We start from the raw sequence: 53,269 nt of genomic DNA on the forward strand, positions 1-53,269 counted from the left end.
GATCGCATTCATTCTCCACGGCGACTACACCGACACCCAAGACAGCGCACTCTTTGTTCTGGATCCTGTTGCCCTCAATCGCCTGAGCGGACGGGACGACGTCATCAATGTCCCTGACGACAAGTCATTCGATTACAAGACCATTTACTTCGAAAGGCGCCCCTTTCAGGTTGAGCGCCCGCTTTCCATCAGACCTTCTCAACAGATCAGCGACCGGTTGCGGGCGCAAAAGGGAACCTTCACTGTCTACGGTACTGCCGCGGCCACTTTTGAAGTAGCTGCCACGGCTTGCTATCGCAAGGTCATTCTGCGGGCGGCGGCAAAACCAGAGGCGCGGGAGTTCTTGCGATGGGCCAACCTCGATGAATACACCATTTATCCTGATATCGTTGGAATGGCTCAACACATCAAACGAAAAATTCTTTGAGGTCGACCTGTATGGAGATTACTAAGCGCGATCGACTGATTCTCATCAATCAGTACAGAATCTTGGCAAGCCTGAACAAGAACGAGGCGGATCACTACGAAGAACTGATCAGCATCCTGGAAAACGGGTACGCGATCTTCTATTCGCAGCTGGATGAATGGATTTCGGACGAAATGCCGGAAGAAGAAGGACGGTTTGTGCTTGAGGTCTTGGATCTGTACAGGGCCGTTGAAGACGTTAAGCGTGCGTCCAAGGACAGCCGCCTTCTCGCCCATCACTATGCCTTTTTCCGAGGGTTCGACGGCAACAATGAAACGGAGTATATGAGCTTCTGCCGCTTCCTCATCGAGAAACAGGGGAAGTTCCAAGAGCAAAAGCAGTACTTGCTAAAGAACGACAATTTGAACAGCCACATGCCGATGATCGAGAAGTACAGGCGAATGCTCGACGAGGCTAAGAACCTCCCCAGCAAGTGGAGCATGAGCGCTGACGAAGCTCTCAGGGTACTGGATGCCTAGTAGCGGGAGCATCTACCGACACGCGCACGCAAGGTGCTTGGTCGCGCGGCGCACCGCGTCCAGCGGGCTGACGGGTTTGACACGGACACGCAACGGACACATAGCCGTATTGCGTCGCGAGCCATTCGCGGAAACATACGTATCTGCGGTCCAATGCAGCTGCGTGTCGGTCAACCCGGACGTTAGGCCGCATAGGGCACGTCAATGAGATTTACATACGCCACCGCCCTCGTTGATTTCGACATCATTGGCAAGATGCGAGCACCTCTTGAGATCAAGGCTGGAGTGTTTCTGACGAACAACTCGGAGCACCTGACGCGGTTCGTTAGTCCCAGCTACTTGTTGTATATTGGTCATCTTGAAGCCGCGCCACTGACGAATGGAAGCCCGATTCTGTTCAAGATAGACGAGGTTCAATCACATGAAGACTCGCATGTGGAAGTCATAAATTTTCTTCGCGAGGTCCAAGGTTTCTTGACGGCCACGTGGCTAAAGACCGACAACAACGTCAATTGCGAGTTGGCGTTTGCTTTCGGCCAAGACCTTGAGTATCTCCATAGTAACTCTCTCGCTCTGCAGTACAGTCATCACACGGGGAAGCGCCAGCGTCTGCAGGTGTTACATGAGGAGCTTCTGGAACTCGCTGAATTCCATCGGCAGTTCTTTGCGGGCATTAAAGAGCAGGATCGCCCGGCACACACAGCCTTCCGAAGGGCGCAATCCCGCATTGATCGGGGGATACTCTTTCTCCAACAGGCTCGCGCCGCCGATGATCTAGGGCAGAAGATTGCAAACTACTGCTCGTTCTTTGAAGCTGTGCTAAGTACGTCTTCGGCTGAACTATCCCACCAGCTCTCAGAGCGGGTGGCGTTCTTCACCTTCGATTCTCCGGAGCAGAGGCTCCGCACGTTCCGAGAGGTCAAGAAGGCGTATTCGGTGCGCTCGAAAATTGTCCATGGCGATGCGCTGTCGGATAGTGCGATTTCGGGGTTGGTTGACGTGGCGGGAGTTTGCGACGGAATCTCCAGAGCCATGATGCTCAGAGTCCTACAACATTCGGATCTCCTAGATCTCTTAAAGAGGGGTTCCAATGACTCACTGGATGTCCTGATGCTCGAACTCATCTTTGGTCTGAAGCAAACAAGCTATGCCGGGAACGGCGGAGGTGCTGCCTAGCATGTTGATCGACGCGGACGTCCTATCGGCTGGCTTTCGCCGGCCTACTGTTCGCCGGTCATCTTTACGTTGAGTGACCGCTTCCCGCCACCACCGATGGCTGCATTGGGTCGAGCCCGGCCGGTTGGAGGCGGATAGAGCAGCCGTTCGAACGACGTTATGGACCAACGGCATCTCGCGGTACAGGACGAACCGGAAGTGCCGGCCAGAAGCAGACGTCGAAGTGGTGAGCTGAAAGCAGACATCCGCACAGGACGGTCGTTTGCTGATCGGCTAGTGCGCCGCTTTTCTCGGATTTTTAGTAGTGCAGGCTTGGCGCTCGATGACCGCCAACCTCTTTGCCGACAAAGGGATGGGGCGGCATGGCGATTCTGAGTTAGGTAGACATGAGAGAAGTTACTGCGCAAAACTATTCCCTGCATCTAAATTAGACTGCGAGATACGCCGTGACGCACGAAAAGTTGATGTTCAATTGCGACGTATGTGGCCGCTCGTACCAGCACGGGTCGCACCGGTACGAGGGGCACAGGCTCGACTTGTACGGAGGCATCTTCTGCTGCGATATATGTTGGCAGTCGAACTGGGACGGTTGGGCGCCGCACTTGGAAGCTCGATTGATCGAGCACCTTCAAGCAATGGGATTACCGATACCGGCTCGCAATGCTAAGGGCTGGCTGCCGCTGAACTAGAGGAGAGTTCATGGCTTCAAGAACTGAGCTTCAGGAATGGGTCATCGAGGCGCTCACTGCAAAAGGAGGCGCTGCGAGCATCGTTGAAGTGGCTAAGCACATATGGCAGCACCACGAGTCCGAGCTCAAAGCGTCCGGTGATCTCTTCTACACCTGGCAGTACGACATGCGCTGGGCGTGCACGAAACTGAGGGAGCGCAAAATAGTTCAGGCCGCGGAGTCGTCGGACCGTGGCGAGTGGCGGCTGAAACCTCAGTTCGCGTAGTCCATGCAATCGGGTGCTTTCGGCTGGTCGCGCACGCGGTCTAATAGATCGTTCGACGCGGACACGCAGCGGCATTGCGGCGTGAAGCGGGCTGGTGAGCGTACGCCTCGCGGTGCAATGCCCCTACATGCCGGTCAACTCCGACGTTAAGTCGCACAGGAGACCGCAATGTTTCTCGGGTCCAAAGACGCAGTGCTCGCGATGCTCCATCGTTTCACCGAATCACAGCCGGCCAACCAGCCTCTACGCATAGCAGTCGCGTTTTGGGGTAGCGGCGCGGAGCGGATTGTGAGCCGTGAGAAGCAGTACCAAATCATCTGCAATCTTCTCAGCGGCGGTACGAATCCTGAGGTGATTAGAGTCTTGCGTGCAATGCCAAACGTCGAGATTCGCCACCTTACGGAACTCCACGCCAAAGTCGTTCTCGCTAGTACCGGTGCGATTGTTGGCTCCTCCAACTTCTCCGCTGACGGTCTCGGCTTTGGGGATGCTCCCCGCCTAGGTTGGCTTGAGGCAGCAGCCGTAATTGAAGCTGCTGACGTGGAGCGCTGGTTCGAGAGGCATTGGAGGGCGTCGGCGGACATATCCGATGAAGCGCTCGCTCGGGCTGCGGAGGTATGGGCGAATCGTGCCGCACAGCGGCTTGGTGAAGTCGCCTCCTCGATGCCAAGTGAGCCTGTGCCGCAGCTATCCGAGTTTGAACTTTTCAAAGCCGCGATTACCGGCGGAAATCGAATACGCATGGCAGCCAAGCCTATAGAACAAATCTACTTTCGCGAGATTGAGCCTGAAACCAAACGCAGTGTTTGGAACCCGGCGTACGCCTCGAGCCTCCTCTGGACTACTGCGGGGAATCGCATTCGCACGAAGATTGATGACTGCCCCTGCTTTGAGCGTCCCTCGGACGTATTGACCCGAGCCAAGTATCCAAAGACGATCGAGAAGGTGCACAGATTCTTGAGCGTGCTATCGAGGCATCCGGGCGTTTCGCCTGCAATTCGCTATTGGGCAAACGAGTACTTGCGCAGTGCGACCTAACCCCTCCATTGAGCGGACTGCTTCCAGCGCGCTTCAGCCGCCGCTCATGTTGAACCTTAAACGTCCGCTTTCATTAGGAATATAGGTCGGCTTTGGGTCGCCTCCACTCAGTCACTAATGGCAGCTTCCGGAAAGCGAAACTTCAATGGCAGCTTTCCGGCAATGAGCTCGAAAAAATGGCTGTCGTGTCCCGACCCCAAGCCGCCATCCGGGTTTCCCTGGAGCAGCCGTTCGGGCAGGCTGGGCTTCCGTGAGTTTCGCTACTAGGAAGCTGCCGTTCGTGATCTCACGCACCCGGCCAGAACCGAACAATCGCCCCGCGGTCTCCAAACCGTCGTTCACCGCCTCATTGAATCGCCCCGGATTTCGCGGAGGCTCCAACTCTTGAGAAGATGGAGCTATGAAGACGACATCAGCGAAGTTCTCCCCCGAGTGTCGGCGCGCATCCAAAATTACCCAGCCGTGCGCGTTGAATTTTACCCAGGGGCTTTAGCCACGCGTCAGTGCGTGGACTGTTTTTCAGTGTAGCCCAACGGATCGGATTCCGGTTCCGCGGATCGGTCTGTCAGAGTGCGCAGAGGGAACCCGCGCACGGCGTAGCCCGGAGCGGGTTCCCTCTGCGCGGCGCCCGCTCAGAAGGGCTCGTCCCCTGTCACGGCGGTCTTCCCGCGTTTGGTTTGCTCGCGCGCCGCGATGCGCGACTTCGCGTCAGCCGAGCTTTGGCGGAAACGGTAGGACTCGTTGCCGGTCTCGACGATGTGGCAGTGGTGCGTGATCCGGTCGAAGCAGTGCCGTGGTCATCTTTGCGTCGCCGAACACGGTTGCCCATTCGCCGAAGGTCAGGTTGGTCGTGATCATCACGCTGGTGTGCTCGTAGAGCTTGGAGAGCAGGTGGAAGAGCAAGGCCCCGCCCGACTGGCTGAAGGGGAGATATCCGAGCTCGTCGAGAATCACCAAATCCATGCGCAGCAAGGAGAAGGCGAGTCGGCCGGCCTTGCCGGCGGCCTTCTGTTCGAGCAGATTCACGAGATCGACGGTGGAATAGAAGCGCACGCGCTTGCTGTGGCCGGTGATCCCGGAAACGCCGATCGCCGTCGCGAGGTGATCTCGTACCGACTGTCAAGCCGGACAAGGAGCGATTTCAGCTTGGCGACGTCGAGCTCGTCGGATTTCCTCCGGAACACTGAATTGGTCACGGACGATTTGTTTGGCCTCGGCGACGCTGACTTCCCGGCCGTCCGGCGCACGAAGAATGTAGCGCTGTCCGGTCTTCATCGTCTTGTAGATCCGGTTAACGAGCCGCGTTGCGACGGCGCAAATCGCCTGCTTGTGGTGATGACCTTTCTTGACCATCAGCCGCCAGTACACAGCGGCCAAGTCGGGATCGATTTTGCGGGCGGTGTCAGCGGCCAGAAACAGCGCGCGCTTGATACGGTCGCTGCCGCTCTTGGTGATCCGCTGTCCGGGACGTTCGATTCCGCCGGAGGAATTCTTCGTCGGGAACAGTCCGCAGAAACCTCGAATCTGGCGCTCGTTGCGGAACCGTTCAGTGCGGGCGATCACGCCGGCCAGCAACGGTGCCAGGGTAATGCCGATGCCCGGGATTGAACGCAAAGCATTCGATGGATGGACCTGTTCGTAGAGAAGCTCACTCCGCTTCTCCAATTCGGCAATGTTCTGGCTGAGCAACCTCACCATCTCCACTTCCTGGCGAACCTCGAACTGTAGTGCCTGGAAGTCGAGCCGGTCAGCATGCAGGGCGATCGTCCTACGTGCCGTCTCCTTCAGCGACTCCACAAGTTCCTCAACAAAGGGACCACTATGTGGGTGATTGCCGGAGGCATTGTCGGCGATGAAGCGCGCCAAAGTATCCCGGCGCGTCTTGAGCACGCGGTGTGGATCGAACAAGTCGGCTAGGATCGCCAGCGTCAATCGCGTCGTCGTGTCGGGCAGAACCGGCTCGAGCTCGGGGCATGCCCAACGAATCAGATCGAGGATTCGACGGCGCGACGAGCAGATGAGCTCCTGGTAACGGTGACGTTGCTTGGTCAGGCGTTGGAGCGCATGGTGCTGAGGCGACGGGACATGCACGGGATCCAACGATCGGCAGCCGAAGCTCGGGAGCGCGCCCAACACGTGAGCGTCGGCCAGATCAGTCTTCGCGTGCTCGCTCAAATATTGGCGAAGGGCCTTAACCCGTTGCCCTTTGACGCGAATGACCCGAACCCCCGCTCGCTCTAGCCAAGAGGCGACGGGAAACCACGCCATCCCCGTTGGCTCCATGACGGCGACAATCGGAACGCCAACTGGAATATCGCGCACGACAGCATCAACGAACTGCTTAAGGTCATCGGCCGTCAGCCGAAATCGTAGCGGTTTACCCACTGGCACGCCGTCGTCGAAGATCTGAGCAACCTGGACGGCACTGATGGCCAGGTCGATTCCCACGGTGCGTCGTTGCATCGCTTCCTCCCTCTCTGGTGGATTGGGCTCGATGCCGGGGCAGCACTTCCAGGTGTTTGATTCGTGGCCGCCTGTTGCGCCACTATCTCGTTACTCTTGCCTGCGCCAGCTCGGCCACGCAACCGTCGGCTTCACATCGTCGGGACGAACTCGCGAGGCTCTCCCACGTTCTTGATTGGCGGCATGGCCGATGCCCGTGGGCGAGAGTACCCAAGCAATAGGACGGGGTCGATGTCTAGCGACTCGGCTTGCTCCGGACCTCATACTCTCGCCCCTCGGCATCAGCCCGCCGCCAAGAAGATACGGGGCCGATCCGCGATCACTTCGTCAAGGCGCCTCGCAAACCCGAACCCTTATCGACTTGCCTCTCGGCATCAACCCCGTATCGCAATAGATACCTGCGATTTCCCCGTGCCCGTTCCACCAATGAACACGACGTTGTGGGCCGCTTCGGTGAAGGACAGGGTCGCGAGATCCTTGATCAACTCGCGATCGACCTTGGACTGTTCGAAGTCGAAACCGGCGAGATCCCGGTGCACCGGGAACTTTGCCGCATGCAGTTGGTAGGCGATGGAGCGCTCGTGCCGGTCGGAATCCTCGGCCTGCAGCAGATGTTCGAGAAGCCAGCGCGAACCCTGCACGGTCGTCTCCCCTTGAGCAGTCAGATCAGCCCACGCGTCGGTTATGCCGTACAGACGCAGGCTCTTGAGTTCAGCGATCAGGTCACGCATGGCTCGTCTCCTCACGCAGGCGGTCGTAGCGTTGCGGATCGGCTACCGGCGCCTCGCTCACGGTGAGCGCCGTCGCGACCTGCTCCGGTGGCGGCGCGGATTTGAGCCGGTTGAGCACGTTCTCGACATGTTCGGGGCTCGGGCGTCCCGATTCGAGCACCACCTCGATGGCCACCAGCACGGTCTCCAGACCGTGCGCGGGAACGGCAGCAAGGACTCTGGCCATGAGGCGGTCGCCGCCCTCGCGCTTGAGCAGCAAAGCGCGCAGCCGCTGCAGCGGCTCGGGCATGTCGGCGAAGGGGGCGCCGTTTCGCAGCGCCCCGGGCTTGCGTGCGATCAGCGGCAGATAGTGCTGCCGGTCGTAACGCGCCTCGTTGCGGTCGAAGCTGCGCACGTGGCTCGCCACCACCACGTCGTGCGCAACGAGGTCGATGCGCTCCGGATAGACGCGGATACCCACCACTTGGCCGACCAGTTCGCACGGCGCCGAGTAGCGGCAGCGGTCGAAGCTCACGAGGCAGGTGCTCGACACCTTGCCGACGGTCTCGACGTAGCCGTCGAAGGGCACGATCATCGGCATCAGCTGCGGCCGTTCCTGTTCGAGCATCTCGGCCAGCGTGAGGTCGTAGTCGGGATGCTTGAGTTCCTGCCACAGGCTGCGGCAGCGCGCCAGCAGCCACAGGTTCAATTCCGTGAAGGAACCGAAGCGCACCGCGGCCGCGTCCTGCCAGATGCGCCGCCGGCTGTCCTGCACGTTCTTCTCAACGACGCCCTTCTCCCATCCCGCGGCAACGTTGCAGAAGTCGGGGTCGAAGAGGTAGTGCGAGGCCATCGCCGCGAAACGCGTGTTGACCACACGCGCCTTGCCCTTCTTCACGCGGTCGACGGCCGTCTTCATGTTGTCGTAGATGCCACGCCGGGCAATTCCGCCCAGGGCCGCAAACGCCCGCGCATGCGCGTCGAAGAGCATCTCGTGGCTTTGCGTCGGGTAGGCCTGTACGACGAAGGCACGGCTGTAGCACAGCTTCAGATGCGCGACGAGGATCTTGCGCCACACCCCGCCGATTACGAGGTGTTCCTCGCTCCAGTCGAATTGGTGGGCCTCGCCCGCTTCGAACTGCAGCGGCACGAAAGCCTTGGTCACCGCGACGCCACCTTGCGCGCGCCAGCGCCGGATGAATTCGGTGACGCGGCTGTAGTCGCCTTCAAACCCCTGTGACTGCAGCTCGGTGAAGAGTTTGAGCGCGCTGCGCCGATCCCGCACCGGCCGACGCGCATCGGTCTCGAGCATCTTCACCAATTGCGCCGCATACGGCGTGATCTTGGTGTCGCCGACGCGGCGCTGGCACTTCGGTTCCACCCCCTCGGGCGCGTTGAGCCACTTGCGGATCGTCTTGCGTGTCAGCCCCGTGCGCCGCTCGATCTCGGACTGCGACAGCCCGTCTCGGTAGTACAACCGCCTTACCTTACCCAGCATGTTCATGGTCATCATCTCCTCGGTTCCCCGCCTCACAACGGAAGCGGCGGAGGTTAATGACCCCTGGGGAATTTTCAGCGCGCACACCCCGCTAAAACTGGGTAGTTTTCATCGCGCGCCAACACTCGACCTCGCCCGAGACTTAGGCGGCAGATCTGATCCGGAAATTCGGCCGAGCGTGGCGAGTTAGAAGCTCATAATACGGGATTGAACGAACGCCCATCGCCCTCGCGGCATCTGGAAGATAGATCTTTTTCTTCGCTTCAGGTTTGCTTTCTTCCTGAGACACGATTTCAAAGCCGTGAGTAAGAGCCGATGCGATGAGAAAGGCGTCTGCCACATCCGCCTTCGCAAACTCTGCAATTGCATGAGGGCGATAATGGCTACTGTTGACAGCCCACTCCACTACGCGCGCGTAGTTTGCCATGACATCGTCGTTGCCTACATCCGCGAGGAAGAATCCGCCGGGAAGATTTTCCGCCCACGCCCGAGCTGGGCATCCTCTGTCGCTTGCTTGGAGCTCCTTCTTGACCTTTTGGATACTGAAAATGAGCCCTTCCGCGTGGGCTGCTTCCATCCAGTTCCAAAAATCTTCGCAGAAGTCGAATCGGTAGAAGAAGTTCTTCGCTTGGATGAAGACGTTGGTATCGATGAGATACGGCATTAAGACGGCGTCTCCAGTACCCGACGCGCCAGTTTCACCACGGTGTCGGGTCGAATGTTTAGCAGACTCGCTGCATCCCTCAGCATCGTTCCCCCCTGCATAGCGCTTAGCAGAAGGGCCCGCGTAAACCTCTTGCTGTTCCTAGCAGGGATTGTTCGATACGGATCGCCGCCAGAGTCCTTTACTCTGGGCCGCAGGCGTGCGGCTCGCAGATAGTCGTCCCAGGTTAGCAACTTCAAGTCCAACGCACGCCGGGCGATGACGAGTTTGCTGACTCGAAACCGTCGGCTGAGGGAATCAATCTCGGCTTCCTGCGCGTCCGTCCAGGACGCGACAAACTCCTCCCTAGGCGTCAAGACTTCGGCTGCGACTCGATTGCAGAACCTTTCGACCACTTGCTCCGAAGCGCGCGCTTCAAGACTGGAGTCGGAAACACCGCTCTCGCCGATCCAGATATGGGCCAATTCATGAACGAGCGTGAAGATCCAGGCGGCGTCCGCGTCTTGGCCATTTATGAAGACCGTTGGAACCAGTTCGTTGGAGATCGCGAACCCGCGAAACTTATTAACCGAGAGACCCCGTTTAGTATTACTTCGGACAATGCCGCTTTTGAATACCAACACTCCTGCTGTTTCGGCCCTGTCAGCAAGCAGTGTGAAAAAAGCTGCGTAGTCGCGGCATCTCGTGCGGTCGGTGTCTGCTATCCCGAGCGTGGCGGTGATGTCCGCTGCAACCTCGTGCGCTTTCGGCCGCGCTCTCAGGGGGAAGCGGCCTACGAACTCACACTTCTCCGCCCCGATATCGCGCAGATAATCGGCGAACCATTCGACCTTCCGCTGTACGTCTTCCAGAACGTCAAAGAAGTCGTCATCGAGCGGCTCCGGATTCGCGATTTGTCGAAGATCCGGAAGGGAGGCCCTCTTTATCTGAGGGGGGTGCGGGAGGAACAAGAATCCAAACGGGATGTTAACGCGCTTGGCCAAGCTCTCTGCCTGCGTCGTGGAAAGCCTCCCCCCGAGAAACATTTCCCGCTTCGAGGGGGGGGCCAATTCCTCAGCCAACGCTTCTAGAGTTCTTCCGGAACGGTGAGCGGCCCATGTAAGAACAGGAAGGGACAAGTGCAGTGTCGCCATGCGCATATCCTATCAGCCGAACGCCACTGTTGTTAAGAGACGCATGTCACAGCGAGCCTGCGAAGGAGGCGACCTCGACACGCTCCGTCGTCGCTAAGCATCGGCCGAATGGCGACGCTCGGCGGTGCTGATCTGTCGCCCGGACAAGCGCGGCTCGTTCAGTCGTGGGCGTCGAGCTAGCACCAGCACTCCTGCACGGTCTGTCTGCCGCAGACCCTGACCGTCGACAGTAAATTCGAAGCACGGAGCAGCACGTCCCGCAGCGTCACCCGTAGCAGAATGGGGTCGAAGAGCGGTTTGACCAACGGCCGCAGCGAGGAGAGCCCCAGCGCGTAAACGATGTCAGCGCACTTCACCGGGCGCCCCTCCGCATGCCCGTCCTTCGTTACGATGCCGTAACGGCCCTTGATGCTGGCTCGGGGGTTACTGAAGGCGGCAACTATGGGCGTGAGCTCGCCGAACAGCGGGAAGGTTTGTTCAGTTGGAACACGTTGTGTTGGTTCGGCGAGAAAACAGCACTAGCTCGGCAAAGAAAAAGCCGTCCCGAAAACGAGGCGGCCACGGTGCAGGAGGATCCTGCCCAGGGGTAATAGCCCCGCTTCGAGCGGGCAGCGTGGGAAGAGTTACCTCGCTGTGCACCAAGGGAGCACGCATCCGATCCGCGGCGCCCTTCGCTTCGCCTTCGACGCCTTCGGGAGATCTTCGCCCACGGCGACCGACTTGGGGGCCGATGCCGAGTACGTGCATTCGGGTAACCTAGGTGGCATGACCTCTGACCATCGCATTCCCTTTGCCTGCGGCCCAGATGGGCGCGTGATGTCGATTCAAGAAGTGCCCCGCGGCCTGGACTGCCAGTGCACCTGCCCTGCCTGCGAAGCGCCACTTGTTGCGAAGAAGGGACGGAGACAGGCGTGGCATTTTTCTCACGCGCCTGGGACCAGCTGTGCCGGCGCGCTGGAGTCCGCGCTCCATATCGCAGTAAAGCAGATCATTGAGGAAGCCAAGGGGTTGCGGGTGCCGACGTGCACCGTCGTGCGCTTTCCTGAGGAACATCTCAATAGGCTCACCCGGATCAGGACCGGATTCGTCGCGCCGCCCTACTGCTACAGCGACATGCCTGACGGCTGGGTAGAGCGTGTCGGGGCGGGGCGGGCCTCTTCCCGGGGCCAAGATGTCGAATTCGATGCAGTGCTCGTCGAGCACCAAGAGGGCGACATTCGGCCCGACTTAGTGGCGATCAAGGGAAATCGGCGCCTCTATATCGAAGTGGCGGTCACCCACTTCATCGACGATGAGAAGCTACGCCGTATTCGAGCTCGGAAGACGGCGGCAATCGAGATTGTCGTGCCATATACGCTGAATGAAACGGTTTCCTGGGATCGCCTTCGACAGCTGGTGCTTGTCGAGACGAAGTGCAAGCACTGGGCCTATCACCCTCGGGTCGAACACCTAGCGGACCAGGATTATCGGGCCAAGGAGCCTATGCGTCTGGCTGCTAAGAGGGCAGCCGAGCGTGCAAAGAAGCGCGCCGAAGAGACCGAACGAAGGTACAAGGAAGCTGAACGAGAACGCGAGGAGGCCGAGGCGCGTGTGCTGGAGCTCGTCGCCAAGGCACGCTCCGAGCGGGAAACAGAGGAGAGGCGCTGTTTGGAGGAAATCCGCCATCGGCAGCAGCAGGAAGAAATTGCCCGGGCCGCTGCTGAGCGAGAAGCTTTGGCGCGGGAGCGCAGGGAAGCAGAGGAGCTTGCCGCAAGGCGAGCGGCCGAGCGCGCCGCAAGGTTCGAGCGTCTTCGAGCGGGAGTCATGTCTCCCGAGCACCCCCTCGAGTCGCCCGTCCTTCTCCTGGATCTCGATGGCGTGCTCCAACCTGATTCTCCGCGCTGGCCGCGGTCTCTTGCGTTCTTCCAGCAAGCGCTTATCGGATTACCCTGCAGCATCGTGATCACATCGAGCAGTCGGCATACACTGGGCCTTCCCGCGGTCGCGCAAATGCTCGCCCCGCTGGGCGGGCGACATCTCGGTGCGACCCCTGTGATAGACGCCAATGAGCCTTACGGCATACGGTCACGTGAGATCGCGAAGTGGCTCGGCAGTCATCCGTCTATTCGTCCCCTAATCGTCAATGCCGGGAAGTGCGGCGGATGGCCGGGCTGGCAGATACAGGTGATTTTGCCCCAGCACGGCTTTCAGCAGGGGGACGCCGATTACGTCCGGCGGTGGGTGCAGGCAAACCAATAACACCGCTCAGCTGGGGAACCATCGAGGTTGGGCCGCCGTTCGAGCCGGAAGCATGCGTCGCGCCGAGCCAGGACACGGTGAGCTCGAATACCGATCCGGCGCGGATGATGGTTTTGCTAACGGACATCGAAAGCAGCGAACTGATTCACGAATGCATCGAGCGCCTTTCTCAGCATAGAGAGCACGGAACGGCCAGAAGAAAAGGCGGTTCGTCTTCAGAAGACGCTTGAACTACTGAACCCTTCCCGCCGAGATACTGGTCACCTCGGCGAGGCACTCGAGGGCGTACGCACGACACGAGCTCCCTCGGTCTTGCGTCGCTGTCCGCGACCCGACTTGACCGTGCGGAACCCCGCACTAGTTCTCACGCCCGATCGCGTTCAACCCCGGGGGATCCGCAGCAGACTCGCATCCGGCCGCACCTTCGTGCAAGCGGCCCAGCGTGTCGTATATTGCGGTATCCCAGCCTCCGGGAGCGAAGCGTATGGCCGCTGTCCCTAACGGATCTCTGTACAAATACTTCTCAAAGTCCGGTTTTCTCCGGTTCCTTCGCGGCTTCACTGTCCGGTTCACGCCGCCCTGCGCTTTCAATGATCCGTTTGAGGCGGTGCCAACGATCACGGAGCTCTTGAGTGGCGAGTCGTTCATCTGGGACCAACTTCAAGCCGCACTTGCAATTTCGTTTGGCGGTAAGGTGGGGATGTTCTGCTTGTCCGAAGATCCGCTCAATTTGCTGATGTGGGGGCACTACTGCAATGCCCATCAGGGTGTTGTGGTGGAGTTCGATGTCACGAATCCATTCTTCAGCGCACGGTCGACTGCGTCCGGACTCCACCAGTACCTTCGAAAAGTCGAATATCGCGAGCACCGCGCAACTCTCCCCCTCGAGCACTTCCAGAAGAACAAGATGGGCTTACTGAATGACCATGGATCGGGATGGCTGGACCTGGTGCGTAGTGAGCACCCGCTGATGTTCACGAAGAGTCCCGACTGGTCTTACGAGCGGGAGTGGCGCTTGGTGCGGCAACTTGTCGATTCGCGCGATTCGTTCAGAAAGAAGCCGAAAGCTGCCCGGATGTTCACGGGCCACCACGTCGATGACGATTACGCGCGCGATCCTGCCCCAGCTTCCGTAGAACTCGCTCAGGTGCCCGAAGACTGTGTCAAGGCCCTCTACCTTGGCGCGAAGTCAACCACTTACACGGGGAACATGCCGACATTCGAGGAAGAGGTTTGGAGCCTTCTATCGAAGCGGCGCATCGCGAACAAGATTCTTATCAACAAGGTCCGGTTTGATCGAGAGCGCTTTGGGCTTCTGGCCTTCGATCTGCAGGATTCCGAACAGGTGCGCGCCAACGTCTCCGAACTTGAGTTCGCTAGTCGCAGCAATAACTTCGAGGGCATTCCTTTCAGAAACGGTCCGCCGCGGCCGCCGCAGCCAACACGGCGGTAACCGCGAACCTTACACACATGACCAGCAACCGCCTCTGGACACGATGTCTTCGTCGCCGATTGTCGTGAGGCTTAATGAGATGGTCAGCTCGATCCCCGCTCAGCGGCTACGCTGAACGGGGATTGTTCTTTTCGGAGACCATCATCATGAATGCTGTGACGTTGATCGGGATCGACCTGGGCAAGCACTGCTCCCACCTTCATGATGGCTGAGCTCGGCGCCGAGCGCGCGTTCGATCAGCGCCTTCTTGAACGCCATCGCGGCGGCATTGACCGCCTCGGCGCTCATCGGACCGCTGACGAACTGATCAATGAGTTCTTTCGGGATGCTGGGCAGCGCCGCTGCCGCTTGCTTCTTGTTCGTCTTGCTTGGCATACATGCTCCTTGCCGACATGTTATGCCTCACACACAAGATTTCTGACGCGCTCCATACTTGTCGGCATCATAAAAAATCGACCGTAAGCAAGCTCTATCCTAGCCTGGAGCCAAATCAATGTCGAACGACCTGTTGCCCCCCGGACTGGACTTTCTCGCGAGCAAGCTGCCGGATCTGCCCGCCTCGTACCGATGACCGATCTGCCCGGTACCGCGTCTGCTGAATCTCGGGTCGATGTCGAAACCCGCCTCTTCATGCAGGCCGCCGGGGAGCTCTCGGCAAATGACCCGTATTCTTCTCCGAAACCCACGTAGGCGGCTTCATCTTCCCCGACACCTCCGGCACCGTCTACCCGAATGACCGGCACGATGCCCGCTCCATGTGAAGATGGTGCACGAGTTCGTGCATCCCATCCGCCATGACAAGACAACTGCATCTCGCTCCTTCCTGCCAGCGATGGCCATCCGCCCACAAGCCGTGCGCATTGCGCGTCGCCGTCGCTCACTACAGGGTTGAAGGGCATGCGCGTCGCAAGGAACGCGGCCAGTTCTACTCATAGGGGAACCGAATGGATCAGCAGGTCAAGCAGGACGATCGGACATCGCCGGATCTCGAACGGATCTCGCTCGAGGAGCAGCGCGCGTATCGGAAGATGCAGGACCGGATGGACGCGGGCCTGCTCGAGCAGTGGGGGTTCGGCCCGGCCACTGTGGTGCCCAAGAGCACATCGTCCGAGTCGGCGGCGCCCACTACTCCCGCGCCGAAAGAAACCTAAGAGGCGCCCGCGGAGCTCAAACATGCCGAATTCACCGCAGACAGACGTTCGTCGATCGCCGAACAAATCGAGAGTTTGATTTCGAGGGACTTGCCGGCCGTGCTCGCGGATCCCTCGCCGCTGGGTCCGCTGCAGGAGTGGGAGCTCCCGGCACTGCGACGCTACGCCGCGCAGCTCTGGCAAAGTCCGTTGTGGAGAGCACAGATGCAGAAGGAAATAGTCCAGTCCTTGAGGCACTGTATGCGCTCCGCGACCAACCGGCATCGGCCGCCGGAGTTTCGCCCGCCGGGGGAACTCCCGCCGGACTGAGGAAGATCTTCTACTCCCCGCGGCGCTGACTCGGTCTGCGCCGGGCGGCGAACAGGCTTTTCGTTGAGTTGGCCCGGTTCTCGGTGCGATTCAGGCTGGATCCCACGCCCGGCTTCAGCCGCAACTTCCGCAACGCGAGAGAGCCCGGCAAGTTGATCGCGCAGGGGCTCAACCGGCTCACCGGTGGCGACGAGTTCGTGCCGGACCTCTTTTCGCGACCGGCGATCAGGTCGATTACGTGTTCGGCACGCTCACCAGCGGTGTCGGACGTGATGCGATGAAGGCCGCGAACCTGGCGATGGATTTCGCCACGCGCGAGCCGATGACCGGGCGCGACGTCCCCATCGTCGGCGGCTGGTACGGGCGCACGAACTCGGAGACGCAGCTGCGCCGCCAGTATTTCGACGCGATCGAGGAGGGGAACATTGCGGAGAACAAGCTCCAAGGGCTCGTGCGGAGCGGACGCGGCGCGGAGGCCGATGCCTGGCTGAGCGCGCATCCCGAGGCCGGTCTCGCCCGAGCGGTGTGGCGCACGCAGACGCACATCGGCAAGCTGAACAAGCAGGCGGCGACCGAGTCGGGAGAGGCGAAGCGCGCGACCGAGCAAGAGGCGATGGCAGCGATGGCGACGGTGCTGGAGACGATCCGGCGGGTGCAGGAGGAGGCCACGACGCGCTGAAAGTGGGGTGGTCCAAGCCCGGCCTAGTGACATGAAACGGAAATGACACTCTCGAGCAACTCTATCAGTTCCGTTTTACTGCGTATCGTTCGCCGGCGTACGGCGCTTGGAGATATGTGCTCCACGCCTTATTCTCGATTTTCGCAACCTTCAAAACACGGTCAATCACCTTAACTCGATCGGCTAACCCCACCGACAGGATGCACTCTTGGTAACTGTTCAACAGTGCTTCCCCTTCGGTCTCGAAGGATGGGGCCGTCCTGTCTAATGCGCGAACTCTTGCTAAGAAATCTTGCTCCGAACCGCATCGGGCGATCGTAAGCTCTCGAATGTGAGGCAACTCGTCTCCGACGAGGTCTAGCTCACTTTCAGTCAGCCAATGAATATCAGTAGATGAGGTGGCGAAGAGCCTGTCTTGAATAGCGGTCGGCACGCTGTGCCGTCGTAGAAACTCCCGAACGGCCTGTTCGGTTTGCGTGTACTGCTTTTTCGCCTCTGCCGGCGAAAGACCTGCGAACGCTGGAGAGGCCGAATAGATGCTATGTATTCCGACGCGCGCCTGGTCATTCAAGGCGCGTGACTGTGCTGCGGCGTAAATGAAGAAACAAGAGCTCGCGCACTTTTCTTGAACGAGAACGGTATAGCCGAGCTTGTGCACAAAGGACGCGATCGTTAGTCCCTCACTCACGCTGCCTCCCAAGGAATTAACAACGAATCGAGTCGAGGTTGCGGCTCTGACAGGATTTCCCGCAATTCCTGCCAACAGCTTTTGAATGTCGCCCTCTTCGATCCTACCTTCCATGACAATCTCGTGATTGGTCCCGAACCGGAAGTCTGCTGCCCATGTGGACCCCGTGATGATAAGTAGGCCGAACAAAGCGGCGAAAATCGTCTTCATTGAACATCTCCTGTCAGGAGGGGGCGTACCTCTGGCATCGTTGATCATTGTCATAGCACCCCATCGTATCTTGATGCTAAGTAAATTTTAGCCATCGGTGTGCGTGAAGTCTTTTCGCCCGTTCTCGACCAATCCAGCAGTTACCGTACGAAGGGCACCCCTGCCCCGTTGAAAGCCGTAACTTTGCGACACTTTCAATGCACCCGGTGTCCCGTGGCCTTCATCTCGACAACCCGCCTCGCCCAGCTCACGGACCGCACGCCCGCCGCGCTGCGGCTCGCCGTCGCACGACGCCGCCACTGGAACAACATCCGCCCGCGCAAGCTGCCGAACGGTCGCTTGCTCTGGCCGCGCGCCCAGGTCGAGGCGCTGCTCGGACCATCGAAACCACCGACACCACAGGAGCCTGAGTCATGGTCATGCCTTATTTCGCTGAAGCCCTTCGCCGTGAGCGCGAAGAGGAGCAAGCGCGTCGCGAGAAGCTCGGCGCCCACATTGTCGAGATTCCCGACGACGCCTTCGATACCGGCGCTTCGATGATCAGTTTCCGCGACCGTCTCGGCGCGATCGACGCCGAGGTTCAAGACATCGAGTCGAAGCGCGCCCGGATCGACGAGAGGACCGACGTCGTGGACCGTATCGGCGCCGTGCGCAGCGAGATCGCACAACGAACGGCAGCGCTCCACGAGGTCGAGCTCGCGGCGATCACCGACGCGCATCTCACGATGGATGCGGCCGCGGTGGCGCGTTCCGAGCTGGGCCGGCTGGGCGATGTGCTCGAGTCGCGCGTGAGCGGGTGGAAAGCGTTCCAGGCGCAGGTCGGCGCACCATCGGCTGAAGAGACCACAACGCCACTGGCCGAGCTCAACGAGGCGCGGCGGCACATCCTGACCCATCAAGCCGCGCATCTGCTCGCGCTGAAAACCGCGGTGGCCGAGGGGCACGGCACAGAGCCGGTGCGCGCGCGTACCGGTCATGGAGCGGCCCGCGCGGCCGACCTACGGTTCCTATCATCCTGCGCCCGAGGGCTCCCGCCGCGAACGCAAGGCCGAGGTACGCGCAGAGGCACGCGCCGCTTCGTTCAAGGCGATCTCGACGCCCGACTGATGGCAGGGAAACTCCCCGCGGCGATGCAGCGGGACCGTCGCGCCTCGGGGCTCGCCGCCGCGGCGGTGCTCATCATACGCGAAGGGGAGTGGATCACCGCGGTCGAGCTCGGCGAGGAGGTCGGCTTACCCTGGCGGCCGCTGGCCCTCGCGCTGCGTCGGCTCGCGAAACGTGGTGTCGTCAGCGAGCGCGTCGTCACGTACAAGAGCAGCGCGCGGACCAAAGAGGAGCGGTGGTTGTACCGCTACGCCGAGCGTGTAGAGGCCGACATTCCGCTGCTGCCGGCGGTGCAGAGGGCGGCACCGGGTGTCGCGCGAAGGGTGGTGGACAGGTTCTCGCTCGACGTCGAGGGGTAGCGCGGCACAGGGTGGCGGATTCGATTCGTTCCCCAGTGTGGGGAGGTGATCGAAATGGCACTCCAGACGGCCTCCCCGAACACGGCGGAAAGCCGCGTCAGTGTTGAGGATGCGCGTCGCGGCGCCTGTGTTCGCAATTTGCGCAAGAGCGCGCGAAAGATGGTCGGATTTGCGCGCGCTTTGGCACCGAGTCGCCGGCTGATGGGCCTGGATTGAAACATCGTGTCGTTCGCGGCGCCTCTCACCTCGCTCGAGGTCATCGCCCGGATCGAGGTCCCGCCGATCACGGACCAGATTTTGTTCTGCAGCCGATCGAGCAGCGCCGCGAAGGCGTGCTCTTCGTTGTGTCTCATCATCCTTACGCTTACTCCCTCAGGTTTTAGCTCAGCTGGCCACTAGTTCGAGTAGGCCGTTGAGATCTTCTTCGTCGTATCCACGATCCCGGCTCAGCCTGAAGGCGTAAGCGACCAGGGCTGCCTTGGCTGAAGGATCCAACTTCTTCCGCTTTTCTTCCGCCCACTTTTCGACGCGCTCGACGATGCGCCGAAGCACCTCTTCATCGACGCGCTGCCCGGCGATTGCGCTATCAGACCGGTTTGGGAGAGCCGCAGCCGCACCGCCCGCGCTGCCCAATGAGCGGCGCTCTGCAACCCGGCGATCGGCGACACGTCTCTCATCCCGCCCGCCGTGCAACTCTGCGTATGTCACTTCCGCCGACGGCGGCTGCTTCGCGAGTCGAATGGCCGCAAGCGTCTCGGCGTCGGGACAGTACTCAACGCGCATTCCGCCCGGGCCGCCGCGTGCGTGCGCCTTGCGCGTCTCCCAGTGAAGCGATTCAGCACGCAGCCGGCAACCGCGCGGCGTTGTCGGTAGGCGCGCGACGCCCTCCTGGCCCAACTTCGCCAGCTCGCTAGCCGAGAACCACACGAAATTTTCCACGTACCAACTCCGTTCCCTTAGTTGGAACGTACGCGTGACTTCAACGTACCTACGTTCCAACAAGTTAAATTCTCATAAATATCAATTAGTTGTGCAATTTCGCCTGATTTGCTCATGCGCATTAGTTGACACGTTGGGTACCTAGTTAGATACTTTGGCCATGAGCAAACAACGACGCCCAAAAAAAGCAGCCCGTTTGGACTGGCATCGCGCCGACATCGTGGCCGCCTTGCACAAGGCCGACTGGACGTTGCGGCGGCTGTGCAAACACCACGGCTACGCCTCGCCGACCACGCTGACCCACGCGCTCGACCGGCCGTGGCCAAAGGGCGAGCGACTGATCGCGGAAGCGATTGGGGTGTCGCCGGAAGTGATCTGGCCGAGCCGTTACCGAAAGTGTACCGCGAAGGCCGGGGTTTCCAATGAGATGGGTACCTGTTCTCAACAGGTTCCAAACTTCGAGGCAGGGTTCGTGGAGCAAGCAGCATGATCGGCCTTCTCGTTCTCGACACGATCTCACTTTGCGCCAAGCGCCGCCGTGAAACCATCCGCAGCGAGGAAGTTTGTTTGGCGCTCTGTGTTGGGGGGTACGCCCAATGAGTGCACGACTCCCTACCGCGCGCCGCACGCGCAACTGGAAACGGGTACGCGCCTCGAACCTGCGTGAGGCGATCGAACTGTGTCTCGCCTACGCGCTGGAGAAGCACAACCGCGGCGTTGATCGGGTCGCGGACCTGATGGGCCTCGCCTCCAAGTTCACGCTGTACAAGTGGCTCGAATCGGCCCGGCTGCCGGCGATCATGATTCCCCCCTTCGAGCACGCTTGCGGCACCCATTTCGTCACCGAGTACCTCGGGCACACCGCGCACAAGCTCGTCATCGACATGCCTCTGGGCAAGGCGGCGAGTGAAATGGATATCGCCGAACTGCAGGCGGTGTTCTCCGAGGCGACGACTCTTCTTATCCGGCACTACCAGGGCCAAACCGACGCCGACGAAACCGTCGCCGCGCTCACGCGAGCGATGGGCGGTCTCGCTTGGCAGCGCGCGAACGTCGCCAAGTCCGTGGCCCCCGAACTCGCCCTGTTCGGAGACGAGGAATGAGCGCCGCCAAAGCCTGGTTTGCCGCCGCCGAACTCGCCGGGCTTCCTGGTGTACCGGCCACGCCGAAAGGCACCCGCGAACGAGCGGAGCGCGACGCGTGGCAATTCCGCGACGTCCAAGGGAAAGGGGGCCGCGGCGGGCTTCGCCGCGAGTACGCCTTCGCCTCCCTGCCGGCCGAGGCCCGCGCCGCGCTGCAGGCTCGCGCGCTCGAAACAGCTCTCACCGTTGTTACCCCGGCGGCTTCCTCCCCCGCCGTTTCCACCGGGGCGGGCGTTCCCTCCCTACCGCCCGTCCCGGTTCTTTCTCCGGCCGAACTCACCGACCGGCAGCGCCTCGAGCGCGACGCCCGTCACGGCGTGCTCGCCGCGATCCGTCGGCTGCAGGCGGACGCCGGCTGCAGCCAGGAGACTGCGCTGACGACGCTGCTCACGAACGCCCGCGCCGGCCGGCTCGACGAACACCTCGATCGCATGCTGCGCCTGGCGCGGGATCCGCGGGGCCGTGCCGGCGACGGCTACCCGTCGGTGCGCACGTTGAAGCGCTGGCTTGCGGCGCCGGACCTCGCGCCGAAAGTCGTGCGCCCCGACATGGCGGTGCCGGGCTGGGCGAAGGACTTCCTCGCCTGCTACCAGCGCCCGGAAAAGCCGACCGTCGAGATGGCGTACGGGCACTTCTGCGCGCAGTGGGCAGCGGGTGAGCGCCCGAGCATTCACCAGGTGCGCCGCTTTCTTGCGAAGCTCGGCGCGGTGACGCGCGAACGCGGCCGCATGGGCGATCGCGAACTCAAGAACATCCGCCCCTTCGTCCGCCGCGACTTCTCGCTGTTGGAGCCGAACGACGTGTGGAGCGCTGACGGTCACACATTCGACGCCGAGGTTCAGCACCCACTGCACGGCCGTCCGTTCCGGCCTGAGATCACGGCTTTCGTCGACATCGCGACGCGCCGAGCGGTGGGCTGGTCGGTGGATCTCGCCGAATCCGCGACGGCCGTTGCCGACGCGCTGCGCTACGGGGTCGAGCGCTTCGGCATCCCCGCGCTGATCTACGTCGATAACGGCTCGGGCTACAGGAACGCGACGATGAACGACGCCGCGACCGGCCTTATCGGGCGCATCGGCGCGACGATGACGCACTCGCTGCCGTACAACTCGCAGGCGCGCGGCGTGATCGAGCGTCTGCACCAGACGCTGTGGGTCGATGGGGCGAAGGAGCTGCCCGGCTTCATCGGCCGCGAGATGGACCGCGAAGCGCGACTCGCCCAGTTCAAGTTGTCGCGCAAGGCATTGAAGGCAGGCGGCGCGATGCCGCTGTTGCCGTGGCACCTCTTCGTGCAGTGGGTCGAGGCGCGCATCAGTTGGTACAACGCCCGCGCGCACCGCAGCCTCAAGGGGCTGTCGCCCGATCTCGCCTGGGCAAACTTCGAAGCCAAGGGCTGGCAGGCCGAGCGCCTGACCGCCGACGAGCTGCCGACGCTGTTCCGGCCGCGCGTCAGTCGCACGCTCGCCCGCGCCGAGCTCCGCCTCTTCAACAACATTTACTTCGCCGGCGAGCTGGAGGAATTCCACGGCGCGCAGGTGCACGTCGCGTACGACATCCACGACGCGTCGCGCGTGTGGGTGTACCTGCCCGACGGCCGGCTGCTATGCGAGGCCGAGGCGAACGGCAACAGCAAGCACTACATGCCGATACCGAAGATCGAGCAGGCCCGCCAGACGCGCGCCCGCGGTCGGCTCGCCCGCGTCGATACCAAGCGCGAAGAGATCCTCGCGGAGCTCAACGGCAGCCCGGCGCTGCCCGCCCCATCGGCCGCGCAGATCGTCATCGGCGGCCGAATCGTCGAGCCGGAGAAGGTCCTCGCGCAACGCAAGGCCGTTATCGCCGACGAGGAAGTAACGCCTATCCCGGCCGGCATGCGTCGCATCGAGCCGGCAAAGCCCGCGAAGTCCCGTTCGGAGCGAAGCGCTGCCGAGAACTATGCCGACTGGCTCGAACTGGATTCGAGCATCAACTCAGGAGAGGAAGTTTCCGAAGCCGACGCCCGCTGGCACCGGACGTACCAGAACAGCGCGCAGTTCAAGGCGCAAGCCAAAAAAACGACCTCCCGCGCGGCAACGCGGGTGGCCTGAAGTTCCTACTAGCAAGGCAAAACGATGACACACACGGCACAGATCCACAACCTCGAACTCGTCCGCACCGCGGCCGAGCGCCTCACCGGCCGCACCGCTGGCCTGCCCGGACTCGCCGCCCTGTACGGCCCCGCGGGCTACGGCAAGACGACCGCCGCACTCGCCGTCGCCAACGAGGCCCGCGCGTACTTCGTGCAGATGAGGAGCGCCTGGACGCGCAAGACGCTCCTCGAAAAGATCCTGCTCGAGATGAGCATCAAGTCGCTCGGCACGATCCCGCAAATGCTCGACCAGGTCTGCACGCAGCTCGCCGCGAGCGGCCGGATGCTGATCATCGACGAGTTCGACTACTGCGTGCGCTCGGACAGCATGGTCGAGCTCGTCCGTGACATCCACGAAGGCGGCGGCGCTGCGCCGATCCTGCTGCTCGGCGAGGAAATGCTGCCGCAGAAGCTCAAGAAGTGGGAACGCTTCCACAGCCGCGTGCTGTCGTGGATTCCGGCGCAACCGGTCAGCGTCGCCGACGCGGACGCACTCGCGCCGATTTACTGCCCCGAGGTGCGCGTGGCCTCCGATCTGCTCGAACACCTCGTGCGGATCTCGGCCGGCAGCGTGCGCCGCGTGTCGGTGAACCTCGCCGCGATCGCCGAGGCGGCGGCGGTGGAAGGCTGGGGCGCGGTCGATCGCGCGACGTGGGGCGAGCGCCCGCTCTACACCGGAGAAGCACCGCGGAGGGGCGTGTGATGCGAACCCTCTCTCATCAGGAATGGCTGGCAGAGGCGAAGGCTAAGTTCGGGGATGACCCGCTCACATGGCGTTTCGTGTGCCCCAGCTGCGGTCACGTCGCGAGCATCCGGGACTGGAGAGACGCCGGCGCGCCGGAGGGTGCAATGGCCTTCTCGTGCATTGGGCGTTACACCGGTGACGCAAACGCTGCCGCGAATGCGGCATTCAGGAATGCTGGCGGCCCCTGCAATTACACGGGGGGCGGGCTGTTCAGGCTGAACCCGGTGACGGTGACGTTCGCTGAAGGCGAGCCGCGCGAGACATTCGAGTTTGCGGAGGCCCCGCATGACGCGTAAGCCCGCCACCGTCGAACTCAAGGGCGGCAAGAGCGCGCGCCAGCGCGTGTGGGAAGCCACCCGCGGCCTCGTCGGCTACGAAGGCGGCTTCACCGTCGTCGACGCGTCGCGCGCCTCGAAAATCGAAACCGGCATCGTCGCCGAGTACTTCAAGGCGCTGCACGCCGGCGGCTACCTCGGCCGCCACGACCGAACGCGCCGCGGCGCCCCCCACCGCTACTGGCTCGCCCGCGACAACGGCATCGAAGCGCCGCGCCTGCGCCGCGACGGCTCGCCGGTGACGATGGGCCTCGCGCAAGAGCAGATGTGGCGCACCTTGCGGCTGCTCAAAGGCGACACCAACGGTCGAGAGCTGGCGGCCCACGCGAGCACCCCCGCGGTGTCGGTCGCAGAGCGCGCCGCGCAGGACTACCTGCGCATGCTCGATCTCGCCGGCTACCTCGATGTCACCGCCGAGGGGCGCGCCATCGGACGCGGCTGGGGCAAGGGCGGTACCGGCATGCAGTCCCGCTACCGCCTCAAGGCCGACCGCAACACCGGCCCGAAGCCGCCGATGGTCTGCCGCACGAAGGTCATCTTCGACCCGAACCTGTGCGAGGTCGTGTGGGCGCCCGCAGCCGTTACCGAAGAGGACGCCGACCATGAGCGGTAACACGCCCGACTGGCGCCCCGTCTTCGAAGCCGCGGTCGAGCGCGACGGCGTCGTCCGCGTCGCCACGCGCCTGGGCTACAGCAATCACACGCTGGTGAGCCGCGTGCTGCACGGCTTTCCGGCCAACCCGAAGTTCGTCCAGAAGGTGATCGACCGCTACTTCGTCGTCGCCGAATGTCCCGCGACCGAGCAGGAGCAGCCGCGGAGCGAATGCCGCCGCATCGCGCTCGGCCCCGCGCCCACGCACAACCCGCTCGCGATGCGCATCTGGAAGGTCTGCCAGAGCTGCGCGCACAAACCGGAGGCTTGAACCGTGACACCCACCGAATTCTGCGAAACCCGCCTGCTGCCCGTCGTCATCGCCTTCGGCGCCGGCGTACTGGCGATGGGCTTCGCGGTCGATTACCGCGAGGCGCATGCGTTCGACGTGGCGGCCCGTGCCGTCGCCGTCGCCGAGATCTATCGCGACGCGTGCGGTCCGGTCTGGCCGCCTGTCGAGTTGCCGGCGGCCGATCTCGCGAAGATCGCGGGGGCGCGGCCGTGAAGACGCCCGCCGCGACCGCCGAGCTGGCGCTGCCCGATCGCATCCTCGCCGCGGTCGCGCGCAGTGACAGCCGCCGTCCGGCCCGCGCGGCCGACGTTGCAGTCGTCATCGGCGGCGCCGAGGCGGCGTTCTGGGCCGCGCTCGAACGCCTCATCGGCGAGCGTCGCATCAACACCGCGCACGTCCAGAAGCAAGGCGACCGCGCGCCGTGGCTCGCGATCTGGCCGACCGGACTCACCGCAAGGAGCGCCGCCTGGACGAGCGACAGCCACGGCGCGCTGTTCGTGAAGCCCCGCCCCGACGATCTCTTTCTCGCCTACGCCCCGCGCGTTGCAGCGACCCCTGGCAACAAGTCTGCCCCTGTTCAGGAGCCCAAAGAAATGGAAAACCATCGCAAGAAAGGCCAGCTCAAAACCCAATTCGTCGCACTCGTCGCCGGCCTCGGCCCCGACCGCGCCATCACGCTCGCCGCCGCGGCGCAGAAGCTCGGCTGCAGCGTCGATAGCCTGCGGCATACCGCCCGGACCCTCGCCGAGAAGGGCGAAGTCGGCGAAACCACGTTGGAGAGCAGTGGGCGCGACGTGCACGCGTACCACGCCGCCACGCCGTCCCCGGCCGTACCCGAGCCAGTAGCGCCCAAAGCGCCGGTGCTGGCCGCAGCCGAACAAGGCGCTGTCGCACTGGCACAGCCCGAGCCCAGGCCCGCGCCGGTCGAACCCCCGCCGCAGCCGCTCTATCGTGCCGGCGACATCCGCGTCACCGAGATCCACCCCGACGAAGCCGCGCAGATCGAGTTCGCGTTGTGGGACGACGGGCGGCTGACGATCGCCGAAGGCGACGAGATCCTGCTGCTGCCAGCTGAAGCGACGAAGCGGCTCGCGCTGCTGCTCGGCGTGCCCGGGTCGGAGCTGCCGTCCGCGCGCGCACCGCGGATGTCGCCGCTGCCGCAGCTCGTCGGCGCCGTCGCGGAGGCCCGCGCGTGATCCCGCTCGCCGTCCAGGCCGCCCAAGCCGCTGCAGCCTACGCCGACTACCTCGCCAGCCGGCCCCTCCGGCACGCGCCGCCGAGGCGCGGCGCCAACACGCTCGGCAGCTATGCCGCCCTGTGGCTGCAGGGCCTCTCCGACGCGAGCGAGCCGCTGTGCATCGGCGATCTGCTGGCGCGGCACGGTACGGCGGGCGCCTCGAAGAGCCACCTCACCCGGAGCATCGCCGCCCTCGTTGAGCGGGGACACGCGGAGTTCGTGCGCCGCGGCGCGAAGGGCCGGCGCTACTACGTCATCACCCCGGCCGGGCGCGAAGCGCTCGCCGCAAACACCCCTCGCCATCAATAGGAGCCGCAGTACATGGCCAAGAAGCCGACTCGTCACAAAACCGCAGCCGCCCCCGTGCCCGTGCCGCAGACCCGCGACCAGGTCTCGAACCACATCCGGGAGATCGGCGAGCGCAACCGCGAACTCATGCGCATTACCGCCGCGATGAACGACGAGCTCGCCGCCGTCAAGGAACGCTGGGAGGCGGAAGCCCAGCCGCACTCGCAGCGCATCGAATCGCTCACCGCCGGCATCCAGATCTGGAGCGAGGCCAACCGCGACACGCTGACGCAGGGCGGCAAGACGAAGACCGCGACCTTCCCGGCCGGCGAGATCGCGTGGCGCCTGCGCCCGCCGTCGGTGCGCATCACCGGCGCCGAAGCCGTCCTCGATGCGCTGCGGCGCCTGGGGCTCTCGCGCTTCGTCCGCCAGAAGGACGAAGTGAACAAGGAAGCCATCCTCAACGAGCCCGCGGCGGTCGCGAACGTGCCCGGCATCAGCATCAGCCAGGGCGAGGACTTCGTCGTCACGCCGTTCGAGGCTGAATTGTCGGAGGCGGTCTGATGTTCTTCAGAAACCTTCAGGTCTACCGGCTGCCGTCCCCTTGGGCGGTGACCGCCGAGCAGCTCGAAGAGCAGCTCGCACGCAAGCGTTTCCAGCCTTGTGGCCTTCAGGATCAGGAAACCCGCGGTTGGGTGTCACCCACTGGTGACGAGTTCCTCGTCCATCGTGTCGGCGAACAGTGGCTGATTGCGCTCGGCACGGAACAGAAGCTGCTGCCGTCGACGGTCGTCGCCCAGGAGGCCGAGAAGCGCGCGGAGGAGATGGCCGAGCGGCAGGGCTACAAGCTCGGCCGCAAGCAGATGAAGGACCTGCGCGAGCAGGTGATGCAGGAACTCCTGCCGCGCGCCTTCACCCGACAGCGCCGCGTCTTCGCGTGGATCGACCCCCTCGGCGGTTGGCTCGCGATCGACGCCCCCAGTCAGGCGCGCGCCGAGGATCTCCTCGAAGTGCTGCGCCAGTCGCTCGACGAGTTGCCGCTCTCCCTCGTCCGTACCGAGTGCTCACCCACTTCCGCGATGGCTGATTGGCTCGCGGCCAACGAGGCGCCGGAAGGCTTCACGATCGATCAGGACTGCGAGCTGCGCTCGGTCAGCGAGGACAAGGCCGCGGTGCGCTACGTGCGCCACGCGCTGGAAGGCGACGAGGTGCGCGGCCACCTGGGCGCGGGGAAGCTGCCGACACGGCTCGCCCTCACCTTCGATGATCGCGTGAGCTTCGTGCTGACCGAAAAGCTTGAGATCAAGCGGCTCGACTTCCTCGACGTCGTCAAGGACAAGCTCGACGAGCAGGGCGCGGAGGACGCGCGCGCGCTGTTCGATGCCGGGTTCGCGTTGATGACCGGCGAGCTGCGGCGCCTGATCCCCGCCCTTGTGGAGGCGCTCGGCGGCGAGATGAGCCGGGCCGAAGCGTGATCGCCGAGAACTGAATACGCATCACCGAAGGAAACCGTCGGGCACATAACGGAACCAGCCGGTACGGAAAAAGCAAAGAGCCAGCCTGGGGAAACCCGAAATTGGCGGCCGGGAACCGGCAACTCACACAACCAGGAGCACCACGAGATGAACAAGAAAGAGCTGATCGACGAGCTGCACATGCGCATCAACCGCCCCTCCGATCAACCGGCGGTCACGAAGTCGGCGATCGAGCGCGTGCTCGACGCCCAGGCGGAGGTCATGCACTCCCATCTGTCGGCCCGCGGCGCGGAGATGGCGCTTCCCGGCATCGGCAAGTTCGCGGCTAAACACCGCGACCCGCGCACAGGACGCAACCCCCAAACCGGTGCGCCGGTGGAGATCCCCGCCCGACGCGTGCCGACCTTCTCGGCGTCCAAGATGCTCAAGGATGCAGTCGCGGGCGCGTAACCGTCTGGCTCGATGGCCTCGTTACAACGGGGCCATCCGGCGAGACAGGTAACGCCAGGAGGAAGAATGCTCACGAAGGAACAATGGGCGCAGGTCGAGGCCGACCTGTCGCACCCGTACTGCCCCGTCGGGCTGCGCTGTGACGATCACGAGATCACGCTCAAGGTCGAGCGCGAAAAGGGGTTGAAGTTCGTGGTCTCCGTCTACGTCGACGGCTGGATCAAGGGCGAATGGTTCAAGGGCGAGCCCGAGCATGTGCGCAAGTTCTGGCGCGAGCATCGCTCGTTCTTGTGGAAACCCAAGCAGCGCGCCGAGGCCGCGAAGCGGTTGAAGCAGCGCGGGCTGTCGAAGGATAGCCGCGAGTGGTACGGCAAGGTCGTCGAGGCGAAAACCGATCCCATGTGGTTCCCGCACTGGCCGAACGCGAAGGCCCTGTGCCGCCATCTGCGCAAGACCTGCACGACGATTGAACGCCTCCAGCCGGAGACCTGACCATGGCCGCATCCGCCCCCCTCGCCGTGCAGATCGCCGCCCGCCGCCGCGCCGTGTTCGCGGCCTGCAAGGCCAACGGTCTCGACGACGACGCGCGCCGCCTGCTGGTGAAGAACCTCACCGGCTGCGCGAGCCTCGCCGATTGCACGATGGGCCAGCTCTCCGAAGTGCTGAACCACCTCAACCGTGGGAAGAACGGCTACGCCGGCCGCAAGCGCACGACGCCGACCGCCGACCGCGCGCCGCTGCTTGCAAAGATCGACGCGCTGCTCGCCGAGCTGCATCGCGTCACCGGCGAAGTGCATACGCTCAAGTACGCCGACGCGATCGCCAAGCGCAACGGCTGGGCCGAGTGCGTCGACTTCGCCGATCCGGTCGCGCTCAAGCACATCGTCGGCGCGCTCAACCGCACGCTGCAGCACAAGCTCGCGAAATGAAGCGCCCCCCGCCTCCGATCCTCGAATCAGACCTCCCCGCGACCGCACGCGACCTCGTGCGCCTGGTCGGCTGGGCGAAGGCCGAGGCGCTTATCCGCGAGCTGGGCGGCATCCCGTACCCGGTGCCGAAAGCGGCCGACAACAACGCGGCAGGGGCAATGCGCTTCGAGCGCCTGGCCGAGATCGTCGGCACGCGCGGCGCAGACCGCATCGTCGGCGAGTACGGCGGCGACGTGATGGAGATCCCGAACTGCAAGACGGCGATCGCCCGTGCGCGGATGCGGGCCATGCGAGCGCGCTGCGACGCCGGCGCCACGCTCGAAGAGATCGCGCTGGAGTTCGGCTGCACGACGCGCTGGGTGACGGAGGTGCTGAAGCGCCCCGACGACGGCGCGGGCCGGGTGCTGGAGCGTGGTGGGCAGATGGGGCTGTTCTGAGGCGATGCAAAGCCGCTAGACTGTTGCCCGTCCGGACCCCCACAGCCCCGCCCCGAGCGGGGCTTTTCAATTCTCCCGGAACCGCTTCCCCTCCAGGCCGCCTCGCGCGCCCGCGTAGCCTCGCGTCATGGCTACGCGACAGATCGACCTCATCGTCATCCACTGCTCCGCGACCCCGAACGGGCGCTGGACGAGCACGCTGGACATCGACCACTGGCACGCCGAGCGCGGTTTCCGCCGCCAGTCCGGCGCCGCCGCTCACTACAACCCCGACCTCAAGAGCATCGGCTACCACTGGGTGCTCTACCCGAATGGTGCGCGTGCGACCGGGCGACACGCGTCCGAAGTCGGCGCGCACGCCCGTGGCGTGAATGCCCGCTCGCTCGGTATCTGCCTCGTCGGCACCGATCGCTACACCTACGCGCAGTGGGGCGCGCTGCTCGACCAGGTGCGCCACCTCTGCGCCACCCATCACGTGCCGCTGCAGCACGCCGACGCCCGTAACGGGTACGTCGGCGTCTGTGGGCACCGCGATCTCGCGGGCGTCGCGAAGACCTGCCCCGGCTTCGAGGTCGCCGACTGGCTCGACCAGGATCTGCTGCCGCTCGCCGATCACCTTCTGGAGACTCCCCGATGACCGTCCGCGTTTCCATCACGCATCACGACGCCGAGCCGCCCGCACTCGTCGCCGAAGAGTTCTATATCGGCCCGGGCGGTGAAGTGAGCGACGCGCCGGTGCGCGCGACCGAGGTCCCGGCGGGCGCGACCGCGACGGTGCATCTGCGCTCGGGCAACGTGCTCGTCCTGCGCGAATCCGACCGGTGGGAGCGCTGAGATGGCGATCGCGATTCCCGTCCTCGACCGGGTGCTGGAGTTCGGCAGCGAGATCCTCAAGCGCGCGATTCCCGACCCCGCGCAGCGTGCCGCGGCCGAGCTCGAACTCTATCGCGCGCGTCAGGCGGGCGAGCTCGACGCCGTGCGGGTGCAGCTCTCCGCGATCGTCGCCGAGGCGAACAGCGCTGACCCCTGGACGAGCCGCGCCCGGCCGAGCTTCATGTACGTGATGTACGTGATGATCCTCGCGTCCATCCCGGTCGGCATCGCGCACGTATTCAACCCGCAGGCGGCCGCCGCCTTCACCGCGGGCGTGACCGCGTGGCTCGCCGCGCTGCCCGAGGAGCTGTGGTGGCTCTTCGGCTCCGGCTATCTCGGTTACACCGGCGCGCGCATGTTGGAGAAGCGCAAGGGGCCGCGCAGGTGAGCTTCGACGAGATCAAGTTCGGCATTGCCGTCCTCGGCAGCCTCATCAACGCCGCCGCCTCGACCGGGCTGTGGCTCTACGTGCGCTACGGCGATCGCAACAAGGAAGTCGACCGGAAGTTCTCGGAGCTGCGCACCGACTTCGACGGCCGCGCCGACGAGCAGGACCGCCGGCTGGCGCGGCTGGAGGGGCGGCTGGAGCGGTCTCCCACGCACGACGACCTGGGCAAGCTCTACGACAAGATCAACACGACTTCGCAGGCCGTCAGCCAGATGGCCGGCGAGATGAAGGGCATGAACGACACGCTGCGCCTGATCCTCGCGCAGATCGCCGAAAAAGGAATGCGATGAACACCGCCGAACAGATCGTCACCGTCGACCGCCGCCGCGCGATCCTCGCCGCGCTGATGGTCGCGCCGAGTTACATGATGCCGGCCCGCGGCCTGCGCGAGCAGATCGCGCTCGTCGGCTATGCAGTCAGCCTCGACCGCCTCGCGACCGACTGCGCGTGGCTCGCCGAGCAAGGGCTGATCGCGTGGCAGAACGACGTCGCGACGCTCGGCGACCGCGGCGCCGACGTCGTCCTCGGGCGCGCCCAGGTGCCGGGCGTGAAGCGGCCGGAGCCGGGGCAGCTGCAATGAATAATGTCGGCGCGTTCCTGATCGCCCTCGCGCTGGTGGCTGGGCTCTTCGACATCGCCTCGGCGATCCGCCACGCGAACGTCAGCGTCAATTTCACCGTCCCGATGCGGATCACAACCGAGGCCGACGATGGCGCACGGTGAAGACACCCGCCGTGCCGTCCGCGGCGCCTACGTCTTCGACCAGCTCGGGCTCGAAGTCGCCGCGGTCAAGGAAGGCGTTCCCGTCGCGACCGCGCGGCGCTGGAAGCGCGAGGCGAAGGACGCGGGCGACGACTGGGACAAGGCGCGCAGCGCCCAGATGATCGCCGGGGGCGGCATCGAGGACGTCGTGCGGCAGACGCTCGCCGTCGTCGTGCAGCAGGTGCAGGCCACCGTCGAATCCATCCAGGCCGCGCCCGACATGGATCCGGCGACGAAGGTGCAGATGCTCGCGAGCCTCGCCGATGCGTATCACAAGCTGATGAGCGTCTCGAAACGGCTGATGCCGGAGACCGACAAGCTCGCAATCGCGATGGATGTGTTGAAGCGCTTCGGGGAGTTCATCTCGAAGCGCAAGCCGGCACTGGCCGGGGAATTCGTGGAGCAGATTGAAGCGTTCGGGGATGAGATTGCGAGGGCGTATGGCTAAGGTTTCCGCAGCAGCGCAGCGCGCGCTGTCGATCGTCGCTCACGCGTCGATGGCGAGGCAGCTCGACAAGGAAGTTTTTGCGAAGAGCGGTGCAGCCGGCTTCTTCGAGTACTGGAAGAAGCAGCTCACGGCCGCCGATCGCGCGATCCTGGACGAGTTCGGCCGTCTGCAGCGTCAGGCGTATGCCGACATGGCAAAGATACTGGAGAAGGACGCGCCCTAGGGCATATAGAGGCCCGCCGCAAGCGGCCGGGCCTTTCGAAGCAATCAGGTTTCGTAAACTGGCGTAGCGCCGGAGCCCTTCACCAGGTTGATCGCTGCCAGGCAGTCGGACTTGTTGAAGTAGCCCTCGCCGGAATTGGCAATTTTCCGGTTGTTTCCGGCGGACAAGTACCAGCGCCAATGACCAACCGAATCTTTGTAGATGTGATACGCCATGCAGACCTCCAATAGTGATGACGGGTTCAAAACATACCTCTTCACCTACCGGCACCAGGGAGCCTTTTGGAGCGTGGAAATCAAGGCCACGAGCCCTGAGGATGCCAAGGACCGGGTCAGGAAAATGGCATGGGCAGTCTATGACGGAGAACTTGTAGCGAAAATCCCTGCAGGACTCGGGCTTGTGACACGTGTCGCGGTGGCGCTTCGAAATTCGCTTGTCGGGAGATTGTCCTGATGGCTACTTCGACCCGTAAAACCTTCCTCGCCGACCTCGCCAACCTCGCCGCCTCGTTCCGCGCCCGGATCGAGGCGGAAGTCACCGGCTTCGACCCCGACCCCGCCGAGTGCCAAAAGCGCCGCAAACAGGCGCACGCCGACTTCGGCTTCTTCGTCGGGACCTACTTCCCGCACTACGTCCGCAGCCCGCACCGCTCGCGCCTGCACGACTACCTGTTCGCGCGGCTGCCAGAGATCGTCGCAAGCGACAAGAGCGAGACCGACGCGATCGCCGCTCCTCGAGGAGAGGCGAAGTCCACGCTGGTCTCGCAGCTCTTCGTGCTGTGGTGCCTGGTCACCGGACGCAAGCGTTACCCGGTGATCGTCATGGACTCGATCGACCAGGCGTATCCGATGCTGGAGGCGATCAAGGCCGAGCTGGAGTTCAACCCGCGGCTGCAGATGGACTTCCCGGAGGTCACCGGCCAGGGGCGCGTGTGGCAGGCCGGGACGATCGTTACCCGCAACGACGCGAAGGTGCAGGTCGCGGGCTCGGGCAAGAAGCTGCGCGGCCTGCGGCATGGTCCGTACCGGCCCGATCTGGCCGTGCTCGACGACATCGAGAACGACGAGCAGGTGAGGAACCCGGACCAGCGCGACAAGCTGCAGAGCTGGGTGTCGAAGACGATCCTGCCGCTCGGCGGCGCCGGTGCGAAGTTCGACGTCGTCTATATCGGCACCATCCTGCACTACGACTCGGTGCTGAACCGCACGCTCGCGAACCGCATGTGGCGCACCGCGAAGTTCAAGGCGCTGCTGAAGTGGCCGGACCGAATGGACTTGTGGGAGCGCTGGGAAGAGCGCCTGAGGAACGACGGCGAGGACGCCGCGGACGCGTTCTACCAGGAGCACCGCGACGCGATGGAGGCCGGCTCCGAATGCAGTTGGGCCGCCCGCCCGCTGCTCGCGCTGATGAAGATCCGCGCCCGCGACGGCCACGACACCTTCGACAGCGAGTACCAGAACGACCCGGTCGCCGGCGACAACGCCCCCTTCGCGAAGGTCATCCAGTTCTGGGTCAATCGGCTCGCCGACTGGATCTTCTACGGCGCCTGCGACCCATCGCTCGGCAAGGCCGGCGCCAGCCGCGACCCGTCGGCGCTCCTGGTCGGCGGCTTCAACCGCTCGACGGGCATCCTGGACGTGGTCGAGGCCGGCATCAAGAAGCGCCTGCCCGATCGCATCATCGAAGACGTGATCGCCTACCAGGCGGAATACCGCTGCCTGCTGTGGGTGATCGAGACCGTGCAGTTCCAGGCCTTCCTGTACTCGGAGCTGGTGAAGCGCGCCGCTGCCCGCGGCATCCCCGTCCCGGCGCGCGGCGTGCAGCCGATCGCCGACAAGCTGCTGCGCATCGAATCCATTCAGCCGCACATGAGTAACGGCCTGATCCGGCTGCACCCGAGCCAGACGACGCTGATCGACCAGCTGCGCCACTTCCCGAAAGCCGACCATGACGACGGCCCGGACGCGCTGCAGATGTTGTGGATGGCGGCGACCAGCGGCATGGGGAGCATCGGCGGGTTTCAGAGCGTGTCGCGGCATGGGGGCGGCGGGGGCGCCAGCGGTGAGGATTTCGGCGGGTTCGGGTCGCGGAGGATGTTTTGATGAGAAGAGAAGTGACGGAACAGGATTTCCGCATGCCGGAGTTTCGGGACGCGGACCCAGAAGATTACGAGTTTCGCGCCGATGGGAAGGTCGTTCGAAAAGACCGCTGGGAGGACGGCATCCATCGTATTCGGCATGCGCTAGGCGACAACCGGCACGAGTTTGAAATCAGTGAGATCGTTGCAGCAGTGCGTGCGCTGGTCGCCGCCGCTGCCCCGCCGCCGGGGGACGAGGAGGAGTCGCTGTGATGCTGTACCGCCATCTCAAGACCGGCAAGGTCTATCGGCTCCTCGCATTCGGCACCGACTGCACCAACGCCCGCAGCGGCACGACGGTCGCGATCTACTGCCCCGACGACAACGAGCACACGATCTACGTGCGGGAGCTCGACGAGTTCGAGGCTCGCTTCCTCCCGATCTCTCCGGAATCCGCTGCATGAAAATCCTCGACCAACACGGCAACCCCATCGACACCGGCGTGCTGCGCGAGCCGCAGACCGCGCGCGTCGCGGCGCTTCAGCACGAGCTGGTGCAGTCCCAGCTCGACGGCCTCACGCCCGCGAAGGCGGCGCGCATCCTGAAGGAGGCCGACGCCGGCGACATCGTCGCGCAGCACCAGCTGTTCGACGACATGGCCGACCGCGACGCGCACCTGCGCTGCGAGTTCGACAAGCGCCGCGGCGCGGTGCTGGGGCTCGACTGGTCGATCGAGCCGCCGGCCAATGCCTCTCGTGCGGAGAAAAAGCTCGCGGCGTGGGTCGAGGAGATCCTGCGAGACGTGGTCGACGACCTGGAAGACGTGATCCTCGCGATGATGGATGCGGTGGGCCACGGCTTCGCGCCGATCGAGATCGAGTGGGAGCGCTGGGGGACGGAGTGGCTACCGAAATTCCACCCACGGCCGCAGACGTGGTTTCAGCTCGACACGATGCGCCGCAACCTGCGCCTGAAGGACGGCAGCGGCGACGGGGCCGAGCCGATCCCAATGGGCTGGATTCTGCACCAGCACGTGAAGGCGAAAACCGGTTACCTCGGCCGCATGGGCCTTTCCCGCGTGCTGGTCTGGCCGTTCCTCTACAAGGCGTACAGCGTCGGCGACTTCGCTGAGTTCCTCGAAACCTACGGCCTGCCGATCATCGTCGGCAAGTACCCGCAGACTGCGACGCCGGAAGAGAAGTCGAGCCTGATGCGTGCAGTAACGGCACTGGGGCACGACGCGCGGGCGATCATGCCCGAGCAGATGGCGATCGAGATCCAGAAGATCACCGGCAGCGCTTCGGGCACGCCGCATCTCGAAATGGTCGATTGGGCCGACCGGGCGCAGTCGAAGGCGATCCTCGGGCAAGTGCTATCCAGCGAGGCGAAGGCGACCGGGCTCGGCTCGGGCGTCGCCGACCTGCACGCCGAGGTGCGCCGCGACATCCTCATCGCCGACGCGCGCCAGATCGCCGGCACGCTGACGCGCGACCTAGTCTATCCGCTGATCGCGCTGAACCAGGGCGGGCTCGACAGCTATCGCCGCTGCCCGCGCTGGGTATTCGACCTGGGCGAAGCCGAAGACCTGAAGCTCTACGCCGAGGCGCTCCCGGCGCTCGCCCAGGGCGGCGCGCGGATCCCGGTGAGCTGGGTGCACGAGAAGCTGCGCATCCCCCGGGCGGCCGAGGGCGAGGCAGTGTTTCGCGCAGCGCCGGCCGCGATGCCGAACGCCGCCGACTCAGCCCTAGCCGCGCTGACCGCCCGTTACTCCACTGCCGCGCTCTCGACCCGGCTGACGACGGGCAGCGACCGTGACCCCGCCGACCGTCTGCTGCCCGCGCTCGGCGCGCAGGCCGAAGCGCACGTTGCCGCCTGGCGCGACGATATCGAGGCGATGCTCGCGGCCGCCGGCAGCCTCGAGGAGTTCCGCGAGCAGCTGTTCGCGCGCTACGCCCACCTGCCGGCCGACGAGCTCGTCGCCGTGATGGCGACAGCGCTGTCCGCGATCCACCTCGCCGGCCGCAGCGAGGTGCAGGATGGCCGCTGAGGCCGCGATCGCGGCAGTGTTCGCGCTGCCGTTCGACGAGCAGATCGCGTTCTTCCGCGACAAGCTCAACCTGCCCACCGAGGCGTGGGACGACATCTGGCAGGCCGCGCACGACCGCGCCTTCGTCGTCGCCGGCGCGATGAAGGCGGACCTGCTGCAAGATCTGCGCGAGGCGGTCGACAAGGCGATCGCCACCGGTACGACACTGGAAACCTTCCGCAAGGACTTCCGCGAGCTCGTCGCGCGGCGCGGCTGGAGCGGCTGGACGGGCGAAGGCACGAAGGCCGGCGAAGCGTGGCGCACGAAGGTCATCTACGAAACGAACCTGCGCACCAGCTACGCCGCCGGCCGCTGGGCGCAACTCACCGCCGCCGACCTGGTCGAGCACCGCCCGTACTGGCGCTACGTCCATAACGACTCGGTGCTTCACCCGCGCCCGTTCCACAAGCGCTGGGGCGACATGCGCCTGACGCTGCCGCACGACCACCCCTTCTGGCAGACGCACTTCCCGCCGAACGGCTGGGGCTGCCGCTGCCGCGTCACGGCCGTCACCGGCCCGAAAAAGGGCGACGCCACCGAGCCGCCCGCCGGCTGGAATGCGCGCGACACCGCCGGCAACATCCCCGGCATCGACAAGGGCTGGGCCTACGCCCCCGGCGCGAGCCTCGGAGAACTGCGCGCAACGGTCGAGCAGAAGCTGCAGAAGCTCGACCCGGCCCTCGGCGCCGCGCTGTGGGCCGACGTCGGGCCGAAGCTCGGAGGCTGACCGTGTCCGACCGCATCACGATTGAGTTCGATAGCGCGCCTGTCCAGGCCGCGCTGAACCGCCTCCTTGACGCCCTCGGCCCCGCCGGCATGGCGCCCGCGATGAAGGAGGTCGGGGAAGTGCTGATGGAATCGACGAAGCAGCGCTTCGCGACCAGCACCGCGCCCGACGGCACGCGCTGGGCGCCTAACGCGCAGGCGACGTTCGAGAGCTACCTGAACCGCGACGGCAAGAACTTCCGCCAGGACGGCCGACTCGGCGCGAAGGGCGCGGCCCGCGCGATGAACAAGAAGCCGCTGGTCGATACCGGCATCCTCGCCGACACCATCGCCTGGCAGCTCGTCGACGGCGGCGCGGGCGTCGAGGTCGGCACGAACCGGTTCGCCGGCGAATGGGACGGCGGCGCAGCGGTGCATCAGTTCGGGAACAGGAAGGGCACGATCCCGGCGCGGCCGTTCCTCGGGCTGTCTGAGGCGGATGAGGTCGAGGTGCTGGAGATCATCGAGCGGCACTTGCTCGGGGCCCTCGGGGGCTGAAGCGGCGCGACGCGTTTACAGGCCCGTGGCGCGACTTCATGGGGTGAGGTGAGGCGCAGGTACCACCGAGGGGGAGAAAGCCGAAAGTAACGGGGTAGTAACGCCGTTTGTCGGCTGTCATAATCGACGGCATGGATGAGAAAACCCTCCGTGCGCACAAACACCGACCGAAGCGCCTTGTTGCTGCGCCCACCTTTAAGCCTCTGAAGCGGGGGCGACTACCGAAGCCGCTCCACCAGATCGGAGGCCAGCGCTTCTTCTCGACTGAGCTGCTCACCGTCGGGGACGGCTATCAATCGTGCTTCTTGTGGCGTAACGGCGCGCTGCTCGCTGACACCGCTTTTTACGGTTGGCTGTTCGAAGTGCGGGCAAACGGGCTGTATCCGTTGGCAACCCTCCACTATCATCCGAGTCACAAGCCAGTCCATCTGCTAACCCCGTGCAGACAGGAGCGCGACTTCACAAATCGGCAGTTACCCGGCGCCATCGAGTTCAACCTGTCTCACGGTCGACTCGATCCTCGCCTGGAATCCGACCGCCTGCGGCTTGTCAAAACGTTCTGTGAGCGGTGCGGGATATCCTTGGGTCCGGCTGGAGGGCTAGCGCTGTGAGTCCGAAAGAACTGCGGCAAGTAATGTGCGGGGCCTTCGAGGTTTCTGAGGAAGGTGAAGTGCTGCTCGTTCGGACGCCGTTTGGCGTCGACTTCAATGACGACCTTGTGCTGCGTGTGCGCCCTGCTAGTGGCGGATTTCGGATTGATGACAACGGAGATACGCTCCTCGCTCTTGCTCTGAACGGGGCGGCGCCCGATCCGGACCGGGTCCTCGAAGCCGCGGGCGACATCGAGTTCGATGAGGAAGACGGGAGCTTGGTCGCGCAAGTAGGATCTCTCGCCGCTGTGGGCGAAGCAGTTTTCCGTGTTGCCGAGGCCGCTCTCCGAGTTCACGCGGCTTGCCGCCCTCGCGAGCGGATGCCTGCTTCGGACCTCAAGTCACGGGTGGTCGAACTGCTATCTCAAGTGGCTGTGGAAAGCGGCGTTTCCCTACGTCTCGACGAGGTCGTGGAGGAGGCCGGGTCGCTGACGGCGGACGCGGTGCTCGGTGAGCACGACCCGCTGATCGTCATCGCCGCGTCATCGGTCGAGCGGCTCATGGAGGCGGAACTGCTCTTCCTGCGTCGCCAGATCTCGCGTCGGCCTGGCTATGTCTGCGCTGTCGTATCATCCGCGGCGGCAATCGGACGCAAGCATTTCGCCCGCGCAAACTACTACACCGACAAGGCTGTTGAGTTTGACGGCTGGACCGACGCATTTCGCGAGTTTGCGGAGCAGCGGATGGCAGTGCAGACGATGCACTGAGCGGCACTCTCCGAACCCCTTCCCCTCCCTAGCCCCACCCCCCGCCGCCGATCATCGGCGGCATGGCTACCCGCACCGCTTCCCTGACCGTCCTACTGCCCGCCGCCGGCGCTGAGATTCAGCTCCTGCCCGCGGGCGTGTTCCGTTCCGCCGACGGCTCGGGCCGCCCGGCCGGAATCTCCGGCTGGAAGCTCGACGCCCTGACCGCTGCCCGCGTCATCCAGGCTGCGGCCGCGCGCACGACGCCGTTCGTCGTCGACTACGAGCACCAGACCCTGCTAGCCGAAAAGAACGGCCAGCCCGCGCCCGCCGCCGGCTGGTTCCACGGCGCGAACCTCGAATGGCGCGAAGGCCGAGGGCTGTACGCCACCGAGGTCGAATGGACCGAGCGCGCCCGCAACATGATCGGCGACGGCGAGTACCGCTATCTGTCGCCGGTGTTCGCCTTCGACGACAAGACCGGCGAGGTCCAGGCGCTGCGCATGGCCGCGCTGACGAACAACCCGGGGCTCGACGGCATGAGCGCCGTCGCCCTGTCCGCACTTTTCCACCACCCCTCAGAAGAGGAGAACCCCGTGAACGAGATGCTCAAGAAGCTGCTCGCCGCGCTGGGTCTGCCCGAGGACGCGAGCGAGGAGACGGCCGTCAGCGCCGTTGCCGAGCTCAAGTCCAAGGCGGACAAGGCCGGCGAGGCGCAAGCCGAAGTGGCTGCCCTCAAGGCGCAGGCCCCGGCCCCGGCCAAACCCGACCCCGCGAAGTTCGTGCCGATCGAGACGATGCAGCAACTGCAGACGCAGGTCGCGGCGCTCACCGCGCGTATGACCGAAGGCGAAGTCGCCGACGTCGTCGAAGGCGCGCTCGCCGCCGGGAAGCTGCTGCCGGCTCAGAAGACGTGGGCCGAAGAGCTCGGCAAGAACAACCTCGCCGCGCTGAAGGCGTACGTCGAGACCGCGCCGCAGGTAGCCGCATTGAAGGGCATGCAGTCGCAGGGCAAGCAGCCCGGCGGCGCGACGCAATCGAACGGCGATGAAGCGCTCGCGGTGATGAAGGCGCTGGACCTCTCCGCCGACGAATTCGCCAAGGGCAAGCAGGAGTAACCGACGATGGCACTCGCTCAACCTCGCAACACCCCCTCGCGCTCCGGCGAGGTGTTCGGCTTCCCGGTCGCCGCCTCGACGACGATCTACCAGGGCTCGCTGGTCGTACTCGACGCCGGCTATGCCGTGCCCGGCGCGACCGATACCGGCCTCGTCGCCGTCGGCCGCGCCGAAGAGACGGTGACCGCCGTCTCCGCCGGCGACGCCGCCGTGCGCGTGCGCCGCGGCATCTTCAAGTTCGCGAACTCGGCCGACACCGATGCCATCGCCCAGGCCGACGTCGGCGCCGACTGCTACATCGTCGATGACCAGACGGTGGCGAAGACCAGCGGCACGAACACCCGCAGCCGCGCCGGCCAGATCGTCGCCGTCGATGCCGACGGCGTGTGGGTGCAGATCGGCCTCGGCCTGTAACGCTTTTCCCTTTCGGAGCCCTCGCACATGAAACTGCAATCCCGCCTGACCCTCGTGTGGGTCGCCTCGCTGGTCGTCGTCGCGCTCGCGCTCGCGTTCGGCCTCAGCCCCTCCCCCGCAGAGAGCGCCGTGCTCGTCGGCTTCGGCGGCATGCTGGTGACGCCGCAGTCGCTCGCCGCACTCGCCCAGGGCTTCAACGCCGCGTTCCTGCGCGGCTTCGAGTCCGTGCCGTCGACGTATCAGCAGGTCGCGATGGTCATCCCGTCCACGTCCGACGCCGAGAACTACGGCTGGATGAAGGACATCCCGGGCATGCGCGAATGGGTCGGCCAGCGCGTCATCAACAACCTCGAAGCCTCGACCGCGCAGCTCAAGAACAAGACGTGGGAGCACGCGATCGGCGTGAATCGCGACAACATCGAGGACGACAAGCTCGGCATCTACAGCAACCTCTTCGCGATGCAGGGCGAGATCGTCGCGCGTCACCCCGACGACCTGGTGTGGGGCCTACTGCCCGACGGCTTCACCACGAAGGGCTTCGACGGCCAGTACTTCTTCGACGCCGACCACGTCAGCCACGATCGCGACGGCAAGGAGACGAGCTGGAGCAACACCGGCGGCGGCTCGGGCGCCCCGTGGTTCCTGATGGATCTCGGCCGCGCGTACATGAAGCCGCTGATCTTCCAGAACCGCCGCAAGGCCGCCTTCCGCCCGCCGAAGATCGACGACGAGTCGGTGCAGAAAGAAAACACGTACATCTACGCCGCCGACGCGCGCTACAACGCCGGCTTCGGCTTCCACCAGCTCGCGTACGGCGCGAAGGTCGCGCTCGATGCAACCGCGTACGAAGCGGCCCGCGTGAAGCTCGCCGGCCAGTTCCGCCCGGACGGCTCGCCGCTCGGCGTGACCGGCACGCATCTCGTCGTTGGTCCCAGCAACGAGGCGAAGGCGCGCGAGCTCCTCGAAGCCGACCGCAACGCCAGCGGCGCGACGAACGTCTGGCGCGGCACGGCGAAGCTGATCGTGTCGCCCTGGCTGGCGTAAGCCATGAAGGCGAAAGCAACCCAAGCCGGCCGACTTCGCGGGCCGGGCGCAGCCGGGGGCGCGGACCCCGGCACCCCGAATACAACCGCAGCCGAGAAGGCAGACGATGCGGTCGTGTCGACGGACGGGGCGGCGGCTGGCGCTGTCGCCCCCACGTCTCACGATCAGTCCGACGCCCAGCCGCTTATGACCGGGAATCCTCCCCCGGAGGGGGGCGGAGTCGCTGCGCTGGAAGGTGACCTGCTGCCGGGGGCGGAGAAAGTGGCCCCGGACTGGCTTGGCATCGCGGAGGCTGGGGAACGGGCGTCGATCGCCGGCACGGTTGAGCAATTCGCGGGCGAGCCGGGACAGGGCGTCCCGATCGCGTCCTACGTCACCCACCTGCGCGTCACCTCGCGCTCGCCGGACGGCTTCCGCCGCTGCGGTCGGCGGTGGGGGCCGCAAGCGGTCGAGGTTCGATCCGACGAGTTCAGCGACGACGAGATCCTGCAGCTCTTCGCCGAGCCGGAATTGATCGTGCTGGCCGTTACCGGCGGCATGCCGGCAGGCGACGAGTAACGCGATGGCCTACGCCACCGTCACCGACCTGGTCGCGCGTTTCGGCGAGGACGAGCTGATCGACCTCACCGACCGCGACGAGCCGCGGACCGGCGCCGTCGTCGAGGCGGTCGCCCAGGCGGCGATCGCCGACGCGGCCGGCGAGATCGACGCGTACCTCGGCGTGCGCTACGCGCTGCCGGTCGTGCCAGTGCCCGCGCACCTGGTCACCGTCGCCTGTGACGTCGCGCGCTACCGCCTGCACGGGGTGCGCGTGACCGAGGAGGTGCGCACGCGCTACGAGGACGCGCTGCGCTGGCTGAAGGACGTCGCCGCCGGGCGCGCGCTATTGCCAGGCGCCGCGGCCGCGAGCAACGGCACGGCGGGCGCAGCGCTCGCCGAAGTCATTCAACCGGGCCGCAAGGTGTTCGGGGGAGGCTTCGCGTGACGTCGCCGATCGACTTCCTCGGCCTCGAACCGCTGATCCTCGCGCGGCTGAAGGCGACCGTGCCCGCGGCCCGCTCGGTGCTCGCGGCCGAAGATCTCGCGGACGTCGAGGCCCGGAGCCAGACCGCGCCAGCGTTGCACGTAATCTACGGCGGTTACCGCGTCATCGAGGCATCCGAGAACGGCCGCACCGCCTCGACCGAGCAGACGTGGATCGTCGTCGCGGTCGTCAAGGGCGCGAGCCAGCGCGGCGACGGGCCCGCGGTGTTGCGCGCTTCCGCGGCCGAGCTCGTCGGCCCGGTGCTCGCCGCGCTGATGGGCTGGCGCCCCGTCGATCGCATGCGCCCGCTCAAGCTCGCGAACGGCCCGCGCCCAGTGTTTTCCGGCGGGTTCGCCTATTTCCCCCTGACCTTCGCCGCCCAGGTGCCGGTGCAGGTCGAAAAGCTTTGAAGAGGAGCAACACACAATGAGCACTGCACGCGGTTTTCTCGGCGAGGGCGACGTCCTCTTCGACGTCTGGGACGACGACACGCAGTCCTGGTGGAACAGCTGGAAGCCGATGGGCGAATCGTCAAAGTTCGCGATCGGCGCGCAGTCGGAGCTGAAGGAAAAGGAATCGCGCGGCCGCGGCACGCGCGGGCAGATCATCGCGTCGGTCGCGCTGCTGAAGTCGCCCGAGATCGAGGTCGTCCTCGACGAGGTGAACGCGGACAACATCAAGCTCGCGTTCATGGGCACGCAGGCGGCTCTCGTGCAGGGTAGCGGTTCGATCGCCGACCAGGCGATCACCGCGAAGCTCGGCCACTGGATCCCGCTCGGCAAGCGCAACTTCGCGACAGAGGCTTTCACGGTCAAGAGCAGCGACGGCGTCACGACCTACACGAACGGCACCGACTACGAGGTCAATTACCGCCTCGGCATGGTCCGTCCGCTCGCCGGCGGCCAGATCGCCGACGCGGCGAGCCTGAAAGTCTCCGGCGCCTACAACGCGGTGTCGGGCTCGACGGTTAAGGGCGCGACGAAGGCGCAGCTGCGCTGCCGGCTGCTGCTCGACGGGCGCAACCTCGTCGACGGCTCGGACGCCGAGTGCGAAGTCTTCGAGGCGGTGCTCGCGCCCGAAGGCGAGTTCGACTTCAAGGCCGAGGACTTCGGCCAGATCACGCTGAAGGGCAAGACCGTGACGCCGACCGGCAAGACGAGCCCGTTCGAAGTGCGCTTCCCCGAGCTGACCTGACGCCAGACGCCAGATCAAAGCCCGCCGCCGGCGGGCTTGAGTCTGTCGCCTGATCACCCCGCCTGAATCCACCCGGCCCCGGAAGGACTTCCCCTGCCGGGGCTTTCGCGCGCGCGCGAACATGGGCCGGTCCCCACCCGACCGCGCGCCATGGCAGACCTCGTCGCAAAACTCCGTCTGATCGCAGAAACCTCCGGCAAGGAGGGGGTTGCGGCGCTCGCGTCCGAACTGGAAAAGCTTGCGACCGAAGGCGGCGATGCGGCCCCGAAGTTCGAGGCGCTGGCGCAGGAAATCCGCCGCCTGGATCGGCAGCAAGTTCGCATCGACGGACTGCAGGCCGCGATCGACTCTGCCAAAGCCGCATATGCGGCCGTCCGGGATGCTCGCCGCGAGGTCGAAGTGCTCGACAAGGCGCTCGGCGATGCCCGGGGCGCGGGAGCCAACCGCGAAGCGATGCGGTTGCTCGAAAAGGAGCTCGGCGCAGCGAACCGCCAGCTTAATGCGGCGGAAAAGGCGTGGGATCGCAACAAGAGTGCTCTGGGCTCTGCCAGGGCTGCTGCCGCCGAGCTGGGCGTCGACGTCAAAAATCTCGGCGAGGCACAGCAAAAGCTCGTCTCGGATCTTGATGCGGCAAAAGACGCAATCGGCGCTCAAACCGAATCCCTGAGGAAAGCCCGCGAAGCCGAGGAGGAGCGCGCGCGGGAGCTACGTGAACACGCGGCAGAAGAGCAGCGCCTGGCGAACATCGTTGCCGCGACCAAGGCCAAGATGGCGCAGGCAGCGCAAGAGCAGCTCGCGGCCGAAAAACGCGGCTATGCCGAAGCGGAAGTCGCCGCGAAGCGCTACGACGCGCAGACCCGTGCAATCGCGGCCGGCGTCAGCAACGCGTTTTCGAGTATCGGCATCCGCTCGTCTGATGCGATCGAGGCCGAAATCCTCGGCATCCAGCAGGCGCTGCAACGCCTTGCGGGCGATGCCAAAGTCTCCGGCACCGAGTTCGACCGCGCCTTCGCACGCGCACAGGTTCGGATCGACGCGCTCAAGCGCGAGATGTCCGGCGCCGTCGATCCCTTCACGCAATCGGTCGGCCGCGCGAGCGCCAACATTGACGGTCTTACAACGAAGCTGCGCCCGCTCGCCGGTGCGATTGCCGCCGCGTTCTCGCTCGACCAGGGCGTGCGCGCGCTGATCGATGCGAACGTTCAGACTGAGCGTCTGAGCCGTGCGCTCGGCACCATCGCCACGCCCGCGCTGTCGGCGCGCGAACAGCTGGGGTGGTTGCGCGAGCTCGCCGACCGCAACGGCGTCGCGTTCGAGCGCATGGCCCAAGGCTTCACGTCGTTCGCCGCCTCGACCCGCGGCTCGGCGCTCGAAGGGCAGAAGACGCGCGACGTGTTCGACGCCGTCGTGACGTCGATGGGGCGCATGGGCCGCAGCTCCGCCCAGGTCGAACTGGCGCTGCAGGCCCTGTCGCAGATGGCGAGCAAGGGCGTCATCAGCATGGAGGAGCTGCGCGGCCAGCTCGCCGAGGCGATGCCTGGCGCGCTGCAGGCGCTCGCCAATGGCCTCGGGCTGACAAACGAACAGCTCATCAAGATGGTCAGCGAGGGCCGGCTCCTCGCCGAGGATGCGCTGCCGGCGCTGCAGCGCGAGCTGCAAAAGACGCTCGTCGTCACCGGGCCGGAGAAAGTGTCCGGGATGGAAGCCGGCTGGAACCGGCTGACCAACGCGATCACCCGCGCACTCGACGCCGGCCAGGACAAGCGCGACCGCACCGGCGGCTTCCTGTCATGGCTCGCCGACGAGGTGGACGGACTGGGCGACCGGGCCGGATCCCTCGAAGCGTCGTGGGGCGGGCTTATGCGCGCCCTGGATACCGGCGACTGGGGCGCTTACACGGCCGCGGTCGACGCGCATGCCGCAGCGGTTGCCGCGGCAAACGACAAGTCCGCGATTGCCGCCGAACAGCAGCGCATGCTCGGCGCCGCGGCGGCGCAGGCCGGCACGCAGGCGCAGCAAGCCGAATCCGCGTGGGTCGCGATCAATAACGCGTACGGACAGGCGGCCGCCGGCGCGGAGCGATACACGGCGCTATCGGTCAAGGCGGCCGAGGCGAAACGCCTCGAAGGCGCCGCGGCCGTCCAGAACGCCGAGCTCACCGGCAACGAGATCGCAGTCCTCGAGGCGCGCGCGACTGCGGCGAACAACAACCTCGTCGCTGCGCAACAGGTCGCCGAAGCGCGCGCGGCCGAAGTCTCGGTCATCGAAAGCCAAATCGTCGCACTGCAGACCGAAGCCGCGCAGACCGGCGGGCTCACGGCCGCCAAGCAGACGCAGATCGAAACCCTGCAGAAGCTCGTTACCGAAAAGGACGCCGAAGCGCAAAAGGCGCGCGAAGTCGCAAACGTCCTCGACGCGGAAGCCGAGGCGGCGAACCGTGCCGCGTTTAGCGTCGAATCGGCGTTCAAGCGCATGGGCATCGCTAGCAGCGAGTCGCTGAAACAGGCCGCTGACGCCGCGCGCCGCGACTTCGACATCATCAGGAACAGTGGTAACGCCACCGCGCAGGATCTCACCAACGCCTTCCGCATCGTTGCTGAACGCGCGGTGGCCGCGAACGGCGGGATCGCGTCGGAGGCGCTGAAGGCAGAAGCCGCGATGTACGGGTTGCGCGTCGAGGCTGACAACACCGGTAAGGCCGTCGTCACGTCGATGCGCGAAGCCGCCCGCGCGACCGCCGCCCTCGGCGCCGCCGCCGACGAGACCGCCTCGCGGTTCGCCCACATCGGCGAAGCAGCGGAAGAGGCCGCGCAGGCCGCGGGGGCAGCGACTGCCAGCGCGTCGTCGACAGGCAGCGGAGGCGGTTCGTCCGGCGGCGGATCGTACCGCCGCATGGACTGGGGCCAGGAAGCCACCCTCTCCCGCGCCGAGCGCCTCGGCGGACTCGAACTGCGCAAGCAGATCGAGCGCGAGTGGGCCGGCCTCCGCAATGGCCAAGCCGTTCCGTACAAAGAATTCATGAAGGCGATGAGCCGCACCATCGGGCAGCTCGACAAGCTCCAGATCCAGCAAGAGCGCGAGTCGAAGCGGTTCGCTGCCAACGAGCCCCGCACCGTCGGTCCGGTCCCGCAGGACCCGCCCCGCACCGAAACCTTCCGCGTCGAGATCGGCACCGGCGCCGGCCGCCTGACGACCATCAACACCGCCTCGCGCGCTGACGCCGAAGCGCTCACGCGCCTGCTCCAGCAACTCGAAGCCGACATGTCGAGGGCCTCATGAGCATCACCCTGACCGTCGGCACGACCGTCCTCGCGCTCGATCCGGATCTCCTTTGGGAAGACGAATTCGCCTGGGCCGCGACCGAGCAGACGATGACGCGCGGCCTCACCGGCAAGCCGATCATCCAGTACGCCCTGCGCCAAGCCGGCCGCCCGATCACGCTCCGCAACGAAGACGACCGCTCCGCCTGGATGACCCGCGCCGACATGGCGCAACTGCAGACCTGGGCCGACACCCCGGGCCAGCGCATAACGCTCGCCCTGCGCGGTGCCTCGCACCTGGTCGTCTTCCGTCACCACGACGGCGGCCCCTTCGAAGCCCGCCCGCTCGTCCACTACGCCGACCCGCTGCCCGCCGACTGGGTGCTGGCGACGCTCCGATTTGTCACCGTTACCGAGTAACGCATGCCCATCCTTTCCGAAAACATCCAGTTCCGCGCCTCGCAGGTGATGGACGACGTGCAAGAGGGCGGCGGTCGCGCGACCGCGACGGTCATCGTCGACGGCGCGAGCAACGAGATCTTCCCCGACATTTCCGAGGCCGACCGCGCCGGCGGCCGGGTGCGCCTGCGGAAGCTCTTCCTGTCCGTGGATACGCCCGACACCGACCAGCTCCTCGGCGCCAACATCGTTATCGCGAAACCGCCCGCCGATCCCAACGTCTCCGTCAGCCTCTTCAGCACCGGCGACTACTTCGATCGCCGATCGGACGCCGCGAACCGCGTCGAGGCCTATCTCTTCGCCGGCCCCGAGTGGTCGGGTTACCTCCTCGAAAACCATATCGCCGGCCAGCGCAGCATCCAGATCTTCCAGCGCCCGGGCACGGAGCTGCCGCCGATCGGCCGCACACTGTGCCTCGTCCAGGACGAGGCGCTCCCCGCCGAAAAGCGCCAGTACGTGCGCATCATCAACGTCTCGTCTGTGGAGCAGACGTTTTCGTACAGTGCCGGCGGCAATGTCGTGGATTACCCCGCCTTGGTCGTCACCGCCGAGCTCTCCGACGCGCTGCGCCAGGACATGGCCGGCTCGCCGCCGAACCGGCTCTACACCCGCGCGAGCAGCGGCACGAAGATCCGCGACACCACGGTCGCCGACGCCGCGCGTTATTACGGCGCCGCGAAACTGACGGCCGCCGCAAATATCGGCGACCTCTCTGCGCGGCTCGACAGCGTATTCACCCGCCTCGTGCCGAGCGCGCAGACCGAAGTCCCGCTCGTCGATCTGCCGATGGCAGGCGACCGTATCCCGATGATGCCCGCGGCCGCCGGCCCGATCAGCTACAGCACGGACGGTGCAATCGCGGCGGGGGGCCGTTTCGTGCTGCGCTCGGGTTGCTTCCCCGGCTCGCTCTCGCTCGCGCTCGGCGGCTACACGCTGACCGACGACGGCGCCGGCGTCGTGCGCTCGGGCAGCACCGAGGTGGGGACGATCAACTACGCCACCGGCGAGATCGCGCTCGGCGCCGCCGCACCCACGGCATCCGGCACCGCGAACGTCACCTACCGGCCTGCCGCCGCGGCCCCACAGCAGGCACACACAAAGCAGGTCGCCGTCACCCCGGAAAACCGCTCGTACGTTTGGGTCGTCCCGCTCTTGCCGCTGCCCGCGCCCGGTTCGGTCGAGTTCAGCTACATGGCGCAGGGCCGCTGGTACACGCTGCGCGACAACGGCGCGGGCCAGCTCACCGGCTCGGAGTCGAGCTACGGCTCCGGCACCGTCAGCTACGTGACCGGCACGCTCAACATCACCGTCGGCGCGCTGCCCGACGCCGGCACCGCGATCCTGATGTCGTGGGCGTCGCCCGCGCACTACGCTGTCCGAGCGGGCGAGACCGGCGACGCCGCCACGGCGCTGCGCCTCGACTACACCCTCGCACATGCGCCCGTCGTGCCGGGGTCGCTGACGATCACCTATCCCGTCGGCGGCACGCCGCGCACCGCGACCGACGCCGCCGCCAACGGCACCATCACCGGCACTGGTGTTTCGGGCACGATCAACTACGCGACCGGCGCGATTCAACTCGAATTCACCGCGCCGCCCGACCGCGCCGCGAACTTGTCCAACGCCTACACCTGGCGCAACGGAGCGGACCTGCTCGCCGCGGGCAGCCCGACGATCTCAGGCGGGCAATTCACGGTGCCGGGAACCGCTCCGTTTCGCAACGCGGGCCGCTTCACGCTGCTCGCCCAGGCGCCGGCCGTCGCCGGCGTCGCCACGCTGACGCTGTCCGCCGACATCACCGCCGACGGTGCAGTCGTTATCGCGGCGGGCGCGGCCGGCGTCGTGGCTTGGGCGGCGCAGACGATCGGCACGTTCGCCGCCGCGACCGGCGTCGTGACCCTCGTCTCGGGCGTCGCCGTCACCTGGAAATACTGGGAGCCGGGCACGATCGACCACAGCGTGCCGCCCGCCTGGAAGAGCGGGGGCGCGACGGTATCGGTCCTCTCCGTCGGCGCCCTCTCGGTCGAGCGCGACACCGCCGCGTACGACCCGCAAGCCGTGACTGCCGAGACCGTCGCCCCGGGGACTGTCGGCCTGGTGCTCGACCTGACGACGACCGTTGCGGATGCCGTCGTACCCGGCTCGGTCGTGCTGTCTGCCGCGGGTGCGATCTACGTCGACCGCTCCGGCACCCTCTATGCCAACCCCGACAGCGCAACCGGCGCAGCGACTGCCAGCGGCAGCATCGACTACACGACCGGCCGAGCGACCCTCACGTACTGGGCCGACGACACGCCCGCCGCCGTCTCCGTCCTCGCCTGCCTCACGCGCTACGGGCAATGGACCGCCATCGCCGCGACCTTCCGAGCGGCTTCCGCCCCCTTGCGCCCGGCCTCGCTCTACGTTGCCGCCACCAGCGCCGACGGCGACACGCTCACCGGCACCAGCGACGGTAACGGCGTCGTCAGTGGCACCGGCGTCGGCGGCACCGTCAATTACGAGTACGGCATCGTCACGCTGACCTTCGCCGAGCCCGTCGACCCGGGCACGATCCGCTACAACGCCGTCGCCTACAGCTATCTGCCGCTCGACGCGACGCTGCTCGGCCTCGACCCCGTGCGCCTGCCGTCCGACGGCCGCGTGCCGATCTTCCGCCCCGGCGAATTCGCCGTCTTCGGGCGCGACATCTCCCTCGCGCCGCAGACGGTGACCGCCGCGCAGGTGATCGACCTCGGCGCCGAGCGCCTGTCGCGCGTGCGGATCGTCGGCGCGGATGGCCTCGGCATCGGCACCGGCTGGAGCGTCGATCTCGACGCCGGCGTCGTCACCATCATTGACCCCACCGGCTGGCCGCAGCCCGTGACGATCACCGGCCGCGTCGAGGACATGGTCCGCGTCTCCGACGTGCAGATCTCCGGCGACGTGACCTTCACCCGCCCGCTCACGCACCTGTTCCCGGTCGGCTCGACGGTTTCGTCGGCGCTGATGCTGGGCGACCAGCGCGCCCGCGTGTCGCACATCTTCGATCAGCTGACTTGGGACGGGACGTGGTCCGACAGCATCAAAGGCAGCGCTGCGACCGCGAGCTACGACGACGCGCAGTACCCGCCGGTCGTGACCAACGCCGGGGCAATTACCGAGCGCTGGGTTATCCGCTGGACCAACACCACCAGCATCGAAGTCATCGGCGAGCACGTCGGCGTCATCTACACCGGCCCGACATCGAGCGACGTCGCGCCGATGAATCCCGCGGCTGGGGCTCCGTACTTCCGCCTCAGCGCACTCGGCTTCGGCATCGGCTGGGGCGCGGGCAACGTCATCCGCCTCAACACCGTCGGCGCCCAACCGCCCATCTGGGCCGTGCTCACCGTGCAGCAGGGCGCCACCACCGTGATCGACGACGCGTGGGAGCTGCTCGCGCGCGGCGACGTCGATCGCCCGTAACTCCAGGAGTCCCCCATGCCGCTATCGACCTCGGTCAAATGGTTTCACAGCAACATGCCCGGTGCGCCCGTGCTCAACGCGAGCGCGGGCAGTCTTGTAGGCGTTCTCGATGCGTGCCTCATCAACGGTTGGGGGCTTGTCTCCGCCTCGTCGCTCGTAGTGGCCGATGGGGTCGCCACGATGACGTTCGCGACCGGGCACAGTTTCACTGCGCATACGGTCGCATTGGTAGACGGCGCGACGCCCGCCGAGCTCAATGGAGAAAAGCGGGTGCTCTCCATTACCGCCAACGCCATCACCTTCGAGGCGCCCGGCGTGCTGAATGGGGCCGCGACCGGCGCCATCACCGCGAAGCTCGCGCCGGCGGGATGGGGCATCGCGTTCCAGGACACCAATCGACGCGCGTACCGAGCCGCGCTGGGCAATCGGCATTACCTTCAGGTCGACGACACCAATACGGTGACCGGGTGGAACACCGGCAGTAATGCCGCGGCAACGAAAATCCGCGCCTGCGAGGGCATGACGGGCATCGCGACAGTCGAGAACGTGTTTCTCGATTCTTGGTGGCTCAAGTACGACTCGACGGCTGGCACCGCCGCCCGGCCCTGGTTCATCGTTGCTGACGATCGGCTGGTGTACGTCATCACTTCTCCGATCGGCTCCGATCCGTCGCGTGGGAGCGCGGGGTGTTTTGGCGAGACGGTCACTTTTAAGCCGGGCGATGCCTATCACACGATCGCCGTTGGAGGCGACTTCAGCGGGTCGACATCATCGCCGTCTACCGCGACGCAGCTCTCGTTCATGCGCTATGCGCTCCTCGGCGCGCTATGGTCCTCAGGTCATAAAGCGCTTGCGCGCCCCTATCATCAGATCCTATCGCAGGCACCTGTGACGATGTTTGGGAGTGGCTTGTCCGACAGGCTCGGTTTCGGCGGGGCCGCATACCCAAACGCTGCCGACAATGCACTGGTGGTGTCAGATGTATGGCTGCTGGAATCTGGCTCCATCCGCGGGCTCATGCCCGGGCTCCTGCAGCTCCTGCATACCCGGCCGATTTCCGATTTTCAGCTGATCGACGCCGGCGCAGTGCGCCCCGGAAGAAGATTGGTCGGCATGTCTGCACTGACATACACAAGCGGGGCTAACACCCTGCAATCGGGACAGGCGCTCTTCGACGTCACGGGGCCGTGGCGATGAACCACACAGACACGCGCATCGTCTCCTCCCTGTTGCGCGATGGGCCTGCGCCGTCGGTCGGCCCCGCGACCACGCGCCTGCTCTACGGGCGCCCCCCGAGCCTCCCGCCCGGCCCCGGGCGGGTAGCCGGAACAGTCCAAAAGACCGGATCACCGAATTCTCCCGTCGCTCGCCGCGTGCGTTTGACGCTGAACGACGCCCTCGACAACGCCGCGCCGGCCGCGCTCGAAACGTGGAGCGACCCGATAACCGGTGAGTACGAATTCATCGGACTCGCGCTCGGCGTCGCGTTTGCCGTCTGTTCGTTCGACCACACCGGCGAGCACAACGCCGTGATCGCCGCGCCGATCTACGCCGAGCCGATGCCATGACGGTCGAGATCTCCGCAGCGCTCGCCGCCGGGCGCCTCAACGGCACGGCCGCCGTGCTGAATGCCGTCGCCCCAGGCGCCTCCGTCCTGTTCTACGCCGCGACCGCGACCTCGGCTTTCGGCGAGACCCCGGCCGAGCCGCACCTCGTCGCCGTCCCGCTTACAAACCCGCTCGGCACCGTCGGCGACCCCGCGCCGGATCTCGGTATTACGCCCGCGCCGCTCGCCGTCCTCACGCTCATCGTCGAGCCTGCGCCTGAGGGGCAGGTATCGACGACCGGCACGATCGCGTGGGCGCGGATTCTCGACGGCGCCGGCGCCGAGCACATCCGCTGTCCGGTGGGGGCAGAGGGGTCCGGCGCGCCGATCGAGGTCGAAGCACTCGCGGTGTACGCCGGCGGGTACGTG

The 53,269-nt window shown here is 65.2% G+C and carries 63 protein-coding genes and 2 pseudogenes (2 of these 65 running past the window's edge); 55 read left to right on the forward strand and 10 right to left on the reverse strand.

Features of this window, described 5'->3' with window-relative positions; genetic code table 11:
• The 5 genes from ROZ37_RS01305 to ROZ37_RS01325 all read left to right on the forward strand — a co-directional run.
• On the forward strand, nucleotides 1-427 hold the 3' portion of the coding sequence (locus ROZ37_RS01305) for an FRG domain-containing protein (RefSeq protein ID WP_312656868.1). It extends 290 nt beyond the left edge of the window; 427 of the gene's 717 nt are visible here — the last part of the coding sequence; the start codon falls outside the window, past its left edge; the stop codon is at nucleotides 425-427.
• Nucleotides 428-438: 11 nt separating this feature from the next.
• Complete coding sequence (locus tag ROZ37_RS01310; protein WP_312656870.1) at nucleotides 439-945, forward strand: YfbU family protein; 507 nt, start codon at nucleotides 439-441, stop codon at nucleotides 943-945.
• Nucleotides 946-1,149: 204 nt separating this feature from the next.
• Nucleotides 1,150-2,121: a HEPN domain-containing protein gene (locus tag ROZ37_RS01315; RefSeq protein WP_312656872.1), complete on the forward strand. Its 972-nt coding sequence runs from the start codon at nucleotides 1,150-1,152 to the stop codon at nucleotides 2,119-2,121.
• Nucleotides 2,122-2,820: 699 nt separating this feature from the next.
• Nucleotides 2,821-3,075 (forward strand): hypothetical protein, encoded by a 255-nt coding sequence (locus ROZ37_RS01320; RefSeq protein ID WP_312656874.1) that lies wholly within the window; start codon nucleotides 2,821-2,823, stop codon nucleotides 3,073-3,075.
• A 168-nt stretch (nucleotides 3,076-3,243) separates the two neighbouring features.
• Nucleotides 3,244-4,113: a phospholipase D family protein gene (locus ROZ37_RS01325; RefSeq protein WP_312656876.1), complete on the forward strand. Its 870-nt coding sequence runs from the start codon at nucleotides 3,244-3,246 to the stop codon at nucleotides 4,111-4,113.
• A gap of 632 nt (nucleotides 4,114-4,745) precedes the next feature.
• On the opposite strand, the pseudogene ROZ37_RS01330 reads toward ROZ37_RS01325, so the two are convergent.
• The 6 genes and pseudogenes from ROZ37_RS01330 to ROZ37_RS01355 form a co-directional block, all read right to left on the reverse strand.
• Nucleotides 4,746-5,223, reverse strand: a pseudogene (locus tag ROZ37_RS01330) (ATP-binding protein); the annotation flags it as partial.
• A 9-nt stretch (nucleotides 5,224-5,232) separates the two neighbouring features.
• Nucleotides 5,233-6,576 carry an IS110 family transposase gene (locus ROZ37_RS01335; protein ID WP_312656877.1) on the reverse strand — a complete coding sequence of 448 codons (1,344 nt, stop codon included), beginning with the start codon at nucleotides 6,574-6,576 and terminating at the stop codon, nucleotides 5,233-5,235.
• Between the two features lie 374 nt (nucleotides 6,577-6,950).
• Nucleotides 6,951-7,307: an ATP-binding protein gene (locus ROZ37_RS01340; protein WP_312656878.1), complete on the reverse strand. Its 357-nt coding sequence runs from the start codon at nucleotides 7,305-7,307 to the stop codon at nucleotides 6,951-6,953.
• Entirely contained in the window at nucleotides 7,300-8,790 is a 1,491-nt protein-coding gene (gene istA, locus ROZ37_RS01345; protein WP_312656880.1) for an IS21 family transposase, read from the reverse strand. The genes ROZ37_RS01340 and istA overlap by 8 nt, the downstream gene beginning before the upstream one ends.
• A gap of 136 nt (nucleotides 8,791-8,926) precedes the next feature.
• Nucleotides 8,927-9,448: a DUF4411 family protein gene (locus ROZ37_RS01350; RefSeq protein ID WP_312656881.1), complete on the reverse strand. Its 522-nt coding sequence runs from the start codon at nucleotides 9,446-9,448 to the stop codon at nucleotides 8,927-8,929.
• Nucleotides 9,448-10,581: an ImmA/IrrE family metallo-endopeptidase gene (locus tag ROZ37_RS01355; protein ID WP_312656883.1), complete on the reverse strand. Its 1,134-nt coding sequence runs from the start codon at nucleotides 10,579-10,581 to the stop codon at nucleotides 9,448-9,450. Before ROZ37_RS01355 ends, ROZ37_RS01350 begins: the two co-directional genes overlap by 1 nt.
• 765 nt (nucleotides 10,582-11,346) lie before the next feature.
• On the opposite strand from ROZ37_RS01355, the gene ROZ37_RS01360 reads away from it, so the two are divergent.
• Nucleotides 11,347-12,819, forward strand: coding sequence for a competence protein CoiA family protein (locus tag ROZ37_RS01360; RefSeq protein WP_312656884.1), 1,473 nt, complete (start codon nucleotides 11,347-11,349; stop codon nucleotides 12,817-12,819).
• Between the two features lie 484 nt (nucleotides 12,820-13,303).
• Nucleotides 13,304-14,272 (forward strand): DUF2971 domain-containing protein, encoded by a 969-nt coding sequence (locus ROZ37_RS01365; RefSeq protein ID WP_312656886.1) that lies wholly within the window; start codon nucleotides 13,304-13,306, stop codon nucleotides 14,270-14,272.
• A 195-nt stretch (nucleotides 14,273-14,467) separates the two neighbouring features.
• On the opposite strand, the pseudogene ROZ37_RS01370 reads toward ROZ37_RS01365, so the two are convergent.
• Nucleotides 14,468-14,647 (reverse strand): annotated as a pseudogene (locus ROZ37_RS01370) (IS256 family transposase); the annotation flags it as partial.
• Nucleotides 14,648-15,216: 569 nt separating this feature from the next.
• Here ROZ37_RS01370 and ROZ37_RS01375 point away from each other — a divergent pair.
• Entirely contained in the window at nucleotides 15,217-15,423 is a 207-nt protein-coding gene (locus tag ROZ37_RS01375) for a hypothetical protein (RefSeq protein ID WP_312656887.1), read from the forward strand.
• Between the two features lie 586 nt (nucleotides 15,424-16,009).
• Entirely contained in the window at nucleotides 16,010-16,411 is a 402-nt protein-coding gene (locus tag ROZ37_RS01380) for a hypothetical protein (RefSeq protein WP_312656888.1), read from the forward strand.
• Between the two features lie 64 nt (nucleotides 16,412-16,475).
• Here the strand turns inward: ROZ37_RS01380 and ROZ37_RS01385 are convergent, their stop codons facing one another.
• Nucleotides 16,476-17,309 carry a hypothetical protein gene (locus tag ROZ37_RS01385; RefSeq protein WP_312656890.1) on the reverse strand — a complete coding sequence of 278 codons (834 nt, stop codon included), beginning with the start codon at nucleotides 17,307-17,309 and terminating at the stop codon, nucleotides 16,476-16,478.
• A gap of 413 nt (nucleotides 17,310-17,722) precedes the next feature.
• Between ROZ37_RS01385 and ROZ37_RS01390 the strand changes: the two genes are divergently transcribed.
• Nucleotides 17,723-18,772, forward strand: coding sequence for a hypothetical protein (locus ROZ37_RS01390; RefSeq protein WP_312656891.1), 1,050 nt, complete (start codon nucleotides 17,723-17,725; stop codon nucleotides 18,770-18,772).
• Nucleotides 18,773-18,826: 54 nt separating this feature from the next.
• On the forward strand, nucleotides 18,827-18,988 hold the full coding sequence (locus ROZ37_RS01395; RefSeq protein WP_312656893.1) for a hypothetical protein: 162 nt from the start codon (nucleotides 18,827-18,829) through the stop codon (nucleotides 18,986-18,988).
• Nucleotides 18,989-19,156: 168 nt separating this feature from the next.
• Here the strand turns inward: ROZ37_RS01395 and ROZ37_RS01400 are convergent, their stop codons facing one another.
• The gene (locus ROZ37_RS01400) at nucleotides 19,157-19,711 is read right to left on the reverse strand and encodes a hypothetical protein (RefSeq protein WP_312656895.1); all 555 of its coding nucleotides are present in this window, start codon (nucleotides 19,709-19,711) and stop codon (nucleotides 19,157-19,159) included.
• Between the two features lie 160 nt (nucleotides 19,712-19,871).
• Between ROZ37_RS01400 and ROZ37_RS01405 the strand changes: the two genes are divergently transcribed.
• The 24 genes from ROZ37_RS01405 to ROZ37_RS01515 all read left to right on the forward strand — a co-directional run bounded on the left by ROZ37_RS01405 (nucleotide 19,872) and on the right by ROZ37_RS01515 (nucleotide 32,575).
• Nucleotides 19,872-20,201 carry a helix-turn-helix transcriptional regulator gene (locus ROZ37_RS01405; protein WP_312656897.1) on the forward strand — a complete coding sequence of 110 codons (330 nt, stop codon included), beginning with the start codon at nucleotides 19,872-19,874 and terminating at the stop codon, nucleotides 20,199-20,201.
• Between the two features lie 106 nt (nucleotides 20,202-20,307).
• Entirely contained in the window at nucleotides 20,308-20,814 is a 507-nt protein-coding gene (locus ROZ37_RS01410; RefSeq protein WP_312656899.1) for a hypothetical protein, read from the forward strand.
• Complete coding sequence (locus ROZ37_RS01415) at nucleotides 20,811-22,940, forward strand: Mu transposase C-terminal domain-containing protein (protein WP_312656901.1); 2,130 nt, start codon at nucleotides 20,811-20,813, stop codon at nucleotides 22,938-22,940. Before ROZ37_RS01410 ends, ROZ37_RS01415 begins: the two co-directional genes overlap by 4 nt.
• Before the next feature lie 24 nt (nucleotides 22,941-22,964).
• A complete protein-coding gene (locus ROZ37_RS01420; protein ID WP_312656903.1) occupies nucleotides 22,965-23,684 on the forward strand; it encodes an ATP-binding protein in 720 nt (239 codons plus the stop codon).
• Nucleotides 23,684-24,022 carry a VVA0879 family protein gene (locus ROZ37_RS22060; RefSeq protein ID WP_409449919.1) on the forward strand — a complete coding sequence of 113 codons (339 nt, stop codon included), beginning with the start codon at nucleotides 23,684-23,686 and terminating at the stop codon, nucleotides 24,020-24,022. The genes ROZ37_RS01420 and ROZ37_RS22060 overlap by 1 nt, the downstream gene beginning before the upstream one ends.
• On the forward strand, nucleotides 24,012-24,674 hold the full coding sequence (locus ROZ37_RS01425) for a hypothetical protein (RefSeq protein WP_312656904.1): 663 nt from the start codon (nucleotides 24,012-24,014) through the stop codon (nucleotides 24,672-24,674). The genes ROZ37_RS22060 and ROZ37_RS01425 overlap by 11 nt, the downstream gene beginning before the upstream one ends.
• Nucleotides 24,664-24,984 (forward strand): hypothetical protein, encoded by a 321-nt coding sequence (locus ROZ37_RS01430; RefSeq protein WP_312656906.1) that lies wholly within the window; start codon nucleotides 24,664-24,666, stop codon nucleotides 24,982-24,984. Before ROZ37_RS01425 ends, ROZ37_RS01430 begins: the two co-directional genes overlap by 11 nt.
• A gap of 3 nt (nucleotides 24,985-24,987) precedes the next feature.
• Nucleotides 24,988-25,218 carry a hypothetical protein gene (locus ROZ37_RS01435; RefSeq protein WP_312656908.1) on the forward strand — a complete coding sequence of 77 codons (231 nt, stop codon included), beginning with the start codon at nucleotides 24,988-24,990 and terminating at the stop codon, nucleotides 25,216-25,218.
• On the forward strand, nucleotides 25,215-26,201 hold the full coding sequence (locus tag ROZ37_RS01440) for a hypothetical protein (protein ID WP_312656909.1): 987 nt from the start codon (nucleotides 25,215-25,217) through the stop codon (nucleotides 26,199-26,201). Before ROZ37_RS01435 ends, ROZ37_RS01440 begins: the two co-directional genes overlap by 4 nt.
• Nucleotides 26,198-26,551, forward strand: a complete 354-nt coding sequence (locus tag ROZ37_RS01445; protein ID WP_312656910.1) for a MarR family winged helix-turn-helix transcriptional regulator — start codon at nucleotides 26,198-26,200, stop codon at nucleotides 26,549-26,551. The genes ROZ37_RS01440 and ROZ37_RS01445 overlap by 4 nt, the downstream gene beginning before the upstream one ends.
• Nucleotides 26,552-26,563: 12 nt before the next feature.
• Nucleotides 26,564-27,094, forward strand: a complete 531-nt coding sequence (locus tag ROZ37_RS01450) for a host-nuclease inhibitor Gam family protein (protein ID WP_312656911.1) — start codon at nucleotides 26,564-26,566, stop codon at nucleotides 27,092-27,094.
• Nucleotides 27,094-28,005, forward strand: coding sequence for a recombination-associated protein RdgC (locus ROZ37_RS01455; protein ID WP_312656912.1), 912 nt, complete (start codon nucleotides 27,094-27,096; stop codon nucleotides 28,003-28,005). The genes ROZ37_RS01450 and ROZ37_RS01455 overlap by 1 nt, the downstream gene beginning before the upstream one ends.
• 147 nt (nucleotides 28,006-28,152) lie before the next feature.
• Entirely contained in the window at nucleotides 28,153-28,455 is a 303-nt protein-coding gene (locus tag ROZ37_RS01460) for an HU family DNA-binding protein (RefSeq protein ID WP_312656913.1), read from the forward strand.
• A gap of 66 nt (nucleotides 28,456-28,521) precedes the next feature.
• Nucleotides 28,522-28,947 (forward strand): hypothetical protein, encoded by a 426-nt coding sequence (locus ROZ37_RS01465; RefSeq protein ID WP_312656915.1) that lies wholly within the window; start codon nucleotides 28,522-28,524, stop codon nucleotides 28,945-28,947.
• 2 nt (nucleotides 28,948-28,949) lie between these two features.
• On the forward strand, nucleotides 28,950-29,384 hold the full coding sequence (locus ROZ37_RS01470; protein WP_312656916.1) for a phage protein GemA/Gp16 family protein: 435 nt from the start codon (nucleotides 28,950-28,952) through the stop codon (nucleotides 29,382-29,384).
• Nucleotides 29,381-29,821 (forward strand): Mor transcription activator family protein, encoded by a 441-nt coding sequence (locus tag ROZ37_RS01475; protein ID WP_312656917.1) that lies wholly within the window; start codon nucleotides 29,381-29,383, stop codon nucleotides 29,819-29,821. The genes ROZ37_RS01470 and ROZ37_RS01475 overlap by 4 nt, the downstream gene beginning before the upstream one ends.
• Nucleotides 29,822-29,948: 127 nt before the next feature.
• Nucleotides 29,949-30,458, forward strand: coding sequence for an N-acetylmuramoyl-L-alanine amidase (locus ROZ37_RS01480; RefSeq protein WP_312656919.1), 510 nt, complete (start codon nucleotides 29,949-29,951; stop codon nucleotides 30,456-30,458).
• Nucleotides 30,455-30,655, forward strand: coding sequence for a hypothetical protein (locus ROZ37_RS01485; protein WP_312656921.1), 201 nt, complete (start codon nucleotides 30,455-30,457; stop codon nucleotides 30,653-30,655). Before ROZ37_RS01480 ends, ROZ37_RS01485 begins: the two co-directional genes overlap by 4 nt.
• Nucleotide 30,656: 1 nt before the next feature.
• On the forward strand, nucleotides 30,657-31,082 hold the full coding sequence (locus tag ROZ37_RS01490) for a holin family protein (RefSeq protein WP_312656922.1): 426 nt from the start codon (nucleotides 30,657-30,659) through the stop codon (nucleotides 31,080-31,082).
• Nucleotides 31,079-31,432 carry a hypothetical protein gene (locus ROZ37_RS01495; protein WP_312656923.1) on the forward strand — a complete coding sequence of 118 codons (354 nt, stop codon included), beginning with the start codon at nucleotides 31,079-31,081 and terminating at the stop codon, nucleotides 31,430-31,432. Before ROZ37_RS01490 ends, ROZ37_RS01495 begins: the two co-directional genes overlap by 4 nt.
• The gene (locus ROZ37_RS01500; protein ID WP_312656925.1) at nucleotides 31,429-31,722 is read left to right on the forward strand and encodes a hypothetical protein; all 294 of its coding nucleotides are present in this window, start codon (nucleotides 31,429-31,431) and stop codon (nucleotides 31,720-31,722) included. Before ROZ37_RS01495 ends, ROZ37_RS01500 begins: the two co-directional genes overlap by 4 nt.
• A complete protein-coding gene (locus ROZ37_RS01505) occupies nucleotides 31,719-31,865 on the forward strand; it encodes a hypothetical protein (RefSeq protein ID WP_312656926.1) in 147 nt (48 codons plus the stop codon). Before ROZ37_RS01500 ends, ROZ37_RS01505 begins: the two co-directional genes overlap by 4 nt.
• On the forward strand, nucleotides 31,852-32,352 hold the full coding sequence (locus ROZ37_RS01510) for a DUF1804 family protein (protein ID WP_312656927.1): 501 nt from the start codon (nucleotides 31,852-31,854) through the stop codon (nucleotides 32,350-32,352). The genes ROZ37_RS01505 and ROZ37_RS01510 overlap by 14 nt, the downstream gene beginning before the upstream one ends.
• Entirely contained in the window at nucleotides 32,345-32,575 is a 231-nt protein-coding gene (locus ROZ37_RS01515; protein ID WP_312656929.1) for a hypothetical protein, read from the forward strand. The genes ROZ37_RS01510 and ROZ37_RS01515 overlap by 8 nt, the downstream gene beginning before the upstream one ends.
• A 44-nt stretch (nucleotides 32,576-32,619) precedes the next feature.
• Here ROZ37_RS01515 and ROZ37_RS01520 read toward each other — a convergent pair whose 3' ends face one another.
• Nucleotides 32,620-32,790, reverse strand: coding sequence for a DUF1508 domain-containing protein (locus tag ROZ37_RS01520; RefSeq protein ID WP_312656931.1), 171 nt, complete (start codon nucleotides 32,788-32,790; stop codon nucleotides 32,620-32,622).
• Nucleotides 32,791-33,027: 237 nt separating this feature from the next.
• Between ROZ37_RS01520 and terL the strand changes: the two genes are divergently transcribed.
• From terL to ROZ37_RS01620, 20 genes are all read left to right on the forward strand, one after another.
• A complete protein-coding gene (terL, locus tag ROZ37_RS01525; protein ID WP_312656933.1) occupies nucleotides 33,028-34,677 on the forward strand; it encodes a phage terminase large subunit in 1,650 nt (549 codons plus the stop codon).
• Nucleotides 34,677-34,925 carry a hypothetical protein gene (locus ROZ37_RS01530; RefSeq protein ID WP_312656934.1) on the forward strand — a complete coding sequence of 83 codons (249 nt, stop codon included), beginning with the start codon at nucleotides 34,677-34,679 and terminating at the stop codon, nucleotides 34,923-34,925. The genes terL and ROZ37_RS01530 overlap by 1 nt, the downstream gene beginning before the upstream one ends.
• Entirely contained in the window at nucleotides 34,925-35,116 is a 192-nt protein-coding gene (locus ROZ37_RS01535; RefSeq protein ID WP_312656935.1) for a hypothetical protein, read from the forward strand. Before ROZ37_RS01530 ends, ROZ37_RS01535 begins: the two co-directional genes overlap by 1 nt.
• Complete coding sequence (locus ROZ37_RS01540; RefSeq protein WP_312656937.1) at nucleotides 35,113-36,699, forward strand: DUF935 domain-containing protein; 1,587 nt, start codon at nucleotides 35,113-35,115, stop codon at nucleotides 36,697-36,699. Before ROZ37_RS01535 ends, ROZ37_RS01540 begins: the two co-directional genes overlap by 4 nt.
• The gene (locus ROZ37_RS01545) at nucleotides 36,689-37,465 is read left to right on the forward strand and encodes a phage minor head protein (RefSeq protein ID WP_312656939.1); all 777 of its coding nucleotides are present in this window, start codon (nucleotides 36,689-36,691) and stop codon (nucleotides 37,463-37,465) included. Before ROZ37_RS01540 ends, ROZ37_RS01545 begins: the two co-directional genes overlap by 11 nt.
• Nucleotides 37,466-37,467: 2 nt before the next feature.
• The gene (locus tag ROZ37_RS01550; protein WP_312656941.1) at nucleotides 37,468-38,001 is read left to right on the forward strand and encodes a phage virion morphogenesis protein; all 534 of its coding nucleotides are present in this window, start codon (nucleotides 37,468-37,470) and stop codon (nucleotides 37,999-38,001) included.
• A gap of 607 nt (nucleotides 38,002-38,608) precedes the next feature.
• A complete protein-coding gene (locus ROZ37_RS01555; protein ID WP_312656942.1) occupies nucleotides 38,609-39,358 on the forward strand; it encodes a hypothetical protein in 750 nt (249 codons plus the stop codon).
• Between the two features lie 62 nt (nucleotides 39,359-39,420).
• Nucleotides 39,421-40,455, forward strand: coding sequence for a phage protease (locus ROZ37_RS01560; RefSeq protein WP_312656943.1), 1,035 nt, complete (start codon nucleotides 39,421-39,423; stop codon nucleotides 40,453-40,455).
• Between the two features lie 6 nt (nucleotides 40,456-40,461).
• Complete coding sequence (locus tag ROZ37_RS01565) at nucleotides 40,462-40,869, forward strand: hypothetical protein (RefSeq protein ID WP_312656944.1); 408 nt, start codon at nucleotides 40,462-40,464, stop codon at nucleotides 40,867-40,869.
• A gap of 27 nt (nucleotides 40,870-40,896) precedes the next feature.
• Nucleotides 40,897-41,913, forward strand: coding sequence for a Mu-like prophage major head subunit gpT family protein (locus ROZ37_RS01570; RefSeq protein WP_312656946.1), 1,017 nt, complete (start codon nucleotides 40,897-40,899; stop codon nucleotides 41,911-41,913).
• Nucleotides 41,914-41,916: 3 nt separating this feature from the next.
• Nucleotides 41,917-42,471, forward strand: coding sequence for a hypothetical protein (locus tag ROZ37_RS01575; protein ID WP_312656947.1), 555 nt, complete (start codon nucleotides 41,917-41,919; stop codon nucleotides 42,469-42,471).
• A 4-nt stretch (nucleotides 42,472-42,475) separates the two neighbouring features.
• Entirely contained in the window at nucleotides 42,476-42,898 is a 423-nt protein-coding gene (locus ROZ37_RS01580; protein ID WP_312656948.1) for a DUF1320 domain-containing protein, read from the forward strand.
• Entirely contained in the window at nucleotides 42,895-43,347 is a 453-nt protein-coding gene (locus ROZ37_RS01585; protein ID WP_312656949.1) for a hypothetical protein, read from the forward strand. The genes ROZ37_RS01580 and ROZ37_RS01585 overlap by 4 nt, the downstream gene beginning before the upstream one ends.
• 16 nt (nucleotides 43,348-43,363) lie before the next feature.
• On the forward strand, nucleotides 43,364-44,131 hold the full coding sequence (locus tag ROZ37_RS01590) for a hypothetical protein (RefSeq protein ID WP_312656951.1): 768 nt from the start codon (nucleotides 43,364-43,366) through the stop codon (nucleotides 44,129-44,131).
• A 150-nt stretch (nucleotides 44,132-44,281) separates the two neighbouring features.
• Entirely contained in the window at nucleotides 44,282-47,410 is a 3,129-nt protein-coding gene (locus ROZ37_RS01595; RefSeq protein WP_312656952.1) for a tape measure protein, read from the forward strand.
• Nucleotides 47,407-47,811: a hypothetical protein gene (locus tag ROZ37_RS01600; protein ID WP_312656953.1), complete on the forward strand. Its 405-nt coding sequence runs from the start codon at nucleotides 47,407-47,409 to the stop codon at nucleotides 47,809-47,811. Before ROZ37_RS01595 ends, ROZ37_RS01600 begins: the two co-directional genes overlap by 4 nt.
• A 3-nt stretch (nucleotides 47,812-47,814) precedes the next feature.
• Complete coding sequence (locus ROZ37_RS01605; RefSeq protein ID WP_312656954.1) at nucleotides 47,815-51,294, forward strand: hypothetical protein; 3,480 nt, start codon at nucleotides 47,815-47,817, stop codon at nucleotides 51,292-51,294.
• Between the two features lie 15 nt (nucleotides 51,295-51,309).
• Complete coding sequence (locus tag ROZ37_RS01610) at nucleotides 51,310-52,491, forward strand: hypothetical protein (protein ID WP_312656955.1); 1,182 nt, start codon at nucleotides 51,310-51,312, stop codon at nucleotides 52,489-52,491.
• Between the two features lie 176 nt (nucleotides 52,492-52,667).
• The gene (locus ROZ37_RS01615) at nucleotides 52,668-52,862 is read left to right on the forward strand and encodes a hypothetical protein (RefSeq protein WP_312656956.1); all 195 of its coding nucleotides are present in this window, start codon (nucleotides 52,668-52,670) and stop codon (nucleotides 52,860-52,862) included.
• On the forward strand, nucleotides 52,859-53,269 hold the 5' portion of the coding sequence (locus ROZ37_RS01620; protein WP_312656958.1) for a hypothetical protein. The gene runs 27 nt beyond the window's last position; the window shows 411 of its 438 coding nt (coding positions 1-411); the start codon lies at nucleotides 52,859-52,861; its stop codon lies beyond the right edge, outside the window. The genes ROZ37_RS01615 and ROZ37_RS01620 overlap by 4 nt, the downstream gene beginning before the upstream one ends.

This window comes from Aromatoleum sp. (assembly GCF_032027225.1).
Classification (GTDB): domain Bacteria; phylum Pseudomonadota; class Gammaproteobacteria; order Burkholderiales; family Rhodocyclaceae; genus Aromatoleum.

What these genes read in the sequence shown, in the direction of transcription:
- ROZ37_RS01310 (WP_312656870.1), top strand. Translation starts at nt 439, where the DNA reads ATGGAGATTACTAAGCGCGATCGACTGATTCTCATCAATCAGTACAGA.
- ROZ37_RS01315 (WP_312656872.1), top strand. Translation starts at nt 1,150, where the DNA reads ATGAGATTTACATACGCCACCGCCCTCGTTGATTTCGACATCATTGGC.
- ROZ37_RS01320 (WP_312656874.1), top strand. Translation starts at nt 2,821, where the DNA reads ATGGCTTCAAGAACTGAGCTTCAGGAATGGGTCATCGAGGCGCTCACT.
- ROZ37_RS01325 (WP_312656876.1), top strand. Translation starts at nt 3,244, where the DNA reads ATGTTTCTCGGGTCCAAAGACGCAGTGCTCGCGATGCTCCATCGTTTC.
- ROZ37_RS01335 (WP_312656877.1), bottom strand. Translation starts at nt 6,576, where the DNA reads ATGCAACGACGCACCGTGGGAATCGACCTGGCCATCAGTGCCGTCCAG.
- ROZ37_RS01340 (WP_312656878.1), bottom strand. Translation starts at nt 7,307, where the DNA reads ATGCGTGACCTGATCGCTGAACTCAAGAGCCTGCGTCTGTACGGCATA.
- istA (WP_312656880.1), bottom strand. Translation starts at nt 8,790, where the DNA reads ATGAACATGCTGGGTAAGGTAAGGCGGTTGTACTACCGAGACGGGCTG.
- ROZ37_RS01350 (WP_312656881.1), bottom strand. Translation starts at nt 9,448, where the DNA reads ATGCCGTATCTCATCGATACCAACGTCTTCATCCAAGCGAAGAACTTC.
- ROZ37_RS01355 (WP_312656883.1), bottom strand. Translation starts at nt 10,581, where the DNA reads ATGGCGACACTGCACTTGTCCCTTCCTGTTCTTACATGGGCCGCTCAC.
- ROZ37_RS01360 (WP_312656884.1), top strand. Translation starts at nt 11,347, where the DNA reads ATGACCTCTGACCATCGCATTCCCTTTGCCTGCGGCCCAGATGGGCGC.
- ROZ37_RS01365 (WP_312656886.1), top strand. Translation starts at nt 13,304, where the DNA reads ATGGCCGCTGTCCCTAACGGATCTCTGTACAAATACTTCTCAAAGTCC.
- ROZ37_RS01375 (WP_312656887.1), top strand. Translation starts at nt 15,217, where the DNA reads ATGGATCAGCAGGTCAAGCAGGACGATCGGACATCGCCGGATCTCGAA.
- ROZ37_RS01380 (WP_312656888.1), top strand. Translation starts at nt 16,010, where the DNA reads ATGAAGGCCGCGAACCTGGCGATGGATTTCGCCACGCGCGAGCCGATG.
- ROZ37_RS01385 (WP_312656890.1), bottom strand. Translation starts at nt 17,309, where the DNA reads ATGAAGACGATTTTCGCCGCTTTGTTCGGCCTACTTATCATCACGGGG.
- ROZ37_RS01390 (WP_312656891.1), top strand. Translation starts at nt 17,723, where the DNA reads ATGGTCATGCCTTATTTCGCTGAAGCCCTTCGCCGTGAGCGCGAAGAG.
- ROZ37_RS01395 (WP_312656893.1), top strand. Translation starts at nt 18,827, where the DNA reads ATGGCACTCCAGACGGCCTCCCCGAACACGGCGGAAAGCCGCGTCAGT.
- ROZ37_RS01405 (WP_312656897.1), top strand. Translation starts at nt 19,872, where the DNA reads ATGAGCAAACAACGACGCCCAAAAAAAGCAGCCCGTTTGGACTGGCAT.
- ROZ37_RS01410 (WP_312656899.1), top strand. Translation starts at nt 20,308, where the DNA reads ATGAGTGCACGACTCCCTACCGCGCGCCGCACGCGCAACTGGAAACGG.
- ROZ37_RS01415 (WP_312656901.1), top strand. Translation starts at nt 20,811, where the DNA reads ATGAGCGCCGCCAAAGCCTGGTTTGCCGCCGCCGAACTCGCCGGGCTT.
- ROZ37_RS01420 (WP_312656903.1), top strand. Translation starts at nt 22,965, where the DNA reads ATGACACACACGGCACAGATCCACAACCTCGAACTCGTCCGCACCGCG.
- ROZ37_RS22060 (WP_409449919.1), top strand. Translation starts at nt 23,684, where the DNA reads ATGCGAACCCTCTCTCATCAGGAATGGCTGGCAGAGGCGAAGGCTAAG.
- ROZ37_RS01425 (WP_312656904.1), top strand. Translation starts at nt 24,012, where the DNA reads ATGACGCGTAAGCCCGCCACCGTCGAACTCAAGGGCGGCAAGAGCGCG.
- ROZ37_RS01430 (WP_312656906.1), top strand. Translation starts at nt 24,664, where the DNA reads ATGAGCGGTAACACGCCCGACTGGCGCCCCGTCTTCGAAGCCGCGGTC.
- ROZ37_RS01450 (WP_312656911.1), top strand. Translation starts at nt 26,564, where the DNA reads ATGGCCAAGAAGCCGACTCGTCACAAAACCGCAGCCGCCCCCGTGCCC.
- ROZ37_RS01455 (WP_312656912.1), top strand. Translation starts at nt 27,094, where the DNA reads ATGTTCTTCAGAAACCTTCAGGTCTACCGGCTGCCGTCCCCTTGGGCG.
- ROZ37_RS01460 (WP_312656913.1), top strand. Translation starts at nt 28,153, where the DNA reads ATGAACAAGAAAGAGCTGATCGACGAGCTGCACATGCGCATCAACCGC.
- ROZ37_RS01465 (WP_312656915.1), top strand. Translation starts at nt 28,522, where the DNA reads ATGCTCACGAAGGAACAATGGGCGCAGGTCGAGGCCGACCTGTCGCAC.
- ROZ37_RS01470 (WP_312656916.1), top strand. Translation starts at nt 28,950, where the DNA reads ATGGCCGCATCCGCCCCCCTCGCCGTGCAGATCGCCGCCCGCCGCCGC.
- ROZ37_RS01475 (WP_312656917.1), top strand. Translation starts at nt 29,381, where the DNA reads ATGAAGCGCCCCCCGCCTCCGATCCTCGAATCAGACCTCCCCGCGACC.
- ROZ37_RS01480 (WP_312656919.1), top strand. Translation starts at nt 29,949, where the DNA reads ATGGCTACGCGACAGATCGACCTCATCGTCATCCACTGCTCCGCGACC.
- ROZ37_RS01485 (WP_312656921.1), top strand. Translation starts at nt 30,455, where the DNA reads ATGACCGTCCGCGTTTCCATCACGCATCACGACGCCGAGCCGCCCGCA.
- ROZ37_RS01490 (WP_312656922.1), top strand. Translation starts at nt 30,657, where the DNA reads ATGGCGATCGCGATTCCCGTCCTCGACCGGGTGCTGGAGTTCGGCAGC.
- ROZ37_RS01500 (WP_312656925.1), top strand. Translation starts at nt 31,429, where the DNA reads ATGAACACCGCCGAACAGATCGTCACCGTCGACCGCCGCCGCGCGATC.
- ROZ37_RS01505 (WP_312656926.1), top strand. Translation starts at nt 31,719, where the DNA reads ATGAATAATGTCGGCGCGTTCCTGATCGCCCTCGCGCTGGTGGCTGGG.
- ROZ37_RS01510 (WP_312656927.1), top strand. Translation starts at nt 31,852, where the DNA reads ATGGCGCACGGTGAAGACACCCGCCGTGCCGTCCGCGGCGCCTACGTC.
- ROZ37_RS01515 (WP_312656929.1), top strand. Translation starts at nt 32,345, where the DNA reads ATGGCTAAGGTTTCCGCAGCAGCGCAGCGCGCGCTGTCGATCGTCGCT.
- ROZ37_RS01520 (WP_312656931.1), bottom strand. Translation starts at nt 32,790, where the DNA reads ATGGCGTATCACATCTACAAAGATTCGGTTGGTCATTGGCGCTGGTAC.
- terL (WP_312656933.1), top strand. Translation starts at nt 33,028, where the DNA reads ATGGCTACTTCGACCCGTAAAACCTTCCTCGCCGACCTCGCCAACCTC.
- ROZ37_RS01530 (WP_312656934.1), top strand. Translation starts at nt 34,677, where the DNA reads ATGAGAAGAGAAGTGACGGAACAGGATTTCCGCATGCCGGAGTTTCGG.
- ROZ37_RS01535 (WP_312656935.1), top strand. Translation starts at nt 34,925, where the DNA reads ATGCTGTACCGCCATCTCAAGACCGGCAAGGTCTATCGGCTCCTCGCA.
- ROZ37_RS01540 (WP_312656937.1), top strand. Translation starts at nt 35,113, where the DNA reads ATGAAAATCCTCGACCAACACGGCAACCCCATCGACACCGGCGTGCTG.
- ROZ37_RS01545 (WP_312656939.1), top strand. Translation starts at nt 36,689, where the DNA reads ATGGCCGCTGAGGCCGCGATCGCGGCAGTGTTCGCGCTGCCGTTCGAC.
- ROZ37_RS01560 (WP_312656943.1), top strand. Translation starts at nt 39,421, where the DNA reads ATGGCTACCCGCACCGCTTCCCTGACCGTCCTACTGCCCGCCGCCGGC.
- ROZ37_RS01565 (WP_312656944.1), top strand. Translation starts at nt 40,462, where the DNA reads ATGGCACTCGCTCAACCTCGCAACACCCCCTCGCGCTCCGGCGAGGTG.
- ROZ37_RS01570 (WP_312656946.1), top strand. Translation starts at nt 40,897, where the DNA reads ATGAAACTGCAATCCCGCCTGACCCTCGTGTGGGTCGCCTCGCTGGTC.
- ROZ37_RS01575 (WP_312656947.1), top strand. Translation starts at nt 41,917, where the DNA reads ATGAAGGCGAAAGCAACCCAAGCCGGCCGACTTCGCGGGCCGGGCGCA.
- ROZ37_RS01580 (WP_312656948.1), top strand. Translation starts at nt 42,476, where the DNA reads ATGGCCTACGCCACCGTCACCGACCTGGTCGCGCGTTTCGGCGAGGAC.
- ROZ37_RS01590 (WP_312656951.1), top strand. Translation starts at nt 43,364, where the DNA reads ATGAGCACTGCACGCGGTTTTCTCGGCGAGGGCGACGTCCTCTTCGAC.
- ROZ37_RS01595 (WP_312656952.1), top strand. Translation starts at nt 44,282, where the DNA reads ATGGCAGACCTCGTCGCAAAACTCCGTCTGATCGCAGAAACCTCCGGC.
- ROZ37_RS01600 (WP_312656953.1), top strand. Translation starts at nt 47,407, where the DNA reads ATGAGCATCACCCTGACCGTCGGCACGACCGTCCTCGCGCTCGATCCG.
- ROZ37_RS01605 (WP_312656954.1), top strand. Translation starts at nt 47,815, where the DNA reads ATGCCCATCCTTTCCGAAAACATCCAGTTCCGCGCCTCGCAGGTGATG.
- ROZ37_RS01610 (WP_312656955.1), top strand. Translation starts at nt 51,310, where the DNA reads ATGCCGCTATCGACCTCGGTCAAATGGTTTCACAGCAACATGCCCGGT.